This is a genomic window from Halovenus aranensis (genome assembly GCF_900100385.1).
GTDB lineage: Archaea > Halobacteriota > Halobacteria > Halobacteriales > Haloarculaceae > Halovenus > Halovenus aranensis.
The window spans coordinates 1-55,444 of record NZ_FNFC01000003.1; the positions used below are offsets into that span (position 1 = coordinate 1).

At 62.1% G+C, this 55,444-nt stretch carries 58 protein-coding genes (1 of these 58 cut by a window edge); 28 read left to right on the top strand and 30 right to left on the bottom strand.

The features are described 5' to 3' along the window. The first annotated feature begins 251 nt into the window (after nt 1–251). Nucleotides 252–503, top strand: coding sequence for a phosphoribosylformylglycinamidine synthase subunit PurS (gene purS, locus BLR34_RS03490; RefSeq protein ID WP_092699495.1), 252 nt, complete (start codon nt 252–254; stop codon nt 501–503). Then, complete coding sequence (gene purQ / locus BLR34_RS03495; RefSeq protein ID WP_092699497.1) at nt 500–1,177, top strand: phosphoribosylformylglycinamidine synthase I; 678 nt, start codon at nt 500–502, stop codon at nt 1,175–1,177. Before purS ends, purQ begins: the two co-directional genes overlap by 4 nt. A gap of 10 nt (nt 1,178–1,187) precedes the next feature. Here the strand turns inward: purQ and BLR34_RS03500 are convergent, their stop codons facing one another. Next, nucleotides 1,188–2,075, bottom strand: coding sequence for a DUF7351 domain-containing protein (locus tag BLR34_RS03500; protein WP_143414124.1), 888 nt, complete (start codon nt 2,073–2,075; stop codon nt 1,188–1,190). 149 nt (nt 2,076–2,224) lie between these two features. On the opposite strand from BLR34_RS03500, the gene sdhC reads away from it, so the two are divergent. The 5 genes from sdhC to BLR34_RS03525 all read left to right on the top strand — a co-directional run bounded on the left by sdhC (nt 2,225) and on the right by BLR34_RS03525 (nt 7,043). Further along, nucleotides 2,225–2,617 carry a succinate dehydrogenase, cytochrome b556 subunit gene (sdhC, locus tag BLR34_RS03505; RefSeq protein ID WP_092699501.1) on the top strand — a complete coding sequence of 131 codons (393 nt, stop codon included), beginning with the start codon at nt 2,225–2,227 and terminating at the stop codon, nt 2,615–2,617. Beyond that, complete coding sequence (locus tag BLR34_RS03510) at nt 2,617–2,982, top strand: succinate dehydrogenase/fumarate reductase transmembrane subunit (protein WP_092699503.1); 366 nt, start codon at nt 2,617–2,619, stop codon at nt 2,980–2,982. Before sdhC ends, BLR34_RS03510 begins: the two co-directional genes overlap by 1 nt. Nucleotides 2,983–2,994: 12 nt before the next feature. After that, a complete protein-coding gene (locus tag BLR34_RS03515; RefSeq protein WP_092699505.1) occupies nt 2,995–3,867 on the top strand; it encodes a succinate dehydrogenase/fumarate reductase iron-sulfur subunit in 873 nt (290 codons plus the stop codon). A gap of 2 nt (nt 3,868–3,869) precedes the next feature. Continuing rightward, nucleotides 3,870–5,696 (top strand): FAD-binding protein, encoded by a 1,827-nt coding sequence (locus BLR34_RS03520; RefSeq protein ID WP_092699507.1) that lies wholly within the window; start codon nt 3,870–3,872, stop codon nt 5,694–5,696. Nucleotides 5,697–5,765: 69 nt separating this feature from the next. Then, nucleotides 5,766–7,043: a glycosyltransferase family 87 protein gene (locus BLR34_RS03525; protein WP_092699509.1), complete on the top strand. Its 1,278-nt coding sequence runs from the start codon at nt 5,766–5,768 to the stop codon at nt 7,041–7,043. A 9-nt stretch (nt 7,044–7,052) separates the two neighbouring features. Here BLR34_RS03525 and BLR34_RS03530 read toward each other — a convergent pair whose 3' ends face one another. Further along, nucleotides 7,053–9,095 (bottom strand): DUF8167 domain-containing protein, encoded by a 2,043-nt coding sequence (locus BLR34_RS03530; protein WP_176765230.1) that lies wholly within the window; start codon nt 9,093–9,095, stop codon nt 7,053–7,055. Beyond that, a complete protein-coding gene (locus BLR34_RS03535) occupies nt 9,092–10,339 on the bottom strand; it encodes a potassium channel family protein (protein WP_092699511.1) in 1,248 nt (415 codons plus the stop codon). The genes BLR34_RS03530 and BLR34_RS03535 overlap by 4 nt, the downstream gene beginning before the upstream one ends. A gap of 107 nt (nt 10,340–10,446) precedes the next feature. Here BLR34_RS03535 and BLR34_RS03540 point away from each other — a divergent pair, with 107 nt between their 5' ends. Further along, on the top strand, nt 10,447–11,604 hold the full coding sequence (locus tag BLR34_RS03540) for an NAD-binding protein (RefSeq protein ID WP_092699513.1): 1,158 nt from the start codon (nt 10,447–10,449) through the stop codon (nt 11,602–11,604). 8 nt (nt 11,605–11,612) lie between these two features. On the opposite strand, the gene BLR34_RS16855 is transcribed toward BLR34_RS03540, so the two are convergent. From BLR34_RS16855 to BLR34_RS03560, 5 genes are all read right to left on the bottom strand, one after another. Further along, on the bottom strand, nt 11,613–11,759 hold the full coding sequence (locus BLR34_RS16855; protein WP_176765231.1) for a hypothetical protein: 147 nt from the start codon (nt 11,757–11,759) through the stop codon (nt 11,613–11,615). 189 nt (nt 11,760–11,948) lie between these two features. Continuing rightward, complete coding sequence (hemB, locus tag BLR34_RS03545) at nt 11,949–12,944, bottom strand: porphobilinogen synthase (RefSeq protein ID WP_092699515.1); 996 nt, start codon at nt 12,942–12,944, stop codon at nt 11,949–11,951. Between the two features lie 46 nt (nt 12,945–12,990). After that, a complete protein-coding gene (locus tag BLR34_RS03550) occupies nt 12,991–15,471 on the bottom strand; it encodes a methyl-accepting chemotaxis protein (protein WP_092699517.1) in 2,481 nt (826 codons plus the stop codon). A 180-nt stretch (nt 15,472–15,651) separates the two neighbouring features. Beyond that, on the bottom strand, nt 15,652–15,924 hold the full coding sequence (locus BLR34_RS03555; protein ID WP_092699519.1) for a hypothetical protein: 273 nt from the start codon (nt 15,922–15,924) through the stop codon (nt 15,652–15,654). 60 nt (nt 15,925–15,984) lie between these two features. Beyond that, nucleotides 15,985–16,206 (bottom strand): hypothetical protein, encoded by a 222-nt coding sequence (locus BLR34_RS03560; protein ID WP_092699521.1) that lies wholly within the window; start codon nt 16,204–16,206, stop codon nt 15,985–15,987. A gap of 209 nt (nt 16,207–16,415) precedes the next feature. On the opposite strand from BLR34_RS03560, the gene BLR34_RS03565 reads away from it, so the two are divergent. Then, nucleotides 16,416–17,090: an HD domain-containing protein gene (locus tag BLR34_RS03565; RefSeq protein ID WP_092699523.1), complete on the top strand. Its 675-nt coding sequence runs from the start codon at nt 16,416–16,418 to the stop codon at nt 17,088–17,090. Nucleotides 17,091–17,111: 21 nt separating this feature from the next. Here BLR34_RS03565 and BLR34_RS03570 read toward each other — a convergent pair whose 3' ends face one another. From BLR34_RS03570 to BLR34_RS03595, 6 genes are all read right to left on the bottom strand, one after another. Next, on the bottom strand, nt 17,112–17,753 hold the full coding sequence (locus BLR34_RS03570; RefSeq protein WP_176765238.1) for a LysE family translocator: 642 nt from the start codon (nt 17,751–17,753) through the stop codon (nt 17,112–17,114). A 168-nt stretch (nt 17,754–17,921) separates the two neighbouring features. Beyond that, nucleotides 17,922–18,236 carry a DUF7116 family protein gene (locus BLR34_RS03575; protein ID WP_092699527.1) on the bottom strand — a complete coding sequence of 105 codons (315 nt, stop codon included), beginning with the start codon at nt 18,234–18,236 and terminating at the stop codon, nt 17,922–17,924. Between the two features lie 69 nt (nt 18,237–18,305). After that, nucleotides 18,306–18,545, bottom strand: coding sequence for a DUF5816 domain-containing protein (locus tag BLR34_RS03580; RefSeq protein ID WP_092699529.1), 240 nt, complete (start codon nt 18,543–18,545; stop codon nt 18,306–18,308). Nucleotides 18,546–18,585: 40 nt separating this feature from the next. Continuing rightward, nucleotides 18,586–19,344, bottom strand: coding sequence for a hypothetical protein (locus tag BLR34_RS03585; RefSeq protein WP_092699531.1), 759 nt, complete (start codon nt 19,342–19,344; stop codon nt 18,586–18,588). Between the two features lie 83 nt (nt 19,345–19,427). After that, a complete protein-coding gene (locus tag BLR34_RS03590; protein ID WP_092699533.1) occupies nt 19,428–20,135 on the bottom strand; it encodes a DUF2270 domain-containing protein in 708 nt (235 codons plus the stop codon). A gap of 46 nt (nt 20,136–20,181) precedes the next feature. Further along, nucleotides 20,182–21,996: a flippase-like domain-containing protein gene (locus tag BLR34_RS03595; RefSeq protein ID WP_092699535.1), complete on the bottom strand. Its 1,815-nt coding sequence runs from the start codon at nt 21,994–21,996 to the stop codon at nt 20,182–20,184. 105 nt (nt 21,997–22,101) lie between these two features. Between BLR34_RS03595 and BLR34_RS03600 the strand changes: the two genes are divergently transcribed. Further along, nucleotides 22,102–24,516 (top strand): penicillin acylase family protein, encoded by a 2,415-nt coding sequence (locus BLR34_RS03600; RefSeq protein ID WP_092699537.1) that lies wholly within the window; start codon nt 22,102–22,104, stop codon nt 24,514–24,516. Beyond that, entirely contained in the window at nt 24,513–24,872 is a 360-nt protein-coding gene (locus BLR34_RS03605; RefSeq protein WP_092699539.1) for a hypothetical protein, read from the top strand. Before BLR34_RS03600 ends, BLR34_RS03605 begins: the two co-directional genes overlap by 4 nt. Before the next feature lies 1 nt (nt 24,873). Here the strand turns inward: BLR34_RS03605 and BLR34_RS03610 are convergent, their stop codons facing one another. After that, entirely contained in the window at nt 24,874–26,223 is a 1,350-nt protein-coding gene (locus BLR34_RS03610) for a phosphohexomutase domain-containing protein (protein ID WP_092699541.1), read from the bottom strand. Between the two features lie 101 nt (nt 26,224–26,324). On the opposite strand from BLR34_RS03610, the gene BLR34_RS03615 reads away from it, so the two are divergent. After that, nucleotides 26,325–26,780, top strand: coding sequence for a DUF5814 domain-containing protein (locus tag BLR34_RS03615; protein WP_092699543.1), 456 nt, complete (start codon nt 26,325–26,327; stop codon nt 26,778–26,780). 2 nt (nt 26,781–26,782) lie between these two features. On the opposite strand, the gene ileS is transcribed toward BLR34_RS03615, so the two are convergent. The 5 genes from ileS to BLR34_RS03640 form a co-directional block, all read right to left on the bottom strand. After that, nucleotides 26,783–29,863, bottom strand: a complete 3,081-nt coding sequence (gene ileS, locus BLR34_RS03620; protein ID WP_092699545.1) for an isoleucine--tRNA ligase — start codon at nt 29,861–29,863, stop codon at nt 26,783–26,785. A 261-nt stretch (nt 29,864–30,124) separates the two neighbouring features. After that, the gene (locus BLR34_RS03625; protein ID WP_092699547.1) at nt 30,125–30,907 is read right to left on the bottom strand and encodes a class I SAM-dependent methyltransferase; all 783 of its coding nucleotides are present in this window, start codon (nt 30,905–30,907) and stop codon (nt 30,125–30,127) included. A gap of 49 nt (nt 30,908–30,956) precedes the next feature. Then, nucleotides 30,957–31,847 (bottom strand): phosphogluconate dehydrogenase (NAD(+)-dependent, decarboxylating), encoded by an 891-nt coding sequence (gene gnd, locus BLR34_RS03630; protein WP_092699549.1) that lies wholly within the window; start codon nt 31,845–31,847, stop codon nt 30,957–30,959. 198 nt (nt 31,848–32,045) lie between these two features. Then, nucleotides 32,046–33,533, bottom strand: a complete 1,488-nt coding sequence (locus BLR34_RS03635) for a PH domain-containing protein (RefSeq protein WP_092699551.1) — start codon at nt 33,531–33,533, stop codon at nt 32,046–32,048. A gap of 2 nt (nt 33,534–33,535) precedes the next feature. Further along, nucleotides 33,536–34,327, bottom strand: coding sequence for a PH domain-containing protein (locus BLR34_RS03640; protein ID WP_092699553.1), 792 nt, complete (start codon nt 34,325–34,327; stop codon nt 33,536–33,538). Nucleotides 34,328–34,587: 260 nt separating this feature from the next. On the opposite strand from BLR34_RS03640, the gene BLR34_RS03645 reads away from it, so the two are divergent. Together BLR34_RS03645 and BLR34_RS03650 are read left to right on the top strand one after the other, a co-directional pair. After that, nucleotides 34,588–34,863 carry a helix-turn-helix transcriptional regulator gene (locus BLR34_RS03645; protein WP_092699555.1) on the top strand — a complete coding sequence of 92 codons (276 nt, stop codon included), beginning with the start codon at nt 34,588–34,590 and terminating at the stop codon, nt 34,861–34,863. Nucleotides 34,864–34,976: 113 nt separating this feature from the next. After that, nucleotides 34,977–35,195 (top strand): hypothetical protein, encoded by a 219-nt coding sequence (locus tag BLR34_RS03650; RefSeq protein WP_218120837.1) that lies wholly within the window; start codon nt 34,977–34,979, stop codon nt 35,193–35,195. A 50-nt stretch (nt 35,196–35,245) separates the two neighbouring features. Here the strand turns inward: BLR34_RS03650 and BLR34_RS03655 are convergent, their stop codons facing one another. Beyond that, the gene (locus BLR34_RS03655) at nt 35,246–36,073 is read right to left on the bottom strand and encodes a hypothetical protein (RefSeq protein ID WP_092699557.1); all 828 of its coding nucleotides are present in this window, start codon (nt 36,071–36,073) and stop codon (nt 35,246–35,248) included. A 287-nt stretch (nt 36,074–36,360) separates the two neighbouring features. On the opposite strand from BLR34_RS03655, the gene BLR34_RS03660 reads away from it, so the two are divergent. Further along, nucleotides 36,361–37,098, top strand: a complete 738-nt coding sequence (locus BLR34_RS03660) for a DUF1405 domain-containing protein (RefSeq protein ID WP_092699559.1) — start codon at nt 36,361–36,363, stop codon at nt 37,096–37,098. On the opposite strand, the gene proS is transcribed toward BLR34_RS03660, so the two are convergent. The 3 genes from proS to BLR34_RS03675 are packed head-to-tail and all read right to left on the bottom strand — an operon-like array spanning nt 37,099 to nt 40,285. Then, nucleotides 37,099–38,556 (bottom strand): proline--tRNA ligase, encoded by a 1,458-nt coding sequence (gene proS / locus BLR34_RS03665; RefSeq protein ID WP_092699561.1) that lies wholly within the window; start codon nt 38,554–38,556, stop codon nt 37,099–37,101. A 33-nt stretch (nt 38,557–38,589) separates the two neighbouring features. Continuing rightward, a complete protein-coding gene (locus tag BLR34_RS03670) occupies nt 38,590–39,114 on the bottom strand; it encodes a GNAT family N-acetyltransferase (RefSeq protein ID WP_092699563.1) in 525 nt (174 codons plus the stop codon). Between the two features lie 37 nt (nt 39,115–39,151). Next, a complete protein-coding gene (locus BLR34_RS03675; protein ID WP_092699565.1) occupies nt 39,152–40,285 on the bottom strand; it encodes a hypothetical protein in 1,134 nt (377 codons plus the stop codon). 208 nt (nt 40,286–40,493) lie between these two features. Here BLR34_RS03675 and BLR34_RS03680 point away from each other — a divergent pair, with 208 nt between their 5' ends. From BLR34_RS03680 to BLR34_RS03700, 5 genes are all read left to right on the top strand, one after another. Beyond that, nucleotides 40,494–41,288 (top strand): 23S rRNA (uridine(2552)-2'-O)-methyltransferase, encoded by a 795-nt coding sequence (locus BLR34_RS03680; protein WP_092699987.1) that lies wholly within the window; start codon nt 40,494–40,496, stop codon nt 41,286–41,288. After that, a complete protein-coding gene (locus BLR34_RS03685; protein WP_092699567.1) occupies nt 41,281–42,300 on the top strand; it encodes an AIR synthase family protein in 1,020 nt (339 codons plus the stop codon). Before BLR34_RS03680 ends, BLR34_RS03685 begins: the two co-directional genes overlap by 8 nt. A gap of 92 nt (nt 42,301–42,392) precedes the next feature. Further along, on the top strand, nt 42,393–43,136 hold the full coding sequence (gene fabG / locus BLR34_RS03690; protein ID WP_092699569.1) for a 3-oxoacyl-[acyl-carrier-protein] reductase: 744 nt from the start codon (nt 42,393–42,395) through the stop codon (nt 43,134–43,136). After that, on the top strand, nt 43,130–44,299 hold the full coding sequence (locus BLR34_RS03695) for a thiolase domain-containing protein (RefSeq protein WP_092699571.1): 1,170 nt from the start codon (nt 43,130–43,132) through the stop codon (nt 44,297–44,299). Before fabG ends, BLR34_RS03695 begins: the two co-directional genes overlap by 7 nt. After that, the gene (locus BLR34_RS03700) at nt 44,296–44,679 is read left to right on the top strand and encodes a Zn-ribbon domain-containing OB-fold protein (protein ID WP_092699573.1); all 384 of its coding nucleotides are present in this window, start codon (nt 44,296–44,298) and stop codon (nt 44,677–44,679) included. Before BLR34_RS03695 ends, BLR34_RS03700 begins: the two co-directional genes overlap by 4 nt. 4 nt (nt 44,680–44,683) lie before the next feature. Here the strand turns inward: BLR34_RS03700 and BLR34_RS03705 are convergent, their stop codons facing one another. The 4 genes from BLR34_RS03705 to BLR34_RS03720 all read right to left on the bottom strand — a co-directional run bounded on the left by BLR34_RS03705 (nt 44,684) and on the right by BLR34_RS03720 (nt 48,221). Further along, nucleotides 44,684–45,310, bottom strand: coding sequence for a DUF6517 family protein (locus tag BLR34_RS03705; RefSeq protein WP_092699575.1), 627 nt, complete (start codon nt 45,308–45,310; stop codon nt 44,684–44,686). Nucleotides 45,311–45,354: 44 nt separating this feature from the next. Beyond that, nucleotides 45,355–46,416 carry a methionine synthase gene (locus BLR34_RS03710; RefSeq protein WP_092699577.1) on the bottom strand — a complete coding sequence of 354 codons (1,062 nt, stop codon included), beginning with the start codon at nt 46,414–46,416 and terminating at the stop codon, nt 45,355–45,357. Continuing rightward, nucleotides 46,413–47,408 carry a 5-methyltetrahydropteroyltriglutamate--homocysteine methyltransferase gene (locus BLR34_RS03715; RefSeq protein WP_092699579.1) on the bottom strand — a complete coding sequence of 332 codons (996 nt, stop codon included), beginning with the start codon at nt 47,406–47,408 and terminating at the stop codon, nt 46,413–46,415. Before BLR34_RS03715 ends, BLR34_RS03710 begins: the two co-directional genes overlap by 4 nt. A gap of 120 nt (nt 47,409–47,528) precedes the next feature. After that, nucleotides 47,529–48,221, bottom strand: coding sequence for an SDR family NAD(P)-dependent oxidoreductase (locus tag BLR34_RS03720; RefSeq protein ID WP_092699581.1), 693 nt, complete (start codon nt 48,219–48,221; stop codon nt 47,529–47,531). 135 nt (nt 48,222–48,356) lie between these two features. Between BLR34_RS03720 and BLR34_RS16860 the strand changes: the two genes are divergently transcribed. Further along, entirely contained in the window at nt 48,357–48,509 is a 153-nt protein-coding gene (locus tag BLR34_RS16860; RefSeq protein ID WP_176765232.1) for a DUF7837 family putative zinc-binding protein, read from the top strand. A gap of 54 nt (nt 48,510–48,563) precedes the next feature. Continuing rightward, entirely contained in the window at nt 48,564–48,785 is a 222-nt protein-coding gene (locus tag BLR34_RS03725; protein WP_092699583.1) for a hypothetical protein, read from the top strand. A 112-nt stretch (nt 48,786–48,897) separates the two neighbouring features. Here BLR34_RS03725 and tbsP read toward each other — a convergent pair whose 3' ends face one another. Beyond that, complete coding sequence (tbsP, locus tag BLR34_RS03730) at nt 48,898–49,716, bottom strand: transcriptional regulator TbsP (protein WP_092699585.1); 819 nt, start codon at nt 49,714–49,716, stop codon at nt 48,898–48,900. A 142-nt stretch (nt 49,717–49,858) separates the two neighbouring features. On the opposite strand from tbsP, the gene BLR34_RS03735 reads away from it, so the two are divergent. Continuing rightward, a complete protein-coding gene (locus tag BLR34_RS03735; protein ID WP_092699587.1) occupies nt 49,859–50,065 on the top strand; it encodes a double zinc ribbon domain-containing protein in 207 nt (68 codons plus the stop codon). Between the two features lie 18 nt (nt 50,066–50,083). On the opposite strand, the gene BLR34_RS03740 is transcribed toward BLR34_RS03735, so the two are convergent. Beyond that, entirely contained in the window at nt 50,084–50,458 is a 375-nt protein-coding gene (locus tag BLR34_RS03740; protein WP_092699589.1) for a cupin domain-containing protein, read from the bottom strand. A 117-nt stretch (nt 50,459–50,575) separates the two neighbouring features. Here BLR34_RS03740 and BLR34_RS03745 point away from each other — a divergent pair, with 117 nt between their 5' ends. From BLR34_RS03745 to BLR34_RS03765, 5 genes are all read left to right on the top strand, one after another. Next, entirely contained in the window at nt 50,576–51,469 is an 894-nt protein-coding gene (locus tag BLR34_RS03745; protein WP_092699989.1) for a 1,4-dihydroxy-2-naphthoyl-CoA synthase, read from the top strand. 78 nt (nt 51,470–51,547) lie between these two features. Continuing rightward, on the top strand, nt 51,548–52,546 hold the full coding sequence (locus BLR34_RS03750) for a glutathione S-transferase family protein (RefSeq protein WP_092699591.1): 999 nt from the start codon (nt 51,548–51,550) through the stop codon (nt 52,544–52,546). Nucleotides 52,547–52,633: 87 nt separating this feature from the next. Continuing rightward, nucleotides 52,634–54,331, top strand: coding sequence for a histidine kinase N-terminal 7TM domain-containing protein (locus BLR34_RS03755; RefSeq protein ID WP_092699593.1), 1,698 nt, complete (start codon nt 52,634–52,636; stop codon nt 54,329–54,331). Between the two features lie 98 nt (nt 54,332–54,429). Beyond that, on the top strand, nt 54,430–54,612 hold the full coding sequence (locus tag BLR34_RS03760; protein WP_092699595.1) for a hypothetical protein: 183 nt from the start codon (nt 54,430–54,432) through the stop codon (nt 54,610–54,612). Between the two features lie 166 nt (nt 54,613–54,778). Then, nucleotides 54,779–55,444 carry the 5' portion of a helix-turn-helix domain-containing protein gene (locus BLR34_RS03765; RefSeq protein WP_092699597.1) on the top strand. It continues 42 nt past the right edge of the window, so the window shows 666 of its 708 coding nt (coding positions 1–666); it begins with the start codon at nt 54,779–54,781; its stop codon lies beyond the right edge, outside the window.

Here is a 55,444-nt window from a genome sequence, read left to right on the forward strand (position 1 = left end):
CGAGACAGTTCTCGGTGCACTCGCCGATGACCAGCGCCTGGCCGAAACTATCGATATCGTGCGAGAAGCGACGTAGGCGGCTACGCGTTGTGAAGTGTTCGCGCTCGACCCCACGACACAGGAGGACACAGTCGAGGCCGACCAGCAACGGTACAGACTCCGAACCCGGGGACTCGCAGGCCGGCCGACGGACTGGGTCGAGTAGCTTCGAACCGCAAGCGTTTTCGATAGGGCACACCCGCGTTCAACCGATGACCGCCTACAGTGCAACGGTGACCGTCCGCCTCAAAGAGGGGGTCCTCGACCCGGAAGCCGAAACGACACAGCGCGCCCTCGAACGCCTCGGGTTCGAGCTGGACTCGCTCAGTTCGGCCGACCAGTTCGAGATTGAACTCGACGCCGACAGCGAGGAGCGTGCCCGCGAGCGCGTGACCGAGATGACCGAGCGCCTGCTCGCAAACCCCACGCTCCACGACTACGAGGTGTCACTCCAGCAACGATGACGGTCGCTGTCATCCAGTTCGGCGGCAGCAACTGTGACCGAGATACGGTACGGGCGCTCGATGCGCTGGGTATCGACGCCGACCTCGTCTGGCACGAGGACGGCCTGCCCGAGTCGGTCGATGGCATCGTCCTTCCTGGTGGCTTCTCGTACGGTGACTACCTCCGAGCGGGTGCAATGGCTGCGCAGTCGCCGATTCTCGACGCGGTGCGCGAGAGAGCACAGGACGGGACACCGGTTCTGGGCATCTGTAACGGCGCACAGATTGGCTGTGAGGCGACGCTTACACCTGGTGCGTTCACCATCAACGAAAGCGCGCGGTTCCAGTGTGAACACGTTCACCTCCGCGTCGAGACCGCCTCGACGCCGTGGACGGCGGCCTACGAGGAAGGTGACGTTGTCGAGTTCCCCATCGCTCACGGGGAAGGACGGTTCGAAATAGAGGACGACGAGCTCGACGCGCTCGAATCCGACGACCGTGTTCTCTTTCGATACTGTAACGAGGACGGGACGGTCACCGACGAGGCGAACCCTAACGGCTCGAAACACAACGTCGCGGGCATCGTCGGCGAACGAGAGACCGTTGCCGTCATGATGCCCCACCCCGAGCGTGTCTCTCTCCCCGACCTCGGGAACACCGACGGCCAGGGCGTCTTGCGGGCATTTGCCGAGTAAATACCCTCTGTTAGGCAGATTCTCGATTCAGCCGTTCATACGAGTCGACAGTCAACTCCTCGTCGAGTGTCAGATACATCCCGGCGTCCCCGAGGTCGATTGTAATCTCGACGCGGAGTGGCTCTTCGCTTGTCACCGTGGCGTGTTCGTCGGTGAGCCAGTCGAACTCCCACAGCGGTGTTGTTCTGATATCTAACCCGTTCTCGAAGAGGAATCCGATGACAGCAGGGTGGTCCAACGCCAGCGCACCAACCGGCTGTGCGATGTGGTGGTCACAAGCGAGGCACCTCAGTTCGAGCCACGGTAACGGTGTGTCGAAGTCGTCGGGAGCATCGATATCCCGTAGCAGCGACCGTCCGGTGTGTCCGCCACAGAGTGGACAGAATCCACGCGCCATGCGCTGGAATCGTGTCAGAACCAGGCGACTGAACAGTTGCGGGAGATTCTCAGCGTCGGTGTTGGTAGCGAGTACCGGAGGGGCGTTCAGGCCCTTCGTGAGCGCGTTCCCGCAGTCCGTGCACGCGACGGAAACGGTACCATCCTTGTAGGTGGTTTCCAGTACCGCGCCACAGTCGGGACACTCACCGGCTTGGACAGGGTCGACAGACACGTCGTTGTCGGTGTATCGGCCAGAGACTGCCGCGCCGATTACCTTCCGTCCCGCCGTGGTAAGCTTGTACCCCTCCTCTTGTTTGCGGACGAACTCCGGCCGAAGCTTGCCGAGGTGGTAGTTGAACTGTCCCGAGTCTGTTATCGGCGTGGCGTCGTGCAGCGCAGAGAACGATGCCGTTGCTCCGTCCAGTTTCCACAACGCCTGGAGAATCGAAATCCTGGATTCGTCGGCAATAGCCGACAGCGCATCTTCAAGCTCGCTACCCGAAATCCGCTCGTCAGACATACTCGAAACGAGCATGCGGTTTGTTACCAGTGTTTCGCTATCGGTCGTCGGAGAAGGTGTCGAACTGTTCGTTTCCGGACAGTATACCCGCCGATACGCTTCGAATGTGTAGAAACATCTTTGTTGGTTCGCTCCTGAGTGCCGCACGTATGAGTTCGAGTTACGACCGCGGGACCGTAGAGAGCTTCGGTCGGTGGCAGGAGTTCTCTGCGGGTATGTGGGCCTGGGTACTCCACAAATTCACGGGATGGATACTCATCGGGTATCTGTTCACGCATATCGCCGTGTTGAGTACCGCAACACAGTCGCCCGAGATGTACACGGACACGCTACAGGGACTAGAAGAGTTGGTTATCGTGCGGTTCTTAGAGATTGGTCTGCTGGCGGTCGCCGTCTTTCACATTCTCAACGGCGTCCGACTGCTGATGGTTGACCTCGGCATCGGGCTCGGCAGCCAGGACAAGAGCTTCTATGCCTCGCTTGTCCTCACCGCGGTGATTGCACTGGCAAGTATTCCGACCTTCCTCGGAGGTGTATTCTGATGGCAGAACACTACTCCTCGTTCCAGCGCGGGACCTGGCGGTGGCTCTTCCAGCGCCTGACAGCGGTGTTCCTCGTCGGAGCCCTAGGCTTTCACTTCGTCCTGTTGCACTTCGTCAACCACGCCGCCGAAATTAGTTTCATGGGAACGCAGGCGCGGATGGACCAGATTGGGTACTTCTCGCTGATGGTTGTCTTCCTCGTCACCGCCGCGTTCCACGGCATCAACGGCGTCTACAACGCGCTCATCAACCAGGGACTCAAAGGAACCCAGCGGCGAGTCGTCGCTGGCGTCCTCACGCTTGCGGGCGTGTTGCTGGTGGGACAGGGGACGTACGTCGCCTTGCACATGAACGGATTTCTCTAACCGGAGGACAGTATGAGTACACAGGTTACAGAGCAAACCGAGACCGAAACCGAAGAACAGACCGAGGAACAGTCACCGGGCGAGCGACGGCGCGAGAAAAAAGAGCAACTCCAGCGCGAACGCGAGCAGGAGAAAAGTGACCTGCTCGACGAAGCCGAGGAGACGGTCGAGCTCAAAATCTTCCGGTACGACCCGGAGGTCCCCGAAAAGGAAGAACCCCGCTTCGACTCCTTCGAGGTGCCGTTCTTCGAGGGGATGACAGTGCTCGACGCGCTAATCTACGCCCGGGACACGTACGACTCCTCGCTCACGTTCCGCCACTCCTGTCGGCAGGCCGTCTGTGGGTCCGACGCCCTCTTTATCAACGGTAAGCAGCGCTTGGGCTGTAAGACCCAGATGGTCGACCTGGAGTGGCCGATTCGCATCGAGCCGCTCCCACATCAGGAGGTCGTCAAAGACCTCGTGGTGGACATGGAGCACTTCTACGAGCAGATGCACGCCGTCGAGCCCTACTTCGACCCCGACGAACTGCCCGACGGCGAGCGCGAGGAACAGCGCCAGACGCCAGAAAACCGCGAGAAGGTCAAACTCTCGACACGGTGTATCTGGTGTGGGGCGTGCATGTCCTCGTGTAACGTGGCGGCGGGCGACAATCAGTATCTCGGCCCGGCAGCAATCAACAAGGCCTACCGGTTCGCGATGGACGAACGCGAGGGCACAGACAGGAAAGAAGACCGTCTCCGGATTATCGAACAGGAACACGGCGTCTGGCGCTGTCAGACCCAGTTCTCCTGTACGGAGGTCTGTCCGAAAGACATCCCGCTGACCGAGCACATACAGGAACTGAAACGCGAAGCGGTCAAGAGCAACCTCAAATTCTGGTAACCATGCACGAACACGACGTCATCGTGGTCGGCGCCGGCGGCGCCGGCCTCCGGGCAGCAATCGAAGCGCACGAAGAGGGTGCCGACGTGGCACTCGTCACCAAACTCCACCCGGTCCGCAGCCACACTGGCGCGGCCGAGGGCGGCATCAACGCGGCGTTGCACCCCGAAGACTCCTGGGACCTGCACGCCTACGACACGATGAAGGGGTCTGACTATCTCGGTGACGCTCCTGCTATCGATGCCTTCGCCCAGGAGGCACCCGACGAGGTCATCCAACTCGAACACTGGGGGATGCCCTTCTCGCGCGAGGAAGACGGGACCGTCTCCCAGCGTCCCTTTGGCGGTCTCTCGCACCCACGGACGACCTACGCCGGTGCGGAGACAGGTCACCACCTGCTGCACACGATGTACGAGCAGGTCGTCAAACGGGGCATCGAGGTCTACGACGAGTGGTACGTGAGCCAGCTAGCGGTCACCGAAGAGGACGACCCCGACGAGCGGACCTGTTACGGCGCAGTCGCCTACGAAATCGCGACGGGCGAAATTCACGGCTTCTACGCGCGTGACGGCGTCATCCTGGCCACCGGCGGTCTGGGCGAGGTCTTCGACCACACGACGAACGCAATCGCCTGTACCGGCGACGGACAGGCCATGGCCTACCGGGCTGGCGCGCCCATGGAGGACATGGAATTCGTCCAGTTCCACCCGACGACGCTTCCCTCGACGGGTGTTCTCATCTCTGAGGGTGTCCGTGGCGAAGGTGGTATCCTCTACAACGACGAGGAAGAGCGGTTCATGTTCGAGCACGGTTACGCCAACAACGAGGGCGAACTCGCCTCTCGTGACGTTGTCTCGCGTGCTGAGCTGACCCAGATTAACGAGGGCAAAGGCATCGAAGACGAGTACGTCCACCTCGACATGCGCCACCTCGGTGAGGAACGCATCCTCGACCGGCTGGAGAATATCCTCCACCTGGCAGAGGACTTCGAGGGCGTCGACGGTCTCGACGAACCGATGCCGGTCAAGCCCGGCCAGCACTACCAGATGGGCGGCATCGAGGTCGACGAGTACGGGCAGACCTGCATCGACGGCCTGTATGCCGTCGGCGAGTGTGCCTGTTACAGCCTCCATGGCTCGAATCGTCTGGGTGGCAACGCGCTTCCCGAGCTGATGGTCTTTGGCTCGCGGGCCGGTCGCCACGTGGCGGGCGCTGTCGGCGAGGAGCCGGAGATTCCGACCGGACCAGGCGCAAAATCCGAGAACGGCTCTATCGACGCCCCAGTCAACCTGGGTGGCGTCGCCGACCCCGACCCGGTCGCGACCGACGGCGGCGAGCTGGCAACCCCACAGGACGTGCTCGAAGCGACGGTCGAGGCCGAGCGCGAACGCGTCGAGACGCTGCTTGAACGCGACGGCATCAACCACGCCGACGTGCGCGAGAAAGTCCAGAAGACGATGACCGAAAACGTGAACGTCTTCCGCGAGGAGAGCAACCTCAAGCAGGCTCTTAAGGACATCCGAGAGGCCCGCGAGCTGTACCAAGAGGTTGCGGTCCGTGACCCTTCACGCACCTACAACACGGACATCCTCCACACTATCGAGACGCGCAACGTCATCGATTGTGCCGAGGCAATCACTGTCGGCGCACTCGCCCGCGAGGAGTTCCGGGGCGCACACTGGCGGATGAAACACCAAGAGCGCAAGGACGACGAGTGGCTCAAACACACGATGTACGCCTGGAACGACGGGAAAACTGACCTCTATTACAAGCCCGTCATCCTCGAAGGCGAGGAGCAGACGTACGAGCCCAAGGAACGCTCGTACTGAGGCGCCCTTTCTTTTTACCGCCACCCCGAACGCAGGCTGTTTAAGTACGAACGGGACACACCGAGCCGTATGGTCATCCCCACGGTCCGGGGTCGCCCGCTGGTCACGCGCCGCTTTCTCGGAGCGTGGCTCGTCCTAGTCGCGACGCTCCCGGGAGGGCTACGCTCTTATTTCATCCGCGACCAGATTGGCATCACTGCCTGGAACCCCGGCGAGATGATGGGGGTTAACTACCGGACCTATCACCACGCCGCCGAACTGGCACTCGACGGCCAGTCGTTCTACGACACGGCACCGTCTGCCGCCTTCGACTGGGCGGTCTATCTCTATCCACCGGGGACGGTTCCGCTGTTTTATCCGTTTACACTCGTCGGATGGGAGACCGGATACGCGGTGCTGACGGGATTGTCTGTCGTGGCTGCTGTCGTCACCACGGCACTGATTGTCGACTACGTCGAATCGTACGGGCCAGCACTCGGATGGCTGGACGTGGGGCTCATCTTGCTGTCACTGGTGATTTCGACACACGTCTTCGGGACGATCTTCTTTGGCAACATCAACCTGCTGTTGGCGCTTGGGGTCGTGTTCGGACTCTGGGCGCTCGAACGCGACCGTGAGGTTCTCTCGGGTGCCACCTTCGGCACTGTAGCGCTGTTCAAGGTTTTCCCGGCACTGGTGGGGCTCTGGCTGTTGCGTCGTCGGCGACTGCGGGCGGTCGGTGCCGCAATCGCGGCGGGGCTGGGCGGATTGTTGTTCGGGCTGGTGGGGTTTGGCCCGGATACCACGGTCCACTATCTGACGGAGGTGTTGACCGGACGAACGGATACGGGCGCGTTCGTCGGTGGCTATCCCGTCGACGGGACGTATTACGTGACTGTCCAACAGCCAGCCTCGTGGCTCGTCGCCGCGCTCTGGCCGGACGCCCCGTACGGTGTCATCTTCGGAGTCTCGACGGCGTGTATCGCGGGCGTCGTCGCTTACTTCTATCGCCACGTCGAGACACCTATCGAGCGCCAGATGGCTATCTTTGTCACTCTCGCTGCGATGGTGACAGTCATCCCATCGCTACGGTGGTATCTCGTCTTGCTCTATTTACCGATGATAACGCTGCTGTACCTCTGGACTGACGGGTACAGCCGGCTTCTCTTTCTCGTCGGCGGCGTGTTGTTGTCGGCCACGATTAGCGCAGAAGCGGTCGTCGAAGGGCTCTCCGGGCTGCCGGAGCCGCTGTACAGCGTTGGCTACGCACTCGGTGGCTCGGCCGTTCTCCCCCTGTATGGTCTCGGCTTAATGGTTCTGGGGTGTGCCTGGTACAAGCACTCGCTCCAAGCGGTTTCCGGACAGTAGTCGCCGCGGTCACTCGTCGAGTCGCATGTCGCCGCCGGGGCTGTCCGAGATGTCGTCTTCCCAGTCCGCGTCGCCAGACTCGAATTCTTCTTTGAGCTGTGCGAACGTCGACCCGCCGCCGTCGTCGTCATCGTCATCGTCCCCGCCGTCGTCGTCTTCTTCGGTGTCCTCGTCTGTGTCATCTGATTCGTCATCGAAGAGGTCCTCATCTTCTGTGTCGTCGTCGAATAGTGTCTCGTCTGCAGAGTCGTCTTCGAAGAGGCTGTCATCGTCCAGCGAGTCGTCGTCGAACAGTCCGTCGTCATCGTCCTCTTCGACACTGAGGGACGTGATGTCGTCCTCCGGGGAGTCCGCTCCAGAGCCGTCGCCGTCGTCGAACCCACCGTCGAAGTCGTCGTTGTCCTCGTCGTCGAAGCTGATATCTGCGTCGTCAAGGCTCACCAGGTCGTCATCACTGCCGGGGTCGTCCTGAGCCACCGCTGTTGTCTCCTCGTCGTCGGACTCGGCCCAGTCGGCCTCACCGGACTCGAACTCGGATTTGAGGTCCTCGAAGGAGCTGTCGCCATCGTCGGCTGACTGGGAGACCGACGCGTCTGAGTCGGACGATTCGACAATCTGTTCGATTGGTTCGTCTTCGTCCTCGTCGTCGTCCTCGTCCCAGCCATCTCCCTCCTCGTACTCGGATTTGAGGTCGTCGAAGGAGGGTGAATCAGCCTGCGCGGTGACGCCCGAATCCGCGTCTGTGGGAGCTGTCTCTGCCGGAGAATCGTCTGGGTCGGCCACCGTGTCGGCGATACTGCTCGGGTCGGTCTCTGTCTCCTCGACAGGTTCCGACGCGGACTCTGAGGAGGGGTCGGGCGCAGTCTCGACAGTGTCGGCGGATTGGCTGTCGGTGGCGACCGCTGGTTCGCTGTCGGGGACAAGCGCGGGGTCGAGCGGCGTCGCGGCGTCTTCGAGTTTCCGCAGGGACGCCGGCAGACCGATGACCGACAGCGTTTCGCCGGGTTCGAGCACGTAGTCCCGGGGGGGCAGCGTCGTCGGTCCGTTCTCTTCGGGTGTGACAGCGGCGACGGCGACGGCAAGTGCGCCGACGGGCATCCCGTGGAGCGGACTCCCAGCCTCGACGGTGACAGAGGCATAGCTCTCGTCTGCGGCCCGGAGCAAGGAGGCAAACTCGCGTGCCGGGCGGTCTTCGACCGGTAACGTCACGAGTCGATAGGTCCGTGTCGGGTCGACTTTCGGCGTGTCGGCAGAGTTGATAGCAACTGTCACTACGTCACCCGACACGCCCCTGAGTTCGCCCGTAAGGACTCGGCGCATCGAGTCAGTCTCCCAAACCTGAACTACGTCGCCGGTACTCGCGTCGAACGCAGGGTCCGCCCTGAGAGCGACAGCGTTGGTCGCAGACGGCAGTGTCGGACCGATGCCTGCGGCGCGACTCCCGACCGCCAGGTGGTCGACGGTGCCATCAGACGCGAGGTCGAGGTCGACAGTGCCGACACCGAAATCGGTCTTGAGCCGTGTCCGGATACGGCGGTCGAGTTCTGTGAGGGTCAGGTTTCGTGGGAAGACGAACTGACGGCCGGCAATCGCGTCGCGGGTTCGCTCAGAGACAGGGTCGTACCCGACGACATCATCGATTTCGTGGGGCATCGTCACCGTGGTGACGCGACCGACTGTCTTGACTAGCCGCGACACCTCCTCGTCGACCGCCTCGCGTTCCCCGCCGTGAAGCACGTCTCTGGCAAACGCGTTGCCCCATCGCTGGCCGACAACTGCGCCGACTCCGCCGGAGAGGAACGCACCGACGTTGAACAGTGCGGTCTGGACGGTCCCCATATCACCTTCTATCACCTGCCCGAGGACCGACGTCGTGTTGAGATACGCCGCGACGCCGGCGAGGCCAGCGAGCACCGCAAGCCCGAGCGGAACCCGTTCGCGCGTAGCCCACCGGTATCCAAGCGCGACCACCGCGGCCAGTGCCCCGGCGAGTAGTGCCAGCCCGAGTAACTCCGTCGCCGCCGTCACTATCTGGTCAGGTGTCGACGTCATATCGCCGACTCACCCGTCCGTGCGTCTGCGGCTTCGAATTCTTCGAGCGCGTCCCGTGGCCCGACCGCAAAGAGTTCGTCTCCGGCGTCGAGTGTGGTGTCGCCGTCCGGTGTCACGAGCCAGCCGTCCGATTTCCGGACCGCAAGCACCGAGAGACCGTAGGTTTCCTCGATGTCGATGCTCCCGAGCCGCCGGTTTGTCAACTCACCGTGTTGCCCGACGGCGACCCGCCGAAACCGGTTCTCCGCGCGTCGCAACATCGAGATAACCTCGAACTCGCGACGAGTTCCGCGGGGTTCGACCACGACTTTCACTTCACTCGCCCGGAGTAACGGCTGCACGTCCGTCCGCCTGACCGCAACGGTGATGCGGCCCTCGCCCCCGCTTGTCGTTGGCTTCCGGACCGGTCGGGCAGACTCGTCGTCTGCCACGCGGTCGTTCGAGGAGGGGTCGATGTCTGGTGTGGAGTCGTTGACTGTGTCGGCCTGCGCGCTGACGACGATTCCCCGAACCTGTGCGTCGGGCGTAATGACGGTCACCTCGTCACCGTGTACCAGACCAGTCGGAATCAGCCCCGAAACCGACACTGCATGCCGGTTGTGGTCGACCCGTTTCGAGAGTCCGGAGAACGGCGGCGCGGCGACGACGGTCGCGCGACCCTGCTCGTCGACGGTGACCGCCACGTCACCGAGGTCGTATTCGGTCTGGAGGCGGTCCTCGACACGCCGTTCGAGCTCGCCAAGCCGGAGGTCTGCGGGTAGGTTCACCTCTGCGTTTCGGAGGCGCGCACGCAACTCCTCGGGTAATGGCGGGTATCCCTCCATATCCGAGATCTCACCGCTCACTCGAACGCGGACCTCCTCGCCGCCGTTGACGAAATCTGCAAGCTCCCGCGAGAGCGTCTTGTCCCGAAGCTGAGACAGCGAGAGCCGTCGGGGGAAATCAGCGGCCATCTGGTCGCCCTTGCTGTGGGCGTACAGCGAGAGCATGCCGATAACGAGAATAGCCGTGACGATGCGAGGTGCGTTCGGCGCGGCGAGAACCGACTGGTCGGCGAGTGCCAGCAGACCGCCATTGACCCCGGCGAGCGCAATAGCCAGTATCGTCACACCGAATCCCGGTAGCGTCACCCCGGTCACGTACTTAAACGAGAATCCGAGACCCCACGAGACGAGCGCCGGGATGATTCCGACGAGTAGCCCCAGATAGATGCCGAGTAGTATCTCCGCCGGAAACGATGCCATATGTAGTATCAGAGTACCGACCCTAAAAGGGATTTCTTCCGTTATCAAATATGTGTCTGTGGCTTCCGGGACAGTACGTTCAAGTCGTTGCCCCGCCAGGCACAGGTATGGCAGACAGCACGAGACGGATACACCGGCTGGTCGGTGTGCGGGCAGCGGTTACGCTCGCGGTCTCGTCTGCGCTGCTCTCGCTCGCGACGGGGCTTGCAAACATCACGACCGGTGTCGTTGTCGGCCCGCTCTCGTCGTACATCCCGGAGATTGTCCAGCAGACGGCTGGCTTTACCGGCACACTGACAGGATTCGTTCTCCTGCTATTTTCCAGACAGCTTTACCGCCGGCTACGGGTCGGCTGGTACGGTACCGTCGTGTTGCTTCCGGTCGCGGCCATCCAGGGTATCGTCCAGGCGAGTGTCTACTCGCTTCCCCTAGTTATTCTCTCGTTGCTCGCATTGCCGATTGTCGCCGTCAACTACAGCCGATTCGACCGGCCGATTACGTTCTCGAACGCACAGATTGCCGCGGTACTCGCCCTCGTCGGAACGCTGGCCTACGGGACAGTCGGCTCGTTCACGCTACGCGAGGAGTTCGTCGAAATCGAGAGCGTCACCGACGCATTCTACTACACGATTGTGACTGCCAGTACCGTCGGCTACGGAGATATCACGCCAACGTCCGAAGAGGCGACACTGTTCTCGGTGTCGCTGGTTGTCCTCGGGACTGTCAGCTTTGCGGTCGCGCTCGGTTCGGTCCTGGGGCCTGCCCTCGAAGCGAGATTCGAACGCGCACTCGGAACCATGACAGAGACAGAGTACGACTTGCTCGAGGACCACATCGTGGTACTCGGCTACGGCGAGTTGACCGAACCACTTCTCGAAGAACTCAGCGACGTGCGATTTGTTGTCGTTACCGACGACGCCGAACAGGCACGCCGCCTCCGTGAGCGGGACGTGGGCGTCCATATCGGTAATCCGAGCGACCAAGAGCCACTCGAGTCCGTCGCTATCGACCGGGCACGAGCGGTTATCGTCGCCACGAACAACGACGCAGAGGACGCACTCGCGATACTCACCGCACGGGAGCTCAATCCAGCGGCGCGCATCGTCGCCGGCGCTACCTCACGCGACAACGTCGACAAACTCCGGCGTGCAGGGGCTGACACGGTGTTGAGTCCGGCCGTCATCGGCGGCCAGTTGCTCGTGCGGTCCGCACTCAGCGGCGAAGATGTCGAAGGCCTGACCGAAACGCTACTCGACGAGGGCTGAGAGCCGACTCAGCGGCGACTACTTTCGAGAGTCGCGGCGACTAGCTCCGCGGCTTCCTCTGCTGCACGGCGACGGGCCTCGGTTTCGGGCCCGGCGTCTGCGTGGCCGTCGTCGGGCAGATGCGTCGCGTGGTGGGGACGTGGGCGAGTCATCATCGTCGTTACAGCCTATGCACTGGTGTATAATAGTGCCCCAGGACAGTTGTCTCCAGTTCGGTCAGTTTTGCCCGCACTGACTGTTTTTGCTGATTTCACGCGACCACAGGTCTCCGTGACCACTATCCAAGACGGATTGTAACCGAACGAAACGTTTTACAGACAATTCTAAAAGGATAACAGGAACGCTCAGAGTTGTTCGGCGACGGTCTCGGCGAAGTACGTGAGGATGAGGTCGGCCCCCGCCCGTTTGATAGAGAGCAGCGATTCGTGGGCGACCTCGTCGAGGTCCAGCCAGCCCTGCTCGGCGGCGGCGTGTAACATCGCGTACTCGCCGGAAACGTTGTATGCCGCGACAGGGTGGTCGAACTCGCGGCGAGCGTCGGCAATAACGTCGAGATACGGGAGCGCAGGCTTGACCATCAACACGTCTGCGCCCTGTTCGACGTCCAGACTCACTTCACGGGAGGCCTCTCGGGCGTTGGCGGGGTCCATCTGGTAGTGGCGGCGGTCACCGAAAGCGGGTGCGCCGTCGGCCGCGTCCCGAAAGGGCCCGTAGAACGCGGATTCGTATTTCGCCGCGTAGCTCATAATCGGAATCTGCTCGAATCCGGCACCGTCCAGAGACGTCCGTATCGCACCGACCATGCCGTCCATCATGCCGGACGGTGCGACCATGTCTGCCCCAGCCTCGGCGTGGCTGCGTGCAATCTTTTCGAGGAGGGCAAGCGTCTCGTCGTTGTCGACGGTCACGTGTGCGTCTTCGGGCGCGCTCGCTTCGAGGACACCACAGTGGCCGTGGCTCGTATACTCACAGAGACAGACATCGGTGAGGACGTAGGCATCGGTCTCGTCGGCGATACGCCTGGTCGCGCGCTGGATGATTCCGTCGTCGGCCCAGGCACGCGACCCGGTCTCGTCTTTCTCCTCGGGGATGCCAAACAGGATGACCGCCTCGACACCGGTCTCCCGGACCTCCTCGACACGGGCGACAGCGTCGTCGAGCGGGACGCGCTCGTGGCCCGGCATCGACTCGATTGGCTGGCGCTCCTCGGTCGTCGCGTCGATAAAGACCGGCGCGATGAGGTCCCGCGGCGAGAGCGTGGTCTCGCTGACGAGCGGTCTGATACCGTCGGTTCGCAGTCGCCGTGGTCGTTTGCCGCGCTGGTGGTGCTCGTTGTCCATACTGGCCGTTGTGTCGGCCGGTCAAAAGCCGTGTCGCTCCAGTCCGTTAGTCCTCAGACAGCGTCTCGACGTTCGTAGTGTCGGCTTCTACCTCGAATTCGTCGAGGGAGTCGACGAGTGCAGTCGCCCGGTCTTGGAGGGATTCGGTCTGGTCGACGATAGAGGAGACAGATGCGGTCTGTTCCTCGGCCGACGCCGCGGCGTGTTCGGCCTCTGTGGCGGCGTCTTCACTCAACTGTGTCACGTCGTCGACGCGCGAGACAACCCGCTGGGTCGCGTCGGCCTGGTCTTCGGTTGCCTCGCTTATCTCTTGGACACCCCGGTTCGTGTCCTCGACTTTCGCGACGATTTCTTCGAGCGCACTCAGGGCTTCTTCGACGGTTTCGACGCCGCGGTCGACCGCCTGACTGGTCTCCTCGACCTCGGAGACGGTCTCGTCGGTCTGTTCTTGTGCCTCTTCGATTATCGACTCGATTTCGGCCGCGGCTTCCTGGGTCTCCTCTGCGAGCTGTTTGACCTCATTTGCCACGACGGCGAACCCGGAGCCTGCTTCACCGGCGCGGGCGGCCTCGATATTCGCGTTCAGCGCCAGCATGTTCGTCTGGTCAGCTATCTCTGTAATCACGGAGACAATCTCGCCGATAGTGTCCATCTGGTCGTCGAGTGTCCCAATCTTCTCGACGGTCTGTTCGGTCTGGTCCTCGATGCGGGCCATCTCCTCGATTGCGCTCGTAGCCGCCTGCTGTCCTTCCTCGCCCCGCTCGACGGCCTCTTCTGCGGTTCCGGCGACCTGTGCCGCCGAGGACGCCGCCTCCTCGATGCTCGCAGAGAGATTGCTCATCTCCGAGGAGACTTCGCCCAAGCTGTCTGTCTGCTCGTTTGTCGCCGCCGATATCTCCTGGGTGCTGTCGCTGACTGTCCGACTCGCGTCTTCTATCTCGTGGGCACCGACGACCACATCCTGGCTCGACTCGGCGACATCCTCGCCGAAGGCCATCACGTCCACTAGCGTCTGCTCGATTTCGTCTACCATCTTGTTGAACTCCTCGGCGACGTGGACCATCGCCTCGCTCTCGCTGTCGGTACTCATGCGGCGGGTGAAGTCACCCTCTGCGACGGCTTGCATCACCTCGTTGTACTCTTGGGCAGTCTGTTCGAGGTGTTGGTTCATCTGCTCGGCCTGCTCGCGGGCTTTCTGAGCCTCTTCGCGGGCTTTCTCGGCGTTATTCTTGGAGGTCTCTGCGCGGTCGAGGGCCGACTGTGCCTCGGAGATGCGGTCTTTCAACTGGACGCGCATCGTGTCGAACTCCTCGTAGAGGTCACCGATTTCGTCCCGTCGGGTCGTCTGGAGTTCCACGTCCAGGTCACCGTCGCCCATCGCTCTGGCACGGTCGACCAGCCGTTCGAGTTCCTTGGTAGTCAGTCGCCCGCCGACCAGTGTGACACCGATGAGGATGACGAACGTCAACAGCATCGTCACCACGAAACTCTGGAGTACCTCTTCACGGAGCGAAAACGCCGTGTCCTGTGGAGACTGGTTGACGATTGTCAGGTTCTCGTTCGTACTCAGCGGTCGGTAGGCGAAAATCGTCCCGTTGTTCGACTCCATCGTCGTCCCGTTGGCTACCTCGGGCATCGTTGCGGTGTACTCCCCACCCGTTATGCGTTCTCCGTCGGGACCGAGAATGGTTGTCGTTGCTCCCTCTATCGACTGTTCGATTCGCGGACCGACAGCCGAGGCGTTGAGTTCGGCGAGCAACACTTTGTCAGAGGCGGGTATTCCCCAGCCGAGCGCCATCACTTCCGTCCCGTCGGGGGCAGTGTATGTCGACGGCAGCACGAACTCTGACCGGTCGAACAGGGCCTGGTCGTACCCCATGTCGTAGATGTTCTCGCCGACGAACTCGCTGGCCGTACTGCCCGTGACTGCACCGGAGTCTGTCGATATGTAGTGGATAGCCCGGAAGTTCTCGCTCGACGCGACGGGCGTACGCAACTGTGACATCAAGAAAGACGGGTTTCTCGTCTGGAAGTCTGTACTGCTACCGGCCTCGGTGCGCAGGCTTGCAAATTCGTCGTGGCGATTATCGAACCAGTTGCTGTAGGAATTGTCGTGATTGATTGTCGTCGCCTCTATCTGACGGTCGACTTCGCTGTCGAGTTCAGAACTGATTCCAAGGTAGAAGTAGCCGCTGACGAGCCCACCGAGAAGGATGACCAGCAACATGCCAGCCACCACCTTGACCAAGAGGTTCTCCTGGACGACTGACGGAACCAGTTTCCGGAGGACACCCACCTCGGCAGTGTCGTCGGTCTCTGGACCCTTCGCCCGGCCGTCGTCTCCGTCGGTGTCGCGGTCGCTCCCTTCGGATGTACCGTCTCGGGCTGGCTCGTCAGTGTCCGGCTGTGGAGTGCCGCCATCACAGAGGAGCCGCCGGTCTGTCTTCTCCCCGGTAGGTCTCTCACCATCTGTGGAAGTCGATGCAGTTCGGAATCTCCTGGGAATCGTACTCGGCTTTTTACACATGGTCTTACTCCAAGGCGAACAGGCCAACCCAGAGGGGACGTTTGGTTAGATACGCCTGTACTGGCTTGAATACCGGATAAAACCCTGTCATGCGTAATCAATCTTTATATCACGATGTAGTATGTGTTATCCTAAATATACGAAAATACATTGTGATTAATGAATGATATTATCGAGTGTTTAAGCCCGGACGACCCAGTGGTCCTCAGCCTGTCGTTCGAGGGTCGCCTCCTCACGAAGCTTGACGATGTAACCGTTCGGCTGGACGAGGCGTTCATGCTCGGCGTCGACTCGGACCAGATTCCCGATGAGTTGCGCCGATGGGGGCTTCTGTGCTGCTCCGCAGTCGTAGATTGTTACCAACTCACGGCCTTCCTCCTGTTCGTGGACGATGACGTGGGCGTGCCGGGGCAGTCGCCACTCGTCGTTTCCGGCGGTCGAAAGGTGATTCATACAGGATAGAACGGTCTGTAGTCGCTTGTATTCACTGGAAGCCAGTCAGCAACAGAAACACTACTCGACAGTCGAGAGGCCACCGCCAGCGATAATCGCCGCCGACGCCAGCAACGACGCACCGAGGACGACGAAATCGTCGCTCGGTTCCAGTCCACCGATGGCCGCGGCCGCATCGACGATGAACACGGTGACAAACAGGCTCAGAACAGCAAAGAGAAGCATGACAATTGCAGCGATGATACTACTTGCAAGCGCACCAAACGAGTCGAGGAGTCCCATTCTACAATAGAATGTCACGGATTGCGTATATATATTGTGTTACTAACAGGACATGACGACAGTCGAATATGTTCGTCGCTCATCGCCATACTAGAGGTCACTGAACGTCGAACGTGGCGGCTCGTACTGTTGTCGTAACGCTAAAGAGTCGAACGAACAACTTACATATAAGATGAATCAAAAGCGTTTCGTCCGACGGAGGTGGTTCTGTGGGTGTTGAAATACGCGAGTCACCCGTCTCGGACACGGAGTTTGCGGAGATGGAGCAGTTCGTTCGCGATTATTTAGAGGCGAGCGTCGCCAGCGAAAACGAAGGCGGCCGGATGCGATGGTACCCCTGGCACTCTGCGGAGTATCGATTCAACCACATCCGAAATGTCGTCGAGCTATCAGGGGAGATAGCGCGAGCGGAGGGTGCCAACGAGGACATCACGCAGGTAGCTGCTCTCTTTCACGATATCGCCAAACTCGAAGTCGACCAAGACATCCACGCCGAGGAGGGTGCTCGTATCGCGCGGGAGTATCTGAAGACACACACAGAGTACCCCCAGTCGTTCGTCGACCAGGTCTGTCGGTCCGTCCGGGACCACTCATATCAGGGCGACCTCGAAGACCTGGTCCTCGAGACCCAATGTCTCATCGAGGCCGACATTCTCGACAAAATCGGCGCCAACGGCGCGGCGTTGCTCCTGTTGCGGATGGGCTATGAGTCCCGAACACACATGGACAGCGCCGAGATGGTGACCCGTGTACTCGAACGCGGCCAAGAAGCTCGCAAGCGTGTCCGAAGCCAGTCCGCCAAGGACATCGCAGACCGACGGCTCAAGCGCGTCCGCTGGTTCCAGGAGTGGCTCGAAGACGAAGTCGTCGGAATGGAACGCTGACCGACTGGCTCCGACGGCAGTTCACAACAGCGTTCCGATTCCGTCCCAGAGGAAAAGGAATCCGAACCCGACCAGGATGAGCGCGCTCGCGCCCGCGACGACCGGGGCGAGCGAGTCGATACGGTTGTCGGTCGCGACGAGCACCGCCGGGAACCCGGTAATCCAGACGAGAATGCCGCCAAAGAAGCCCGCAAGAAGCGCGATACTGCCGGTTTCGACGACGACTAGCCCGGCAGCTGCGTCGCCGACGTAGGGAGTGTGTGAAAGTACATCTATCGTTCCGGGGTCGAGCATCGCGACCCCGACAGTCAGCCAGAACAGAATCTGGAACGGATTCGTGAGCGCGAGGACGAACGCTTTCTCGAACCCCCGTGACTCGCCAGCTACGTCCGAACCGGTCAGCGTCTCCTGTGCGCTCTGGACCGCATCGAGTGCGAAATAGAGCATGAGCAGGCCGCCGACAGTGACCATCGCGCCACGGAGCAACGGCCACTGCTGGATGACGGTAGCGACGCCCGCAAGCGCGAGCACGAAGAAGATGATATCTGCGGTCATCGCACCGGCGCCGGCGATGACTCCGGCAACCCATCCCCGGACGACGCTCTCCTCGGCAATGATCGCGTTCATCGGCCCCGGCGGAGCTGCAAGCGCTAACCCGAACAGGACGCCGGCGAGAACCGAGAGGACGACAGATGTAGACATAGCTATCGTGTTGACTGTCGGAGCTGATAAAAATGGCGCGGGTGTCAATAACTATCAACACAATATTTACGTCGTAGAGCGCCGCTACGATGTATTTTGTGAATGTCAAGGCGGTACTCGTGTCGGTGCTCAGGTCGCCAGTCTGGTAGTCGGGGGATGACTGACCTCGTAGTCCTCGTCACCGACGCCGATGATAGCCCACTCGTAATCGGGGTCGACATCGGCAAGATGGTGTGCCAGTGTATCGACGGCGTCTTCCCAGGTAACGAAACAGCGGAACTGGCCGGATGACGGTAGTTCCTCGGGTTCGACCATCGGCATTACGTCGACGACACGCCACTTTCGCTCGGCACGCAGGCCAGAATCGTCGGCTGCTACCTTGTAACCCAGGTCGGTGAAGATGGATTCAGCCTCTTTTTGCAGGGTCGTGGTAATTGCCCCCATACGAGAGTCTATACCACACAGTGCGTATTGAACGTATCTAAACAACAGATTACTGAAAATTTGGCAGTGTTACTCGTGGGCGGCGTCCCACTCTTCTGCCTTGGTCCGATTACTGCAGACGTTGCACTGGACCCGTCCCATAGCGTCGACGGCGTTGTCGAGCGTTTCGCAGTTGGTGCAAAAAAAGCCCCAGCGGGTCGTTTGCTCTTGGTCTGTGTAGACGACGTAGAACGGTCCCTTCTGTCCACGCCTGCCTGCACTGGTGTCGACGAATCGACTCGCGCCGTCGGAGTCGGTTACGGGTTCCATGACTGGTAGTACACGTCGAGAGGCAAAATCACTTCGTATCCTACAGTTTGGCCGTGATATAGGCCAGGAGGTCGTCGACGAACTGTGGGTCGTACGACCAGAGGCCGTCCCACACCCCATTCTCGAGTTCGATGGCCAGCAGTGCCGCAGGCCCGTGGTCTGCGCCGTCGGGCGGGTCGTGGATAACGAACCACGACGTGCGGAAGTCGATGCCGTGGCCGGCGTGTGCGACGACAGGGAAGTCAGAAGACGGGGACCATCCGGGCTGACCGTAGACGTGTACGTCGACTGCCGTCTCGGCGACACGCTGGTAGACGACTTTCGTCCCCTGTTCGTCTTCGATTCGCGAGAGGCGCTGGAACGACGACCGGAGCGTGCCATCCCCCTCGACGTAGGCCCGTTTCTCGATGTACCGCGAGATGAGTACGAGCAGGAGTTTCTCGGTGTCAGATTCTGGGTACCCTCTGAGAGTGAACCGCGTGCCAGCGAGTGCGTCGAGAACGTCTGGAACGGTCGTCTCTTCGAGCGACCGCGTGCCGGTCGTAAAGAGGTCTGTATTCACCATCAAAATCGCGTCCTGCAACGCCCGGAGCGGTGAACTCGCCACGACCGTCCCGTCTTCGAGTAAGACCACGGTGTCGTTTTCGTATTCCTCGCTGACGTCTTCCGAGACTGAGACGGTCTGGTCAGCGAAGAGGTTCTCTATCATTGTCTGGAACGGCTCCGGCTCTGTCCGGTTGAGCACGGCGATAGAGCGTTCTGGCGCGTCCGAGCCATCCAGAAACTGTTCGAGTGGCATCTACTCACGCCCCCCTACCATCCGGAATGGTTTGAATCTACTGGCACGCGCGGCGGCATCAGAGTGTCGGCTGATAGCATTGCTCACTTCCACTGGTCCGAGTCTGTTTCAGAGTGTAGTTCCCCTTTCGCCCGACGGCGACTCGGCCAGAAGGTGACGATGAGAACACCGAGATAGAACGCCCCGAGACCCGCCAGGACCGCCTCACCGGCGATAGCGCCGACTGCTGCGGTCTGGACGACGCTGGCTCCTGAGTTCGAGAACACGGTAAGTCGGATGACCCACGCCAACAGGAGCACCGAAATCAACGGAAAGTAAATTCGTTGCAGTCGTCGTGAAATTGCTTCGAGGATGGGCGTTTTTATCTTGGGTTCTCTGAAGTCCTCGCTGAGGAGTTCACGCCAGTTGGTCTGTTCGACACCCTCGGAGTCGAGTGCGTTCGCGAAGACGTTCTCCTCCATAACACGCACTCGGGAGCGCCAGATGTCGTAGACGCGGTACCGACGGGCCTCGATACCGAGAAACACGGTCACCATCACGACTCCCACGAGGAGGATGTAGTGTGGACGAGAGTCACTCGAGAATGCCCACGTGAGCAACGACGCCGTCATCACCACCGCCCAGTTGGTCGTGCGGTCGATACGCGTCCGCCAGGATGTCGTCCGACCGAGTTCGCCGCGGTAGGCGTGGCCCATCAGCGAGAGAAAGTCAGAGCGGTCGTCGGCGGCCTCTCCGGCGACTTCGCGCTCCTCACGGGACTCCGGGTCGAACTCCGGGGAGCTGTCTGTCATAGTCAACGGTACAACAGGCGGACAGGTAAAGCCCCACGGCGAGGTGTCAGTCGTTCTGGACGACGTCTGCTTCCGGACTCTCTTCGACGGCGGTCGTAAGCGAGACGTTGAGCAACCCCATCGAGAGGAAGCCGCCGAGAATCGTTACGACGTTTTTCACTGCGTGGTCGACGATTGCAGCAGACAGCGCGACGACACCGCCGATAGGCGTCAGAGTCACGATGAGCAGTGTAAATGCCCCCTCGTAGAGCCCGATGCCACCGGGAGAAAGCGGAAGTACCTTGGCGAGGTTGCCAACACTGACGGCGAAAAAGCCCGCGCCGACCAACAGCGCCGGAGCCACATCGACGGCAAACGCGAGAAGGACGACAATGCCGACGACGACATCGAGCACCCAGATGACGAGGCTACTCACGCCGACACGGACGAAAGACGCACGGTCCTGAGCGACGGTCTGGATGTCGCCGACGAACTGTTCGATGACGCCAGCAACGTACTCGGCGTAGCTGTCGGAACTCAGCCGCCTGACTGCCGGCCGGACGTAGTTTCGGTCACGTCGGGCAGTGTAAACGATGAAGAAGACGGCACACACCGCAGCGAGCCCGACCCCGGCGGCGACGACGAGTGCAGTCTGTCCGCTCTCGCGCTCGCTGCCCTGGACCGGGTCGCCAGAGAGGGCTGCCTCTAGTTCGCCCAGTGAGCCGGTTAGCGCTAGCCAGAGCAGTACGACACCAGCCATGAACGTGATGGTGAGCAAATCGTAGACCCGCTCGACAGCCAGCGAGGCGAACCCCGACGGGTAGGGGATGTCACGCCGCGCCTTGACGATGTAGGCACGGACCGCGTCACCCGCCCGGGCGGGAAACACCAGATTACCAGTCTGGCTGATGAATATCGCGCCGGTCAGGAACTCCCAGCGTTCGTGGTACCCAATCGAGTCCAGAATGTCCCGGTACCGCAGGCCGCGCAACGGCCAGGAGAGCAGATAGACGACCGCAGCCAGCAGGATGTACAGCCGGTCTGCCTCGGCCATGCTATCGAGTACCTCAGACGGGTCGAGATAGAGCGTCATCAGGGCGAGCGAAACGAACACCAAGAGGCTCCCGGCAGTGAGCGTTACTGTCCGCGTGATGCGCGGGCTGATAGAGAGTTGCCACCAGGTCCGCAGAATCTGACTGCCCATCCCGAGGACATCCCGGACGATGTCGACCTTCGAGTCGCCCTTGGGCGTCCATCTGACGGGAAACTCGTTGACGCGGTATCCCGAACGCTGGGCGCGGACCAGCACCTCGGTGTCCCAGAACCAGTGTTCGTCCTCGACGTCGTCGAGTAGTGCGAACAACACGTCGCGGTCGAACGCCTTGAACCCACACTGGTGGTCCTGCAGGTCCGACCGGAGGAACAGCCGGACCAGCGAGTTGTAGCCGAGACTCGGGACGCCACGTTTGGCTGGCCTGTCGGCTTCACTATCCGGGAGCCACCGGGAGCCAGTCGCGACATCGTACTCGCCCGAACGGACGCACTCGACCAACTCCTCCAGGTGGCCGATATCCGTCGCCAGGTCCGTATCGAAATAGACGAGCGTCTCTCCGTTCGACTGCTCGAAAGCGTATTCGAGTGCACCGCCACGACCCAGCCGCTCGTCCGAGTGAACGTGCCGAACAGCGTCGTGCTCGGCGGCGAGTTCGGTCGCAATCTCGGGGGTGCGGTCCTCGCAGCCGTCCTCGGCGACGAGTATCTCGAAGGCCCCGGCTGGGAGGAACGATTCGAGCGTCGACAGCGTCGTCACGACGGTGTCAGCAAGCGTGTTGGCCTCGTTGTACGCCGGGAGGACGACACTCACCTCAACGGCCCGACTCATTGTTTTCCCTCGTCTGGCGGCGAGTAAGAACTTTCTGGACTCTCTCCGAGTGCGGCGTGGTAACAGACACGAAAGCTACATAGTGTGACCACCACAGACAGGAGTATGGACCGAGACCTCGGCCGCCGGGCCTTCTTCAGCGGGCTCGTCGGCCTCGGAACTGCAGGCCTGTCCTTTTCTGCGGCGAACGGACCGCTGGGACAGTTTGCGCCGCTTTCTGGGTCTGTCTGGGAGTCAGCACACGCAGACAGACACGAGACAGTCGACAGTCCGTACGGCCCCGCGACCGTCCGATACGACGAGACTGGTGTCCCACACCTGAGCGCCGACGACGAACAGGCGCTATATTTCGCCGTGGGTTATACACAGGCGACAGACAGACTCTTCCAGATGGACCTCCAGCGACGGCTCTACCGCGGTGAACTCTCTGCTATCGTCGGTTCGACAGCGCTCGACACCGACCGCTTCCACCGCCAGATGGCGTTTGCCGACGCCGCCGAGGTGACCGCCGAGAGTCTGGATGGAACACCGGTCGCGCCGATTCTCGATGCCTACGCCGAGGGTGTCAACGCCGCCATGGAGAACGAGACCCTCTCGCTCGGATTCAAACTCCTTGGCTACGAGCCAGACGAGTGGACGCGAACGGACACCGCCCTCATCGAGAAAATCATCGCCTGGCAGCTAACGGGGAGTTTCCAGACACTGACTGTATCGCTTGTCCGTGAGCGCCTGGAGGGGTTGTTCAGCGAAGACCAGAGCGCGGCACTGACCGCAGAGCTGTTTCCCTCGCGGTTCGACGATGTCAGCCCGATACTCCGGGACCACCACGATGTGGGCGAGTTCACCGTTGGCGACGACGCCACATCATCACAGTCAGTCGAGAACAGAAACTCAGCCCCCGACAAGGCGCTCGTCGACTGGGTCAACCAGTTCGAGCCACCAGAGTCGTTCGGCTCGAACAGTTGGATTATCGGGCCAGAGTTAGCCGATGGCGACGCGCCGATTCTCTCGAACGACCCCCACCTCGGGCTTCAGGCTCCGCCGACCTGGTACGAGATGCATATCGACGGCCCAGACCACCGCGCTCGTGGGGCGACGTTTCCGGGCGCTCCCGTGGTCGTTATCGGCGAGAACAACGACGGTGCATGGGGATTTACCAACGCAAACGCCGACGTTATCGACTTCTATACCTACGACCACGACGGCGACACCTACCAGTACGGCGACGAGCGCCGGGAGTTCGAGAGCCGGACCGAAGAAATCGTCGTCGACGGTGGACCGAACGAGACAGTCGAGATACGCAAGACGGTCCACGGCCCAGTCATCGAGGAGGAAAAACAGGAAGTCGGCGTCGCCTGGACCGGTCACACGGCCACAGAGACGATGCTGTCGCTGTACGACCTGAGTCACAGCAGCGGCATAGACGACGCCGTGGCCGCCGCCGAGCGCTTCGAGTCGCCGACCCAGAACATGGTGTATGCAGACCGTGACGGGAACACGCTCTACTACATGACGGGCCGCGTTCCGATTCGTCGAATCGACGGCGAGATGGTCAGCGGTGACCAGATATTCGACGGCTCTGCACAAGAAGGCGAGTGGGACGGATTCGTCCCCTTCGGCGAGTCGAGTTGGGAGGGGTTCGTTCCGCAGTCGGCAAACCCGAAGGTGCGAAACCCCCGCTATCTCGCCACCGCCAACCAGCAAATCGTTCCCGACGACCAACTCGATTACTACCTCTCGGCGGGATACGCTAGCCCGTACCGCGGGCGGCGTATCTACGATTTGCTCGACCAGCGAGTCGCCGACGGCGAGCCGATAGACATCGAATTCCTCAAGCGGGTCGCCCGTGACACGTTCGACGGCCGCGCGGAGCGACTGGTCGAGCCGCTGGTCGAGGCCGCACGCGACGGGGGCGAAGAGCTCCAAACGACTGCAGACCTGCTCGACTCCTGGGACTACCACCTCGACGCCGACTCCAGAGCTGCGCTCGTCTGGGAGCTGTGGTTCGACAACTACCGAGAGGAACTGTTCGACGAAACATTCGACGACGCCGACCTCGACTCGTCGTACTACCCACAGGACGGGGCACTCGTCCAGCTCGGCGAGGGAAGCGCCTGGTTCGGGTCACGGGGCCGTGAGGCGGTGATGCGAACGGCACTGGAGCAGACAGTGTCCGACCTCGCGGAGATAGACGCCGAGGTGTACGGAGACGTGAACCACACTGGCCACATCAGTCACCTGACCGAGCTCGGATTTCTCGGCTACCCGAGCTATCCGCGAGGAGGGTCAGACCAGACGGTCTGGAACTACGACCGGAACGGCCCGTGGGGCGGAAGCTGGGAGATGCACGCCGACTTCGACGGCGACTTGCTCGGCATACTGCCGGGGGGCAACTCCGGGCGGTACTTCTCAGACCACTACGACGACCAAATCGAACGGTGGGCGAACGGCGAGTACCGCACGCTATCGCGTGAAATCGAGGGTGACGTTGCCGTCGAATTCGTGGAGGGAGACGAATGAGCGGCCACGCTGACGAGGAGTCGCCGTCCTGGCTCGCTGTCGTCCGAGCGAACGACCGGTACCACTGGATTGCACTGGTCTCGGCCTGTATTCTCGGCCTCGTCCTGGCGACAATCCACTGGGTCGGGCTCGTCCTCGGTGGCGCGTTCGTCGGCGTTCTGGCGACGACTCTGAAGCGAGCGCTGCTCTCGGGTGCCGGGTTCGGAATACTGGTGGTCGTCGTCTGGGCTGGGCTGTTACGATTTGTCGGGAGCTTTGGCGATGTAACCGCGATGAACGAGATAGCGCTCCTGCCTGTCGGTATCGCACTCGGGCTGGCGCTGCTGGGGAGTACGCTCCGCGGTGCGCTCGCGTGAGTCAGACCGTGCACCGCACCAGTTCGCTGACGGTCTCGACCAGGTCGTCGACCGCCTCGCTCTCGGCGTAGACGCGGATGTACGGCTCTGTCCCACTCGGCCGGACGAGCGTCCAGCCGTCGTCCGGAATATCCAGACGGATTCCGTACTCGGTCTCGACCGCGGCCTCGGAGAAGTGCTCGGGGAGTGTGGTTTCGAGTTCTGCCATGACAGCCGACTTTCGCTCGTCGGGACAGTCGACGCTCACTTTCCGGTAGGGTCGTTCTTGCACCGGTTCGCGGAGCGCGTCGAGACTGGATTCCGCGACGAGTCGTACCAAGAGCGCAGCCGAGGCGACCGAGTCAATCCAGCCGCCGAGCGCGGGGTGGATGTGTTTCCATGGCTCGGCCGCGAAGGCTATCGCCGTGTCGTCGGTTCCGGCCGCCCTGGCCGAGGCGATTCCCTCGTGGAGCGCGCCGAGTCGGACCCGCTCGACGCGGCCGCCTGCCGCCTCAACCCGGTCGTCGATGCGTCCCGAGGCGTTCGGTGTCGTGACGACAACGGGGTCGGCGGCCTCGCTCGCTCGGACGGCGTGCTCGGCGAGAATTGCGAGCACGGTATCCTCGTGGACGACTTCGCCGTCGCTGTCGACGACGACGATACGGTCTGCGTCACCGTCGTGGCCGAGCCCGAAGTCGGCGGGGCCATCGGCCACGTACCGCCGGAGGTCGGTGAGGCTCTCTGCGGTCGGCTTGCTTTCCCGTGCAGTGAACCGGCCGTCGACGTTCGCGTTGAGCGACTGCACGTCGGCACCGAGCGTCGTCAACACCTGTGGGACGGCGAGACTCGCCATCCCGTTGCCACAGTCGACCGCGACGGTCATCGCTGGTGTCTCGCCGTACTGACTCGCGTAATCGACGACTGCAGTCCGGTACTCCGCGAGTACATCGACCGATTCGGTGTTCCCCCAGGTGTCCCAGTCGGCGGCCGCCTGGTCACGTTCCACGCGGTCCTCGATGCGGCGCTCGGCGTCTCTGTCGTACTCCTGGCCGTCCTCGAACAGCTTGATGCCGTTGTCCGAGGGCGGATTGTGGCTGGCCGTGAGCATGACGCCGTGTCGGCCCCGGGAAGCGTAGGCGAGTGCCGGCGTCGGGAGCTGGTCGGCCCGGTACACCGTCGCCCCCGCGCTGGTCACGCCGGCCTCGACTGCTGTCGCGAGCGCCTCGCCCGTCTCCCGGCCGTCGCGCCCGACGACGACGGTGCTGTCGGCGTCTCTGGCGTCGGTTCCGACCGCGCGCCCGACCGCAAGCGCGAGTTCGGGCGTCACCTCTGTCACTGGGCCGCGAATTCCTGCTGTCCCGAACAGTTCCATGCGAGGGGGTAGAGAGCCGGTGTATATATGGGTGGCTCTTGGGACCGACCGGACCCGAACCGCGGCGCTTTAATCGCTGAACCGCGTGTACTGAAATACGCGTGGCTATCACGGACAAGATATACGTCAAAAACCACCAGCAACTCGCCTCACAGCTGGAAACGTCGTTTCCCAAAAGCGCGTTCAGCGGCGCGACACTCGATATTCTCTTCCAGGGCGAGGGGCTGGCCAAACTCGACGAGGCGACCCAGGACCGCGTCCTCGATTTCGCCGAAGACTTTCTCGACTGCGACTGTCAGGCGAACCCACACTGTGGCTGTGCCGAGCGCAAGTTCATCCGCTACCTGCTCGAACTCCGCGAGCAGGGGATGGGGCCGGACGCCATCGTCGACGTGATGGGCGAAGAATACATGCTGTATGCCTACCCCGGCGACGTGCTCTCATTTCTGGACAACTCGATTCGGACCCTCGAAGCCGCAGAGATGCTCGCAGACGTCGACGACCACCCCGAAAAGGCCGACGAACTTCGAAGCGTTCGTGAGAACCTGGCTCGCTGAGTTTACGTCGAACGCCGCACGCCGACCGAGACCGTCGTATCCGCGACAGAGAGGGTCGTCGACTCCGCGGCCTGGTCGTCCCCGGTGACGACATCGCTGGCACGGGTCTCTGTTGCCAGCTCCTCGCGGTAGCGCTCGACTGCCTCCTCGACGAGCGTGCCGTCGGCGTCGACGGTCAGCACGACCGATTCGTCCATCTCGACGCCGAGGCGGTCGCGCAGTTTCTGAGCGCGCCGACGGAGGTCGCGATAGACGCCTTCGCGTTTCAGTCCCGTCGTCATCGTCGTGTCGAGGTAGACTGTCCCGTACTCGAAGTCGACAGCCTCGACGGCGTCGGGCGTCTCCGTGGTCACTTCGACCATCTCGCCCGTCACGGTCCGTGGTTCTCCGTCGACCGACACCGTCGCCGGGAACTCGGTGACCTCGTCCGTCCGGAGCGCTGCTGCGACCGCCGGCGCGCCCTCGCCAAACGCCGGCCCCAGCGCGTCCATCTGGGGTACGGGACTCTCATCGGTCCGGTCGTACTCACTGGTGACGAGCACCGACTGTGTGTTGAGCCGGTCTTCGAGCAGGTCGCGGTGGTCGCGGACCGCTTTCGCCGTCGTCTCGTCGTCGGTCTCGACCACGACCTCGACGACCGGCCACCGCCGCTTTCGCCCGGCCCGCTGTCTGGCCGTGGCGGCCGCCTCTTCGAGCGCACTCACCCGTTCGAACCGTCGTTCCAGCGCCGGGTCCCGGAACCCGTCGACCTCGGGGAGCCCAGTGGCGTGGACGGTGTCGGACCGCCCATCGAGCGCCTGATAGAGCGCCTCGGCCAGAAACGGGGTGAACGGAGCGAGCAGTCGCGTTCCTTCGTGGACGACCGTCCCGAGCGTATCGTAGGCAGCCGTCGAGCCGTCCCACACGCGGTCGCGCACGGCGCTCACGTACGTTCGCGAGACATCTTCGACGAGGAACGAGAGCACCGCGTCGAACGCCCGGTCGGTGCGGCGGTTCTCCATGGCCTCGTCGACCGCTTCGACAGTCGTCTGCAGCCGCGAGAGCACCCAGTCGTCGAGTGCAGTCCGCTCTGTGGGAGTCGTCTCCACGGCGCGTGTCGGCGACCGGTCATCGAGGTCCATGTACAACAGCGCGAAGCGATAGACGTTCCAGACCACGTCGAGCTTGTCGGCGACGGTCGCGACGCCGCTCATCTCGCTGTCGAGGCCCACGTCTTTGGTCGGGTTGTGCGAGAGGAGGTGTCCGCGGAGCGCGTCGCGACCGTGTTCCTCGACGACCTCGGGCGGACGCAAGACGTGTCCCGTCGATTTCGACATGGCCTCTCCGTCGAGCATCGCGAACCCGTGCATCAGCACCTCCTCGTAGGGCGCGCGGTCACCGAAGACGACCCCCATGTACAACTGCATGAGGAACCAGCCACGCGTCTGGTCGTGACCCTCGACAACGAGGTCGGCGGGCCAGTGCTCGGGACACTCCGGCGGCCGGGTCCGCTCGGTCGCCCAGGCGGCCACGGCGGAATCGAACCAGACATCCAGCACATCTTCCTCCCGCCGGGCGGTGTCGCCACACTCGGGGCAGTCGACGGTCAGTGAGTCGACAGTCGGGCGGTGGAGGTCATCCGGTGTGTCGACTCCGGACAGGGCGGCCAGCTCGGAGGCGTCGCTCACGACCACGTCCTCGCCACATCCCTCACAGACCCACACCGGGACCGGCGTCCCCCAGTAGCGCTGGCGAGAGACGTTCCAGTCGGGCGCGTCCTCGACCATTGGCCTGAAGCGGTTGTCGCGTGCGTCGTCGGGATACCACGTCGTCTCGCCGACGGCGTCGAGAAGGTCGTCTTTGAACTCGTCTACCCGGACGACCCACTGGTCGGCCGCGCGATACACCACCTCCGTCTCGCATCGGGGGCAGTGAGGATACTCGTGTTCGTGGCTGTGTGTGGCAAACAGCGCCCCGGCCTGCTCCAGAGCAGACAGTACCTCCCGGCGCAGCTCTGTGACACCGAGCCCGGAAAACGGGCTCTCGGGTTCGGCGAAGACGCCGGCCTCGTCCAGAGGCGCGTACGCGGGGAGGCCCAACTCGCGTCCGCGCTCGAAGTCTTCCCGACCGAACCCGGGCGCGGAGTGGACCAGTCCGGTTCTGTCGAGTTCGACATACGGCGCGTGTGCAACGCCGCCATCGCGAGACGGAACCCCCTCGGCCAGGTTGGCAGCCAGTGGGTTCCGGTACTCCCAGCCGACCAGTTCCTCGCCGCGATAGCGGTCCCGGACGGAGTACGCTTCGACACCGAGTTCGTCGAGAGCCACATCGAGGCAGTCGGCCGCGAGATAGAGGAGTCCCTCGGGAGTCTCGACGGCCACGTAGGCCGCCTCGCGGTCGACGGCGACGAACTGATTCGCCGTCACCGTCCATGGAGTGGTGGTCCAGGTGAGCAGGTACCCCTCGCGGTCACAGAGCGGGAACCCGACGTAGGCCGCCGTCGACTCGCGGGTGTCGTAGCCGAGGCGCGTCTCGGCGACAGACGTTTCACAGTCCGGGCAGGTATTCACCACGCGTCGCTCCCGGCGGAGCAAGTCGCGGTCGTACAACTCTCTGAAGGCCCTCCAGACGACCTCGATGTACTCGCTGTCCATCGTCTGATAGGGGTCGTCCCAGTCCATCCAGACCCCGAGGTCGGCGAACTCCTCGTCCATCGACTCGCGCTGGGCCTCGACGAACTCCCGGCAGTCGGCGACGAAGCGCTCAACGCCGTACTCCGCGACGTCCTGTTTCGACTCGACATTCAACTCCGCTTCGACGCGTCGCTCGACGGGGAGTCCGTGCGTGTCGTAGCCGGGTCTGGCGAGAACGTTTCGGCCCTGCATCCGGTAGTACCTGAGGAAGGCGTCTTTGAGCACTTTCCCCCAGGCGGTGCCACAATGCATCTGACCGCTGGTGTTCGGGGGACCGTCGACGAAGTAGAACGGCTCACCGTCGGCTGTGGCCCTGGCGGCTTGCTGGGACGCCTCCACGGCGTCCCAGTGGTCTTTGACGTGCTGTTCGACTCGGTCCGAGTCGTAATGCTCGGGTAGTGTGTCTGTCATCGTATCTGTTTTTGTACATACGCGTGGCTGGCGAGCAATGCGAACCGTCGTGGTCCTTACGAACGGCGTTCCTCCGAGACAGCAGAACCGAGACTTGTCGCTGGAAGGTCGCTGTCTTCGAATTTCGACCGAACAGAAGGAGATGAATCTGGTGCCCCGTTACGGGGCAATACTGGTGCAAGCGCGCCCGCCGGAGAGGGCTTTACACCTCATCTTACATTTTCCTTACTCGTCATAGTATATAAACATTTCGCGAATCAGCTATCGAACGACACCGTCGACGAGGAGGTACTCCACGCGGACGGTGTTGTCGGCAAACCACTCCTGGAGGCAATCGAGGGCATCGTGTCGGAGTCGCTCTCTGGACTGTTCCTGGTCGAGTCGCTGGAGAGCGGGCGAAAGCGGGCCGGCCTCCTCGGCGAACTCCTGCCAGAAGTGCTGTGGCGAGACGTACCGGAACCTGAGGACACGCCGCTGGAAGCTGAGTTCACACCGGTCGCCGAGTATCTCTCGGACGAACTGTGGCGTCCCCCACCGCAGGTGTCCGCGAGGGTCGTGGTCCGGGTAGGTGGCGTGGTCGGTGAGGATGTCCGTCAGCGCGCCGACGAGACCGTTTGGCGACCACGCCGTGAAGGCAATCTGACCGCCCTGACGAGTCACGCGACACATCTCGGCTGCGGCCTCGTCGGCGGCCGGCGCGAACACGTGCCCGAAGTTCGACATCGCGGCGTCGAATCGGTCGTCGTCGAACGGGAGCGATTCCGCGTCACCCTCAGTCCAGTGGATGTCGTCGTAGGCGGCCAGTCCCGCGTTCCGGCCGGCGAGTTCGAGCATCGGCTGGCTGGCGTCGAGGCCGACCACGTCTGCGCCCCGTCTGCGTGCAGTGAGTGCGACGTTGCCGGTTCCACAGCCCACGTCGAGGACGCGGTCGTCTGGGCCGATACCGGCCGTACTGACCAGTCGGGCGGTCGCAGGCAACAGGTTCGACGCGAGCGATGGATACTGCCTGGTCGACCAGATATGTGTGTCTCTGGACTCGGACATTATCACAGCACAGGGGAGGGAGCTAATTCAATCTGTGCTCTCGGGACAGTCAGGTACGGCGGACCTCGTGGCGGCCAAAGCCGTATCGCAGTCTGTTCACGAGCCGACGGGAGAAGCGGTCGTTTCTGCTCGCGAACCGCTCGGCGAGGGACTGGTAGATGAGCGGGAGCGGGACCCCCTGTTCGAGTGCTTCCTGGACGGTCCAGGTCCCGGTCGACCCGCCGGCGACGTGGTCGGCTACGTCACCGAGGTCGCCACCCTCCTCACGGAACGCTTCCTCACAGAGTTCGAGCAGCCACGAGCGGATGACTGCGCCGTTGTTCCAGGTTTTCGCGACGGATTCGAGGTCGAGGTCGTACCGCCCCTCCTGGAGCAGTTCGAACCCCTCGCCGTACGCCTGCATGAGCGCGTATTCGACGCCGTTGTGCACCATCTTGACGTAGTGTCCCGCTCCGCTCTCGCCCATCCTGTCGTGACCCTGTGGTCCGGTCGCCACAGCGTCGAACACCGGTTCGAGTTCCTCGTAGGCCCACGCCGGCCCACCGACCATGAGCGAAAAGCCCAACTCGGCGCCAGCAGGCCCGCCACTGGTGCCACAGTCGAGATAGGCCGCCTCGGTACCATCTGCCCGGCGAACCGAGTCCTCGAAATGCGAGTTCCCGCCGTCGACGACGATATCATGCGTGTCGAGTGACGGCTCCAGTTCGTCGAGAGCGGCATCGACTGGGTCGCCTGCTGGCACCATCAGCCAGATGCGTTTCTCGGCACCGAGCTGGTCGGTCATCGCCGCGAGGGAGTCCGCTCCCGAGGCACCGGTCGCTTCGGCTCGCTCGACAGCCGCTTCGTCTACGTCGAACGCGACAACGTCGTGACCCGCAGAGCATACCCGGTCGACGACAATCTGTCCCATCCGGCCGAGGCCGATAACTCCGAGTTCCATATCTGTCACTCACAGGGCGGGAAAGTAGTGGTTGTGATTCACGCCAGCAGTATCTCTGTTCGTCCTCAAAAAGACGGGAAAGATGTGGTGGGGGGTGGGGAAAGAGGGGGGAAGGGGGGAAGTGGCACCCAAAACGGGTGCATCAGGGGTTAGATGGGTATTTTATAAGAACTTTCTGGTCTGGTCGTCGTCCCGCGGTCAGTCTCCGGGGCGTACAGAGCGTCGCTTGGTCGTTTGGCGCTCTCGTGCCGAGAGCTGGAACCTGTCGTGGACCGTCTCGTGTAGCTGACGTGCCGCCTCGATATCTATGTCGAGTGCGACACCGTTACCGCCCCAGAACCCGCCGGAACTCGCCGTATCGACGACCAGCGTGCCGAGCCGGCGGCGTCGCTGGAAGACCGTCTGTGACACAGAGACCGTCTGTACCCGGTAGTAAGGCACAATTGTCGTCCGCCGGGTCCAGAATCCCGACCGGGTGATGACGTAGTTATCGTCGCAGTAGTACCCGAGGTTCGCCCACTTGAGGTGGGCCGCAGGCGGGACCAGTACCCAGAGGGCAACCCCAAGGTACCAGTCAGCCAGCGTGCCGGTCGCCAGATGCACACTGCCGAGAAGCGCGACCAGTATTCCGACGACAATCGTGTACCGTCCGACGTAGCGAACCCGTGCACGCTTTGGCGGCCGACTGAACGATATTTCCCCGAAGTTCTCGATAGTGCGGGCGAGTTCGAACAGTCGAGCCTGCTTGGCGATGGGAATAGCAGACTCGATATCGTCGCTGCCCTGTCCGGGGGCGTATCCCGCCGTTTCGATAGCGAGATTGCCATAGCCAACAGCCCGGGCGATGACGTTTTCCCGAATCATCAGCGTCTGAATCTTCGAGAGCGGTATCGTCCCGTTGTACTGCTGGAGGAGTCCACGCTGGTAGCGCAACTCGTCTTCGTGGCGAACGAGTCGAAACCCGTAGTACCGCAACACCGCTTGAATGCCACTGAGGACCCACAAAACGACCAATGCAACTGCAGCGAGCGCGGGGCCCAAAAACAGTAACACGGCGAGTCGTGGCGACACCTGCTCGGCGGCGACCGGTGTTCCGAGGACGACAAAGAGGAGCACCACCAGTCCAAACAGGTTGAAATTCGCCGACGTGAGGCCGAGAACAGTGAGTTCGCTGCTATCGAGGTCGAACAGCGCATCGTCAGACCCGCCGGGGTCACGTTCCGACTCGCCGTGTTTGCGCTCGCTGACGATTTCCTGTATCCGCGTCGCCTCTTGGCGTTCGACATACCGGAGCCGTGCCTCTGTCTCACCGCCGCCTGCTGTTTCGAGTCGTACCTCGGCGATACCCAGTGCGCGCTGGAACACGTTCTGTGCGATATCGACGTTCTGGATGCGGTCGAACGGAATCTCTCGCTCGCGCCGTGAGAAGACGCCCGAGTATATATCGAACGTGTCCGGCGAGATGCTGTATTCGTACCGTTTGACGTAGGCCAACTCCCAGATGGCAACTGCAGCGAGCCCGAGCAAGACAAACGAGACAAGCACGATGAGGTCCATCCCCGAGCTGCCAGCACTCCCCTGACCGCCGTCGCCAGTCGAGAACAGCGCCGAGATGACCACGATACCGACGATTCGATACGCGTTCTCCAGAATCCGGTATGGAACAGAGCGGTAATCGAGGTTCATCGTCAGACGGCGTCGTCTCCCTCGGCCTCGATTGCGAGTTCTTTCACCCGACGTTGCAAGTCTCGAGCCTCAGTCGGTTTGAGCCCGGGTATCGACACGTCAGCACCTCGCGAGCCGGCGGTGTAGACGACCAGCGTCGACAGCCCCAACAGCCGCTCGACCGGACTCCTGCTCGTGTCGACGTGCTGGACGCGGACGTAGGGAACGAGTGACTGGACGTGTGTGACGACGCCGCGTTCGAGATAAATCGCGTCCGCTCGAATCTGGTAGACCCAAAGCCGGTAGTGGAGAACAACCCACACGAACCCCACGAGCAAAAGTGCGCCAGTCACAGCCCCGGACCACAGCGGCGCGACGTTCAGCGCACCCAGCCCCCAGACCGACACCAGGCCGGCAACGAGTGCAGTGACGATGACCCTGAGCGCCCAGCGAATCTGGACGAGAGGGTTGAGCGAGCGCCGGTCGGTCGTGTATTCGTGGAGTTTCTCGGCCGGGATTTCTCCCGACAACAGCGTTTCACCAGACGGCAGATACGCGCCGAGGTCGACCCAGTCGTCGGCCCCGGTTGCCTCCTCGGCTATCGAGACGGCAGCGGTGGACTCGTCTTGCAACCGCCGTTCGGACGTTACAGCCGGGTCGGCACTGTCGGTCTCCGGGCCGGAGTTCGGTGGTTCGACTGTGCGCTCGCCCTGCCAGGGACGTTGCCCGTCAGTGCCGGAGCCATCGCGGTCACGACTCTCGTCTCGACGCCCGGCCGACGACCGGTCGTCGATGTCGTCGTGTCCCTCAGTCATTGGTGATACTCGGGCCGGTACACTGTTAAGTTCCGGGGTGTGCGACAGGAGTCGCGGCCGCGAGATTCCCAGCATCAAAACCTATAATCCAGCTTTATAATCCTCTAACTGCATACAATAATATTCAAATAATGATTTATCGATAATTACAACTAAAATAGACGTGAGCGAGAGAAACAGACAAAGGGAGTACTGCCATGTTCACGACTCGATGGACAACTTTAATATATGTCGGTATTATCTGTTAAGTGCACTAATACATGTACGACTTGACGGGATTCCAGCGGGACCTGCTTTACGTGGTCGCGGGAAAGGAGGAGCCACACGGGCTCGCTATCAAGGAGGAACTGGAGAACTATTACGAGAGTGAGATTCACCACGGTCGTCTGTATCCGAATCTCGATACGCTCGTCGAAAAAGGTCTCGTCGAGAAGGGCCAACGCGACAGGCGGACGAACACGTACGTTCTCACGCGCCGTGGCGACCGAGAAATCGAGGCGCGCGACGAGTGGGAACGACAGTATGTCGACAAGTAGCTGCTCTCAGGCTTCTCCGAGGACTTTGTCTGTCGTCTGCTATCTTTGAACTTGGTTTTTAGACTGGGTACATTCCCGGAAGCTTCATACTCGGCTCGATAATACGGGCGAGCATGGAGTTGACACGCGGCCTCTTTCCGAAGCTGCTCGTCGGGACGTTCGTGGTGGCGATTCTGTCGTTCGTGGTTCGCGGATTCAGCCAGCTTGCCGTCGGACAAGAGACCGCACAGGTGCTGTCTGCGCCATTCTTTGTCCTTGCGTTCGGGCTCGCTGTCCTCGCGTTCGTGCTCTCTGTCCTCGTGCAACTCGGCGTCGTCGACACTGACGCCTGAAACTGATTGTACACGCGACAGGGCCGGGCACAAACGCTGTTCGGTCGGCGTCACTCGGGGCCGAAATCCACACCGTCCTGTTGTTCGGCATGCATTCGGCGAATAGCTGCGCGTCCGTTACCAGCCTGGTATCCAAACAGGACGCTCTTGGCGTACTCCTGGGCGACCTCGGTTGCGTGGACGAGATTGTCTAGGTCGATGTTGATTGCGTACAGTTCGATGCTGAACGGCGTGTCGAGGCGGTCCTCGAACCCAGTGGCGATAACCTCGACCCAGTACGTTGTCTCGTACGCCATGTCGTAGATAGGGACGACGAATTCGTCGACGTACTCCGACAGCGCGTCGAGGTCGATTCCGCTCCGGCGTGCGAGATGCCCGGGGTACGGGTCCGGGTAGAGCGTCAGATAGAGGTCGCCGGGAATCCGCTCGCGGGCCTCGGCAACGAAATCGGTGATGACCTGCTGTCTCCAGCGTGTCCGGTCCTCGAACTCGCTTGCCTCGAAGCGGCGCTCACACCGGTCACAGTGGCAGTACTCCTCGCGGGGAAACCCGACATCGTCGAGTCGGACGTTCTCGTCTGCCTCGACGGCGTCGTCTATCATCTCCAGAACCCCCTCTCGATAGGTGTCGTCGGTCGGACAGACGTAGTCCCAGTCGAAGTAGTCTCGGTCCCGCGTCGCGCGCTCGCCCTCGGCAGAGACTGGAGCCAGCGACGGGTCCCCCTCGACAGCCGCGTTGTCGCCGAAACACGAAATCATGTTGACCGCGCCGGCGACCGGGGTAGTTGCGCGCCCGGTCACGTCTTTCATCTCGAAGAACACGCGCTCGAACTCCTCCCACGACACCTCTTCCTCGTTTCGGGTGACGACGCCGTACATGCACGGAAAAACGGACTCCAGCAATGTAACTGTTCGAGAAATCGGTTGGCTATCGATACCTCAACGACCCCCTCAGTCCTCGATGACCAGCTTGTACACGAGAACGATTGCTACCAGAGCGAGGGCGACCTTGACTTTTTTCGACATGCATCCCCCCGTAGACGGCATTCGATAATAGCTTTTCCGGAACCCGTATCTCAGTCTCGACTCTGTCGTCGCTGTCGAGGCGTCCGTTTATCGGGCCCCGCTCCGTGAGCACTTTGGTTCCCCCGGTGTAACCCCGCCGTATGGGTCGGGACGAGTCGCTTGGCTGGCGCATCGAAGCGGTAGTTGCACGGTACACCAGCGGCTCACTCCCGCCCGAACGGGACCGACCGCTGGCGCTGTCGCCGCTGCCAGCCTGGCTCGAAAACGTCGCGTTCCACCTCGTGTGGGTCATCGTCGCCGTCAATCTCGCCGGGACCGCCTTCGGCTTCTACTATTATATTCCACAGCTCGAAGAGACACCGATTATCATGTGGCCGATTGTGCCGGTCAGCCCACTGGCGACGATGTATATCGGGCTCTCACTCGCAGCCTGGCGGCTCGGGTACAGGGGGTTCCTCGCGCAGGTGTTGCACGTACTCGCGTTCGTCGGCTGTCTCAAGTACGGACTCTGGACTGTCGTCGTCCAGTCGTTTATCGAGGAGTCGAGTACGATTGCACTCTGGCTCTGGCAGTTTCTCATCTGGAGCCATCTGGCGATGGCTATCGAGGCCTTTCTCGTCACACGATATGCAAAATTCTCGTTGTCTGCGGTCACCGTCGGCGTCGGCTGGTACGTGTTCAACGACCTGCTCGATTACTTCGTTCCTGTCTTCGACGGCCCACATCATACGTGGCTGAACGTCCTCTTGGTCGACGGTGAACAGGCCACCCCCAGTCCGGCGTTCGAGATGGTCGCTGGCTCCGCTGTTGGGCTGACGGTACTCGGGACAGTACTCTCGTTAGTAGCCTGGCGCGTACTGAAAGCGACCCCGAACTAATCAGTACGTCTTCGCGAAGTAGGCCGTCTCCTCGGCGTCCTCGCCACAGATGGCACACTCCTCGTGAATCGGCTCCTCGTCGCGGTCGAGCGGAACCATCACGATTTCAGCCGCGATTGCGTCTTTGACCGGTTCCTCGCAGGCCTCCTCGCCACACCAGCCACACTTGACGTAGCCGCCGTGCTGGCCGATAGTGCCGAGAATTTCCTCGCGACTCTCTGCCTCGCGAATCTCACCTTCGAGGGTCTCCTCCGCGCTGGCATACAGCTTTGCGAAGACGGTGTCGAGGTGGTCCTCGGTCGTCTCGGTGATGGTCGTCGCGTCGACGGTTTCGCTCTCCCCGTCGGGACGATGGACGAGTGTTGCGGTCTCTTCGTCCATCTCGTTTGGCCCGACCTCGATACGTAGCGGGACGCCCTTGAGTTCCCATTCGTTGTACTTGAAGCCGGGATTGCGGTGGTCGCGGTCGTCGAGGTGGACGCGGATGCCCGCGTCGTCCAGCGTAGATTCGAGTTCCTCGGCGTAGCCGAGAATCTCGTCGACGTTGTCGTCCTGCCAGATGGGGACGATGACGACCTGCGGGTCCGCAAGCGTCGGCGGAAGAACGAGTCCCTGGTCGTCGCTGTGAGTCATAATGAGTGCTCCCATCGCGCGCCAGGAGAGTCCCCACGATGTAGTGTGTGCCGTCTGTTCGTCCTCGTTTTCGTCGATGTAGGTGATGTCGAATGCCTCGCCAAAAGAGGTCCCGAGGTAGTGACTCGTCCCACCCTGGACACTCTTGCCGTCTGGCATCAGCGCCTCGACAGTCGTCGTCGTGTGCGCGCCGGGGAACTTGTCGTGGTCCGGCTTGCGGCCTTTCAGGACGGGCATCGCCAGCACGTCCTCGTAGACGCGCTCGTACTGCTCCAGGCGGAGCATCGTCTCCTCCCAGGCCCCGTCGCTGTCCTCGTGAGCAGTGTGCCCTTCCTGCCAGAGGAACTCCTTGGTTCGGAAGAAAGGCTTGGTCTCGGTGGCCTCCCAGCGGACCACCGAACACCACTGATTGAGTCGCAACGGAAGGTCTCGGTGCGAGCGCGTCCACTGTGACATATACGGCGCGATAATCGACTCACTCGTCGGCCGGACAGCGAGGCGTTCATCGAGTTCGTCGTATCCGCCCTGCGTGACCCAGGCGACCTCGGGGTCGAAGCCCTCGACGATGTCTTTCTCCCGTTCGAGGTGGCCTTCGGGGATGAACAGCGGGAAGTACGCGTTCTGGACGCCGGTGTCTTTGAACCAGCCGTCGAGGTGGTTCTGGATGCGCTCCCAAATCTGGTAGCCACGAGGGCGCGTGACGATGAAGCCGCCCATCGGCGCATAGTCTGCGAGTTCGGCCTTCTGGACGACTTCGGCGTACCAGTCGCCTGTGCTGTATTCTTTGGACTCGGTGATGCCGAGTTCCTGTTCGCTGTCGCTCATTGGCTGAGCATGCGTGAGGCACGTATAAACAGCCTACGCTCTCCACTCCTCGGCTAACAGACCGTACCGAATCGCATCGACGTACTCGCCGTTGACGAATATCTGGTCACGGAACCGACCCTCCTGCTCGAAGCCGAGTGTTTCGAGCAGCCCCTGAGAGGCCTCGTTGGTGGCAAACACGCCGGCGACGACCTTGTGACAGCGCCGCTCCTCGAAGGCGTAGGTGAGAGCCTGTGAGACGGCATCAGAGCCGTAGCCGTTCCCCTGCTCGTCTGGCACGACCCAGTAGCCAATTTCCACACGGCCAGCGGTCTCGTCCCAGTCGAACAGCGCGACCGCACCGACCGGCTCGTCGTCGGCGCAGATGAGGAGGTTCACACTCTCTTGCATGTACCCCTCGAAGTCGTCTTCGAGGTCGCCGGCGGTTTTCGGCTCGGTACGACCCAGCGGTTGGCGCACGTCGGGATGGTTGTAGTAGGTCTGGACGAACGACAGGTCGTCTCGTTCGAGCGGGCGGAGCGTGACGCCCTCACCGTCGAGAAATACCGGTCCAGGCATAGCAGTACTCGCTCCGGGCAAGCTAAATATCTCGTGGTTACCCCTGGTAGTGGAACTCGACGGCGAGGGGTTCGCCGCTGACGATACCGTCGTAGACGAAGCGGTATCGCCCGGCCTGGAGGTCGGGACAGACCCGGAGTGTCTCCTCGTGTGCGTGTCCCGAGACGACGCCCTCTTCGGTCATCTCGAAGGTCCATTCGAATCCACCGCCCGGGCGGTGTTCGATTGCCTCGTCCGTGTACCCGACTTGTCGGCCGTCGGTCCCACGAACGGGCTGCCAGCCGTCCGTCGTCAGCACCTGGAGTGTCCACTTGTGCCGGTTCCCGGTGTGCTGGGTGTTCGTCGAGACGTTCCACAGCGTGACCTGCACCTCGTCGCCGCTCGGCGTCTGGACCCGCATCGCGTAGGTCAGCTCTTCGTCGTCGTGAACCTCGCCTATCGCGGCGTTCTCGGGACCGGTGAGGCGCTCGAAGCCATCGTCGTCACACGAGAACTCCGCCACCCGTGGCGGGTCACCACCGGGACGGACGTGACCGGGGAGGTGCTTGGGGTCGACGTAGCGCCCGTCGGCGGCGATTTCGGCGGACTCGCCCCAGCCGTCGGTGACAGAGACCGTGGCATCAGTTGGCAGACCGTCGGCAGTGACGCGAACCAGCGCCGACGGATACGTCAGCATTGTGGCACACATCTCGTCGTCCTCGCTGGTATCGACTGCGCTCGCGGTAGCGACGATACTGTCGTTCTCGATACCGACCTCGGCGACATCGAGTCGGCGGTAACACGCATTTGGCGCTGCGGTCTGGACGTAGACCAGCGAAGACGCGTCCGGGTCGCTCTCGTCGAGCCAGGACCGGAGGCCATCGATTTCACGGGGGTCGTCGACCATCCAGGGCTCGTCATACTCGTCTTCAAGCACGGTCACGAAGCCGGTCGCGCTCTCGTCGCGTGCCCAGAGCGGGCGGCTCGATGTCGGTGGGAGATGAAAGACATCGGACGCTATCTCGGCCGTTCGGTTCTCCGGGTCGTCGTCGGGAGTGTCGTCTGGCGTATCAGTTCCGTTCGGGGTGTCGTCCGTCGTGTCGTTTCCGTCGTCGTCGGAGTTGCCGATACAGCCGGCGAGACTGACCGTCGCGCCGGTTGCAAGCAGTAGCTTGCGGCGGGTGACCTGCATCTCTACTCGGACCAACAACGGGCACTGATAAACGCCTTCGTGTGGGTCAAATGCCTGTTTGACTCTCGTCGCCGGATAGAGCCGAGATACCGCTCTCTCAACAGCCCTACAGCCCGGGCGGCAATTCCGACGTGCCTTTCCCGGTCGGTGTCGTTATCTGAGATATGAACAGCGCTTCGCCGACAGCACCGCTGTCGTGGTGGCAACGATGACTGGAAAAGACGAGTACTACAACCGAGCGAAACAGCAGGGTTACCGCGCTCGCTCGGCGTTCAAGCTGGCACAGCTCGACGACCGGGCCGACCTGCTCGACCGCGGCGACACCGTCGTCGACCTCGGTGCCGCGCCGGGCGGGTGGACCCAGGTCGCCGCCGAGCGCGTCAGTCACGAGGGGACCGTCGTCGGCGTCGACCGCCAGCGAATCGACGAACTCGACGAGGCCGACGCGACCGTCGAGTACGTCCGTGGCGACATCACCGAAGAGCGGACCAGAGATGAGATTAGAGAGGTCCTCGGGGGCGACGACGAGCGGCCGGTCGACGTGGTTGTCTCGGATATGGCACCGAACATGACCGGCGACTACGACCTCGACCACGCCCGGTCTGTTCACCTGGTCCGCCAAGCCCTCGATGTGGCCGAGGACGTCCTCTCTTCTGGCGGCGACTTCGTCGCCAAGGTCTTCGACGGCCGCGACCTGGACGACCTCGAAGCCGACATCGACGAGGCATTCGAGTACGTCCGCCAGATGCGCCCGGACGCGTCGCGTGACGAGTCCTCTGAGCTGTATCTCGTGGCACGCAATCGACTGACTGCCCCGGTTCGCGCCGGCGACGAACTCGAGGTCGACGTTGTCGACACCGGCTCAGAAGGCGACGGTATCGCCCGTATCGACGGGTTCACCGTATTCGTCTCGGGTGCCGAGAAAGGCGAGACGGTCCACGTCGAAATCGAGGACGTGAAACCACGGTTCGCCTTCGCGGCCGTGACTGAGGAAGATGCCTGAGACCGGTAAGATAGACCGTAGCTTCTTCGAGAACGTCATCGCCTCGCGGCTGGGTGCGTCTCGAACAGACGTATCGACCGGACCGGCACACGGCGTCGATTTCGGCGTCATCGACGTGGATGGCGCCGCCCTCGCGCTCGCGACAGACCCTATCTCGGTTCTGCCAGAGCTTGGCTTCGAGCGCGCCGGTGAGTTCGCCATCCGATTCGTCCTCACAGACGTTGCCGTCTCGGGACTGGACCCCTCGCATCTCGCCGTCTCGTTCGCGCTTCCACCGGAGATGACAGACGAGGAGTTCGGCGCTGTCTGGACGGCTATCGACAGAGAGTGTCGTGACCTCGGCGTCGCCGTGACGACCGGTCACACTGCCCGCTACGACGGCTGTACGTTCCCGTGGGTCGGTCACGGGACGGCGATGGCTGTCGGCGAGCACGACGACATCATCTATCCGAACGGCGCTACCCCGGGCGACGTGGTACTTGTCACGAAGGGGCCGGCGGTCGAGGCGGTCGGATTGCTGACGACGTTGTTTCCCGACCACCTCTCGCTCGACGAGTCCACGCTTGCAACCGCCCAGTCACGGCTCGACGAGACGGGCGCGGTGCGGGACGCGAGAGCCATCGCCAGTATCGAGGGCGTGACTGCGATGCACGACGCCACCGAGGGCGGACTCGTCGGAGCGTTCCACGAGATGGCAGGAAGCGCTGGCGTCAGGTTCGACATCGCCACCGACGGCATCCCGGTCAGACCGGGCGTACGCGAAGCGACGGACGCACTCGGAATGGACCCCTGGCGTGCGACGTCCTCGGGGACGCTGGTCGTCACGGTCGACCCCGGTCACAGCGACGCCGTTCGTGACGCACTCGCCGAGAGAGGAACGCCGGTCGGCGTCGCCGGTGTCGTCGAAGAGGGTAACAGCGTCGTCGTCGACGGCGAGACCACCGACCCGCCAGAGTCCGATGCATCCTGGCCGGTCTACGAGCGCCTGCTCGACGAACACGAGCGTCGATAGGGAGCATCTCGGGGATGGAGCGGCACTTTATTTGAGTGGAAAGTAGGTCGAAACTACATTTATGGTGGTGGCCGTCGAACGCCGAGATACAGATGTTACTAGACGACCGAACCTGTCTTGTTACAGGCGCATCGAAAGGAATCGGGCGAGGTATCGCCGAGGAGTTAGGCACACACGGAGCGAACGTCGTCGTCAACTACCGGTCTTCGGAGGAGGCTGCTCACGAAGTTCAGGACGCTATCGAGGAGGGGCCCGGCTCGGCGGTCACCGCACAGGCCGACGTGTCGGACTTCGAGGCAGTCCAGGCGATGTGTGACGGCGTCACAGAAGAGTTCGGCCAGGTCGACGTACTCGTCAACAACGCGGGCATCACCGTCGACAAGAAATTCGAGAACATGGAGCGCGAGGACTGGGAGCGTGTTATCGACGTGAACCTCGGCGGCGTCTACAACTGTACGAAGGCCTGCTTCGAAGACCTCAGAGAAGCCGAGAACGGTCGCCTCATCAACATCTCGTCGGTGGTCGGCCAGCAGGGGAACTACGGGCAGGCAAACTACGCGACGACAAAGAGCGGCCTCTTTGGCTTTACCCGGACGATTGCGCTGGAGCTGGCACACCACAACTCGACGGCCAACTGTGTCGCGCCCGGCTTTGTTAAGACTGATATGCTCGCAGAGGTACCTGACCGTGTGAAAGAGCAGATTCTCGAACGGATACCGCTGGACCGCTTCGCCGAGGTCGACGACATCGCCGGTATCGTGCGGTTTCTCGCAAGCGAGGAATCGAGCTACATGACCGGCCAAGTACTGGGCGTCAACGGGGGCATGGAATGGTAAACGACGTCAAAATTGCGGGCGTCGGGATGACGCCGTTTGGCCGCCACAGAGAACGGACGGTCCGAGAGATGTTCGGTGACGCCGCTGGCGAGGCCTTCGAAGACGCAGACGTGCCACGCGATGCCGTCGAGGAGGTCTTTTTCGGCAATTACATGGGCGAGTTCGCCGAGCAACAGGGCCATCAGGGCCCACTGGCCGCGGAGGCTGCTGGCGTGCAGGCACCGGCGACGCGCATCGATAGCGCCTGTGCCTCAAGTGGGGTGGCTGTCCGCCTGGGCTATGAGAAAGTCCGCAGTGGGCTGGCAGACGTGGTACTCGTCGGCGGCGGCGAGCGCATGACGAATCTCTCGACGCCCGACGGCACCGAGGCGCTCTCGGCGGCTGCCGACGCCCTGTGGGAGATTCGTGCGGGGATGACGTTCCCGGGAGCCTACTCGCTGATGGCGAATCGCTACTTCCACGAGTACGGCGGCAGTCGGGAAGACCTCGCCCACATCGCCGTCAAGAACCACGACCACGCCGTCGACAACGAACTCGCGCAGTTCCAGCGGGCGATTAGCGTCGAGGAAGTCCTCGACGCTGCGACCATCTGCTCACCGTTTGGCATGTTCGACTGCTCGCCGATGAGCGACGGCGCGAGCGCGGCACTCCTCGTCAGTGACGAGTTCGCGGCCGAACACAATCTCGACGCGCCGGTCCGAATCAGGGGGGCTGGCCAGCACAGCGACAACTTCGCGCTCGGTGACCGCGCGTCAATGTGTCACACGCCGGCAGCCGACCGGGCGGCCGAGATGGCCTTCGAGGACGCAGGCATCGGACCAGACGACATCGACGTGGCCGAGGTACACGACTGTTTCACCATCGCCGAGGTACTCGCGCTCGAATCACTCGGGCTGTATGAGCCCGGTGAGGCAATCTCGGCGGCCCGAAACGGGGAGACGGCCATCGACGGCGACCTCCCGGTCAATCTCTCCGGCGGCCTGAAAGCCAAAGGTCACCCGGTCGGTGCGACCGGTTGCGGGCAGATATCCGAGCTGACGAAGCTGCTCCGAGGCGACCACGTCAATTCCGACGCAGTCGAAGACGCGACTACCGGCGTGACCCACAACGCGGGTGGGACCGTTGCAAGCTGTGTCGTTCACGTCCTGGAGGTGGACGGATGAGCTACGACGCACGTGACGACGGCTACGACGACTTCCTCGATGCCGTCGAAGATGGTGAGCCGTACTACCTCGAGAGCCCGAGCGGCAACGGCTGGCTGCCGCCACGGAACTGTGACCCCGAAACCGGCGAGACCGACCTCGTCGAGAAACCCCTGCCCGAAACTGGCGACGTGTTGACACAGACGACAACCCACGTCTCGGGGCCGACCTTCGCCGACGACGCCCCCTACGTTGTCGCCGTCGCGTCGTTCGGCCCGGTCAACATTACCGGTCAAATGCGTGGCGTAGACGACGTCGAAATCGGACAGCAGGTGACACTCGGTATCGACCAGACGGAGACGACAGGCGACCGTGTCATCGTCTTCCGACCGGTCGAGTAGTCGGTCACGCTGACTCGGACGGATGTTCGATGGCACCGACGAGGGCGTCGATGGATTCTGTCTCGTCTATCGCTTCAGGGTGTGTCCCAATAGCCGCGAGCAGGTCACCGTCGTTCGAGAACTGTCCGAGGTGGACGGTGGCAGTCACCGACTGACTCGCAATCTGGCGCTCGGTCCGGAACCGCTCGAAGGTGACCTCGCTGCCGAGCGCCTCGACGGTCCGTGACCCCTGCTTGTCGAGGCTCGCGCCACCGCCCGCGACGCGTCCGAGCAACTGCTCGGCACCGAAGTCGTTGAAGGGGTTGATTTCGTTACCTGCGACGGTCACACTCGGCGTCGAGAAGAGATAGAACTGCGCCGCGTCGGGACCGAAACCGCCCGCAGGCTTGCCAAACAGCACGAGCCAGTTGGTCAGGCTGAGGTCACGAGACTGCCCCACCGCCTCGACTGTCTCGGTGAACTTAAGCTCCTCTGTGCTGCGGTGCTCGAAGCCTCGCTCGTCCAGCGTGCTCGCCTCGACGCTTGCGGGAGATGCCGCCTGTTCGAAACTCCCCTGCAGGAGGCCACAGCCAGCGAGTGATACGGCACCGGCAAGCCCCAGCGCGCCGAGAACGTCCCTGCGTCTGTGCATGTCACCACAGAGAACGAGCGTCCCTAAATGCTTTGTCGCCCGCGTCAGTCGTCGGCAGGAACGGGAGCCTCGCCGTACTCGATTTCGCCGGCGTCGAGGTCGGCCTCGATTTCTCGGGCCGCGGTGACGAGGTTGTCCATCTTCTGGAAGGCAGCCTCGCGGGGGAGGAGTTTGAGCCCACAGTCCGGGCTGACTGTCAACTGCTCAGGCGGGACGACCTCCAGACCCTTCTTGATGTTCGCTTTGATTTCCTCGACGGATTCGACCTCTTTGTCGTGGACGTCGACAACACCGAGCGCGAGGTCTTTCGTGAACTCCGTCTCTTTGAACACATCGAGCTGTTCGTAGTCGCCGTTACAGAGCTCCACGTCGAACTCGTCGACGGGGAACTCCAGAATATCGGGATAGATACGCGAGTAATCGCCATAACAGACGTGGAGACCGACACGCACGTCCTCGGGGATACCGTCGACGATGCGTTCCAGACACTCACCGACGATAGCGTGGTCGTCGGGCGTCGTCGCCAGCGCCGGCTCGTCGATTTGGATGTAGCGTGCGCCGGCGTCGACGAGCTGTTCGACCTCCTCGTTGACGAGGTCTGCGAACTCGTACGCTGCGGTCTCTTCGTCCTCGTAGACCTCGTTGAACGACCAGCTCGCGAGCGTGTACGGCCCCGTGATGGGGACCTTCACCGGGCGTTGGGAGACATCACTGGTGAACTCGTACTCGGAGACCAGCCACTCCTCACCGTAGGAGATGTCGTCGACGACACTTGGCTTGTCGAAGTAGTTGTGCCCCCAGACCTTGACCGGGCCGTTACACTCACAGCCGTCGATACGGTGAGCGAAGTATTCGACCATCTCGTTGCGCCGCATCTCGCCGTCGACGACGACGTCGATGCCGGCGCGCTCGTGTTCGTTCGTAATCAGCCGGGACGCATCGTCTTTCGCCTCGTCGAAGCTTTCGTCGTCGAACTTCGAATCCTCGTCGTTCCAGAGGTCACGTGCCCGGTGGAGCCACTTCGGTTTCGGGTACGAGCCGACCACTGTCGTCAACAGGAAGTGGTCGTGTGGGTGGTCGTCTGGGCGGAACTGTTCGCGCGTCATGCGACCACCTCCTGTCTGGTCGCCTCACCGAGCGCGTCGAGTTTCTGCTCGAATTTGGACACCGGCAGATAGGACAGCTCGACGTTCGCCGTCGCGTAGACCGTGCCGTACTCCTCAGAGGGCGTCTGCCCCTCGAACCACTCGATGCGTTCTCGGACGGTTTCAGCGTCCTCGACGAGTGTATTCTTGCCGTCGACGATGCCAAGCGCCACGTCGTCGGTGGTGCCGTACTCTTGGGCGTTGTAAACGTTCGAGTCGTGGTCAGCAATCAGGTCGAACCCGAGTGCCTCGAAGTCGGCATCGAGCAGGTGTGCGTAGACGTGTTCCTCCAGTGCACCCCAGTAGGGGAAGACGACCACGTCCGCGTCGGTCGCCGATGCCACCGTGTCGACAGCCGTCGACACCTGTTCACCGCGGTCGTTCTCGAAGGGATTTTCGACGAGCGACGGTTCGAGCAAGAAGACGGTCTCGACACCCTCGAATGCGTCGAGTTCGCCGGCGAGGAACTCCGCGATAGCCGCCAGAAACTCGTCCTCGTCGCCATAGTAGTCGTCGGTAGCGAGGTCGGCAAGCGAGTACGGCCCCGGGAGTACGCCCTGAAGCCCGGCCCCAACGTGGTCACTCGCCTTGTCGAGTTCGGCCGCAACGTCGCCGTCGAAGGTCAGTTCGTCGGTGACGACCGGCTCCCGATAGAAGTTGTTGTTGTTGTAGTATCGGACGATACCGCGCGTCTCGACGCTGTCGTGGACCGCAAGCGGATGGGCGATGAAATCGTCCCACCGGCCCTGTCCTTCTACGATGCGGTCGAGTTCGGCCTCCTGTTGTCGTGCGATGAGTTCTTCGCGTACCTCGGCGTACACCGACTCGATTTCTTGGGACTCGGTCCCGTCGATGAGGTCTTCTCGCTGATTGCCCTTGAGGTCCTGTAGCTGCTCTTTCGACCAGTCCGGCAGCGGGTACAGACCCGGGCTCGTTGCGACGTACTGTGTCATGTACAGCACGGTACGTAATGCACTGATATAATATTTGCTATTCTATTATTCTTCACAGTTATTTCAGGTGCGGACCACCGCTCTAAACAGCTGTTTGCAAGCAGAAAGCGAGCCGTCGGTTCAGCGCTGGGCTTTCCGGAACGCTCGGCGGTCGATGACGCTTCCGTCCAGTTCCTCCGCCGGTGCGTCGTCGAGTACCCACCGGTACTGCTCGACGACGTTTTCGGGGTCGTGGCCGTCAGGTCCCGACAGCTCCGTGGCGACGAGACCGGGGTCGATGACACAGACATCGTACGGCGTGTCCGTGGCAAAGCCGCGGGCAATCGCCTCGGCAGTCGCTTTCGAGACTGCATACGAGCCAAAGCCTTCGGCTTTCTTCCGCGCGACTGCGCCCGAGGAAACGACGAGCCGCGCGTCGTCAGCCAGGTGCGGCACCGCCTCTCGGAGCGTCGCGAACACGCCGCGGCCGTTGGTCTTCAGGTGGTTGTCGTACGCCGCGTAACTCTCTTGGTCCAGAGGTGTCTCGCCGGTATCGCCGTGATAAACCCCTGCATTGGCGACGACAGCGTCGATGTTTCCTCCCTCAGACGCCGCAATCTCCATCAGGTGTTCGACATCGTACTCGTCTCGAACGTCTGCCCGTTTGGCGGTCACGTCCCCGCCTGCCTCCGAAATATCGGCAGCCGTCTCCTCTAAACTGTCTGCGTCCCGGGCACAGATGACGACGTGGGCACCGGCAGTTGCAAAATCGAGCGCGACTGCGCGGCCAATTCCCGTACTCGCTCCAGTAACCACGACGGTTTTTCCGTCCATACCGTCTCATATGGCGTGTTCCCTATAGTACCTCCCGGTCCCTGCAAGGTGACGACTCGTCTGACCGGTGTCTGACACAGGCTTATGTAGATAGCCCACGTTACCGGAGATGAGACACGCAACTCAAATTCCGATATGACTGTCGACAACACCATACTGGGGCGGTGCCCGGACTGTGACGAACCAATCTCGGAAGCCGAGATGGTCATCGACTACAAGAGCGAGCGGGGCAACCGTATCACCGCAGCTACGTGTCCATCGTGTGTGACGGTTGTCACTGTCGTCTAGACGAGACTCTGCTGTTCCGACCGTCTTTTAATCCGCGGTCGAGTATCGCCTGGCATGGTCGACAGAGACGAGATTCTCGAACTCCTCCCACATTACGCTGCACTCGTCGTCATCGTACTGGTGGCAATGGCTACGTTTCGGACAGTCGTCGGAAGCCAGAACCCGCTCATCGAATTCTCGCTGGTGGTGATACTGGTGTTTGGCTATCGCCCGCTCGTAGCCCGGGTCGACGCGATTCCGACGCCGACAATCTGGGAGCGTTTCGAGGGCAGGTAGCTCATACGGATGGGTAGAATTCTTTTACTCGCGGGTGTCTGAGATACTGGATTACAGACACTTTACGCTCCGCTTCCGGCGTCGAATCGTCACGTGCATACAGCCACCAGTATCAAGACAGCGTCGCCTTGGCGCGCTCGACAACCGTCTCTATCTCGCTATCGACGAGGTCTCGCTCTCCCAGCACCAGGCGGAGTCGGGGCCGTCCCATCTCGATTGGGACTTTCTCGGTATCTAGCAGGCCGATGGACTCGAGCTGGTTTTTTGTCCGCGAGAACGTCGCTTTGCTGGCGAGTCTAATGTCCTCGCCCCAGCGACTGATGTCGTACAGTAACTCTCTGTTGTTGGCGGCGACGAGCAACGCAACTGTCACCTCATCGAGCCCCTCACCGTCGCCGCGGGCAGTTTCGAGGGCGTCGAGGGCGGTGTCGAAGTCCTCGACGGCCTCGGCACTGATGTCTTCGCTCATCGTCTCCCGGACGCGAGACAGCGGCGGCGTTCGGAGCGAGTACGGCGCCGAGCGCTCCCAACGTCGCGTATACTCTTCGTGTGTCCCAGAGACGAACCCCTCGTCGGTAGAGGAGAGGGCGGCGACGCTGTCACCCCCATCGACGAGACTGACCAGCAACTCCGGAGCTAAAAACAGCGACGAGCGGGGCACCTCGTCCAGCGTTCGGACAGCGAGTCGCTCGTCGCTCACGAGGTCGGCCAGCCGACTCGCAATCAGGAAGTCTCCGAGGACGGTTTTGAGCGTCGATTCCTCTGCAAACAGCTTGACCGTCGGCGTCTCCGGCGTCGTCCACAGCGTTCGAACGACCGTTCGGACCGTCTCGCGGCCGGGGTTGACGACAAACAGCTCTCGGTCGACAGCGGCGAGTCCCTCCTCGACGACTCTGTCGAGTGTCGCGTCGTGCAGGTCGGTGAAAGTCATCGATTGACACAGGATAGCATTGGGGGTCACTTATTTTTATCTAATTTTGGGTGAATGTAGAAGGTAAATTTGTCCAGGGGCTTTACAACCGTCACTCACCGGGGGGTAACTGTTATTTTGCAGTCTCCCTGAATATCGGTAGATGGCACAGTACTGTCTCGACTGTGGCGAGACTGCGATGAAAGACGACCAGTTCTGTTACTACTGTGGGGAACCCATTCCGTCAGCGTCGACGCCAGACACACAGAATGTAGACCAGAGACGAGGGGCCCAGTGTGACGACTGCGGGGCACGCATCGCCAGTGACGACCAATACTGTTATTACTGTGGGACACAGCTACGGCGCTGAGGGAGTCTCCGAGAGCCCTCAGCCTTGCACCCCGCGTGGGACCCACTGTGACTCTTTGGCCGTGTCGGTGTTTTCGGGGGCACTCACCAGAACGAACGAACTCTCTCCGTCACCGTTACGAATCTGCCGGGTGGCCTCGGGCGGAATCCAGACGGCGTCGCCGCTGACCATCGAAACGTCCTCGTCGTCGATTCGCACGGTCGCCTCGCCATCGATGAGGATGTACACTTCCTCGTGGCCGTCGTCGGTGTGGTCGTGTGGTTTCCCCTTCCAGTCCGGGTCACACCGGACCATCGTGACCCCCACCTGCCGACAATCGAGCGGGTCGCCGAGAAAGTGCATGGCGTCAGAGACTTTCTCAACGTCGTCGGTGTGGACTTTCGAGTAGCTCATCTATACTATATCTACGGACACCACGCATAATTAGTTGCGGTGCTGGCGGTATTTGTCGCCCTCTCGGCCCGTCAGACGGACCACCGGACACAAATAGTCACTGGCCGAAAGGCGAATATGGTCTCTGAGCTCTTTGCGGACTCGCAGTGGGAGTCGGTCGACGCGTTCGATTTCGAGGACGTAACGTACCACCGGGGGACGGAGGTGCCAGCGGTCAGAATCGCCTTCGACCGGCCGGCAGTTCGCAACGCCTTCAGGCCGGAAACCGTCGACGAACTGTACAGGGCCCTCGACCACGCCAGAAAACAGGCAGATGTGGGCTGTGTGCTTCTGACCGGGAACGGCCCCTCGCCCGAAGACGGCGGCTGGGCGTTCTGCTCGGGCGGCGACCAGTCGATTCGCGGCGATTCCGGGTACGAGTACGAGGACGACGAAGAACCTGCGGCCGACCAGGGCGTCGGTCGCCTCCACATTCTCGAAGTCCAGCGGCTCATCCGGTTTATGCCAAAGCCCGTCATCTGTGTTGTGCCGGGCTGGGCGGCGGGCGGTGGACACTCACTGCACGTCGTCTGTGACCTCACGCTGGCGAGTGAGGCACACGGGATGTTCAAACAGACCGACGCAGACGTGGCCTCGTTCGACGGCGGATTCGGCTCGGCCTATCTCGCCCAGCAGGTCGGCCAGAAGAAGGCCAGAGAGATATTCTTCCTCGGCAAGAGCTACGACGCCCACGCGGCCCACGAGATGGGGATGGTCAACGAAGTCGTTCCCCACGATGACCTCGAAGACGTGGCACTCGACTGGGCTGACCAGATCACGCGCAAGTCACCGATGGCGATACGCATGCTGAAATACGCCTTCAACATGGCAGACGACGGGATGGTCGGTCAACAGGTCTTCGCCGGAGAGGCGACCCGGCTGGGATATATGACTGACGAGGCCGCCGAAGGGCGAACCGCCTTCAACGAGGGTCGTGAACCAAACTTCCGGCAGTATCCCTGGCACTACTGACCGGTACGGTAGCGGCCTCGGGCGAGCAGACTGCGTTCGAGCCAAGCAGTCTTTAGTGTCTGGTCCTAACCCAGCGGTATGAATATGCTCGTCGACGGCGAGTGGCGCACAGACGCGTTCGAATCAACCAACGACGATGGAGAGTTCGAGCGACAGACGACGCCGTTTCGGAACCGGATTCGGGACGACCCAGACGCGCGGTTCCAGCCTGAAGCCGGCCGGTACCATCTCTACGTCTGCTATGCCTGTCCGTGGGCACACCGGACGCTGCTCGCCCGCTCGCTGAAGGGGCTCGAAGACGTCATCTCCGTCGACTACGTCGACCCGTTCCGTGACGAAGGCGGCTGGCAGTTCACCCCCGAGAAGGCGGGCTGTACCGAGGATTCGCTGTATGGCAGTGACTACCTCCGCGAACTGTACGTCGAAGCCGACCCCGATGCGACCTGTCGGGTGACCGTTCCAGTGCTCTGGGACAAACACGAGGAGACAATCGTCAACAACGAGTCGGCGGAGATTCTCCGGATGCTCGACACCGAATTCGAGGAGTTCGCCACCAGCGATGTCGACCTCTACCCGGAGGGGTACCAGGAGACGGTCGACCAGATTATCGAGGACATCTACGAGCCGATAAACAACGGCGTCTATCGCGCTGGCTTCGCCAAATCACAAGATGCCTACGACGAGGCCGTGACTGAGTTGTTCGAGGCGCTCGACCACTGGAACGAAACACTCGCCGACCAGCGGTACCTCGCCGGTGACCGACTGACCGAGGCCGACATCTGCATGTTCACGACGCTGGTTCGGTTCGACCAAGTCTATCATACACACTTCATGTGTAACAAGCAGTTCATCCACCAGTACGACAACCTCGGGCCGTACCTGCGTGACCTCTATCAGACGCCTGGGGTCGCCAAGACCGTCGAGATGAGCCACATCAAAGAACACTATTACACGACGCATCCGGACGTGACGCCGACGCGGATAATCGCGGCCGGACCGGACCTCGACTTCGAGGCTCCGCACGACAGAGACGAACTACCCGGCGACCGTCCTGCTGGGCTTGTGTCCCCCCAGTAGCGCGACAGTCGCGGCAATTAGCCCGCCACCGAATACACTACCACGGCCAGCTTTATCAGAGCATCAACCCAACAGTCGAGAGTCGAGATGGTCACGTCGTGGTACTTCCCGCTGGTCTTGCTCACCGCCGCCGTCGGTGCGGGTCTCGCGCTGTTTGCCTGGCGGGCGCGAGACACGCCGGGGGCGATGGTGCTGGCTGTGTTGCTGGTGAGTGCGTCGGTGTGGACAGTTGCGGAAGGGCTTACGGTGGCACTTGGGGAGTACGAAACCATGCTGTTCTGGACGCGAGTGTCGCTGGTCCTGTCGGCGGTTGCGCCGGCGGCCTGGTTCGTGTTTGCGCTTCAGTACACGGGTGTCCGGACACCCGACAGGCGGCTGTTCGCGCTGTTGAGTGTCGAACCGACGGCGGTGGCCGCCCTCGCCTGGTCGAACCGCGGCCACGGCCTGGTCTGGTCCGAGACGGACATCGCCAGCGTCGGCGGCGAGTTCAACGTCGTCAGCGTCCAACGTGGGCTCGGCTTCTGGGGCCACCAGGTGTTCGTCTACCTCCTGCTGGTGGCCGGGATGGCGCTGGTCTTCCGGACTGTGTTACAGCGAAACCAGCGCGTCCGCCTGCAGGGGACGGTGTTGCTGATGGCAATCTCGATTCCTGCCGTGTTGAACGCGGCGACCGTTCTCGGTCCGTTCAGGTCGGAGTTCGACGCTGCCGGTATCGGCTACGTCCTCGCCGGCCTCGGTATCGCTGTCGTCGTTCTCGAACCCGAACTCGCACGCGTCGCCCCAGCGACGCGCGACGCCGGCCGAGAGGCGATTCTCTCAGAACTCGACGACGCGATTCTCATTCTCGACGACGAAGCGCGGATTATCGACCATAACCCTGCAGCCAACGACCTGTTCGATGCCGACGAGACGGTACTCGGGACGCCACTGTCGGCGGTACAGCCTCGACTGGCACAGCGGGTGACAGAACGGGAAAACCAGGCGACTGTCGCGCTAGAGCACGGCGGGAGACAGCGGTATTTCGACCTGCAGGTCGCCGAACTGACAGGAGCCTACGGTGTGCTCTCAGGCCGGGTCGTAAGTCTCAGAGATGTTACCGAACGCCGACAGCGCGAGCAACGTTTGGACGTACTGAACCGAATACTCCGGCACAACGTCCGCAACGAGCTAAACGTCGTTCGCGGCAAGATAGAACTGGCAAAGATGCAACTGGAGGCCGACCCAGACACACTCGACGAGGCAATTGAGAGTCTGGACGACGTGGTAGCCCGAAGCGACAAGGTGGGTCGACTCTCACGCCTTCTCGACGCAGACGAAGACGGGGCACTGGACCTGGCGACGGAACTCCGGGGCGAGTTCGGCGCCGGGACAACCCGCCCCGAAGGCGAGGTCGTCATCGACCTCCCGGAGCGACTCGACGTTTCGGGAGGGCCCTCGCTCGTGGCGGCCTTCGAAGAACTGGTCACGAACGGACTCGTCCACAGCGAGGGCGACACCCCGACGGTAACGCTCCGATACGATACGAAAGCAAGCGACGATACCCACGCGGTCATTGCCGTCGAAGACGAAGGGCCGGGTATCGAGCAGCAGGAAATCGACACTATCGTCGACGGCCAAGAGACGCCGCTGAAACACACGAGCGGTGTCGGTCTGTGGCTTGTCAACTGGCTCGTCACGCGCGCCGGCGGGACCATCTCGTTCGAGAACACGGACCGCGGCTGTCGCGTCCGGGTCCGACTGCCGCGGGCCGCCAGGGAGAGTGACCTCCCCTCCGACAGTGCCTGATTCTCTATGCCAAACTAGTTACCCATGAATACAAGCATTATACAGTAACACGTTTGGCATACAAATGAGGGAGCCAGAGCGGGTATACTGTAGTAACGATGGACGACTTCGACGAAATCATGCGCGCATTCGAGTCGACAATGGACGAGTTCGAGGAAGTATACGAGGCCTACGAGTCGGAGATGGCCACGTTTGACGACCTGATGGAGACGGCCGACGCGGATGTCGTCACCCCTGCCCGAACGGAGGGTAGTGGAGCAGTCCCGGCCGGGGCGGACTGATAGTGATTACTGCGGTACGGTTCGTGACCACGTCACCGGACTAGCGTGTCACATCGCGTAAAATCCGTCTGCTGTTGCCACGGGCGTAACGACTCACAGTAACCACTACGAGCCACGAACCCCGCCACCGATACGTTTTTGTCGCGGACGAGAGGTGTGCTCTGATATGGCACGTGGGGCACGGGAGCAGTTGGCCGAGAAGATAGCAGGCGAAGTGACACTCAGTGACGACCCGGGTGCGACGCTCAAAAAGTGGCGAGTGGACTTCGAAATCGCACAGACGGACCTCGCCGACGCGCTCGACATCTCGCCGTCGGTCATCTCCGACTACGAGAGCGGTCGGCGCGAAAACCCCGGCATCGACATCATACAGCGGTCGATAGCGGCACTGCTCGACATTGACGAGCGACGCGGCGGCAAGCACATCCACCAGTATACGCGCGTCCTCTCTGCGGGATTTGACAGCGACGTTGTCCTGGACCTCCGGGAGTACCCTGCGAATATCCCGCTCGACCGATACTACGAGGCAATCGGTGCGACGGAGCTGGTCGGGGGAAACCGTGATGCCGTCGCCGGGCACACTGTCATCGACAGCATCGAGGCAATCCGGCGCCTCTCCAGCGACGACTTTTATAGCCTCTACGGGGAGAGTACCAACCGTGCGCTGGTATTTACCAACGTCACACGGGGTGAGTCGCCGCTCGTCGCACAGCGAGTGATAAAGCCGACACCCCACGTTGTCGTCCTCCACGGTATCGAACCCGACGAGGTCTGGGAGTACGCCACCGACCTCGCTCGGGCCGACACCTTTGCGCTCGCGGTCTCGAACGTC

Coding starts and splice junctions, on each gene's coding strand:
- BLR34_RS03745 (WP_092699989.1), top strand. CDS start 50,576: ATGGTCTCTGAGCTCTTTGCGGACTCGCAGTGGGAGTCGGTCGACGCG.
- BLR34_RS16860 (WP_176765232.1), top strand. CDS start 48,357: ATGACTGTCGACAACACCATACTGGGGCGGTGCCCGGACTGTGACGAA.
- BLR34_RS03550 (WP_092699517.1), bottom strand. CDS start 15,471: ATGTGTAAAAAGCCGAGTACGATTCCCAGGAGATTCCGAACTGCATCG.
- hemB (WP_092699515.1), bottom strand. CDS start 12,944: ATGGACAACGAGCACCACCAGCGCGGCAAACGACCACGGCGACTGCGA.
- BLR34_RS03735 (WP_092699587.1), top strand. CDS start 49,859: ATGGCACAGTACTGTCTCGACTGTGGCGAGACTGCGATGAAAGACGAC.
- BLR34_RS03530 (WP_176765230.1), bottom strand. CDS start 9,095: ATGACGTCGACACCTGACCAGATAGTGACGGCGGCGACGGAGTTACTC.
- BLR34_RS03580 (WP_092699529.1), bottom strand. CDS start 18,545: ATGGAACCCGTAACCGACTCCGACGGCGCGAGTCGATTCGTCGACACC.
- BLR34_RS03540 (WP_092699513.1), top strand. CDS start 10,447: ATGGCAGACAGCACGAGACGGATACACCGGCTGGTCGGTGTGCGGGCA.
- BLR34_RS03760 (WP_092699595.1), top strand. CDS start 54,430: ATGGACGACTTCGACGAAATCATGCGCGCATTCGAGTCGACAATGGAC.
- fabG (WP_092699569.1), top strand. CDS start 42,393: ATGTTACTAGACGACCGAACCTGTCTTGTTACAGGCGCATCGAAAGGA.
- BLR34_RS03510 (WP_092699503.1), top strand. CDS start 2,617: ATGGCAGAACACTACTCCTCGTTCCAGCGCGGGACCTGGCGGTGGCTC.
- BLR34_RS03560 (WP_092699521.1), bottom strand. CDS start 16,206: ATGGGACTCCTCGACTCGTTTGGTGCGCTTGCAAGTAGTATCATCGCT.
- BLR34_RS03705 (WP_092699575.1), bottom strand. CDS start 45,310: ATGCACAGACGCAGGGACGTTCTCGGCGCGCTGGGGCTTGCCGGTGCC.
- BLR34_RS03515 (WP_092699505.1), top strand. CDS start 2,995: ATGAGTACACAGGTTACAGAGCAAACCGAGACCGAAACCGAAGAACAG.
- BLR34_RS03750 (WP_092699591.1), top strand. CDS start 51,548: ATGAATATGCTCGTCGACGGCGAGTGGCGCACAGACGCGTTCGAATCA.
- proS (WP_092699561.1), bottom strand. CDS start 38,556: ATGAGCGACAGCGAACAGGAACTCGGCATCACCGAGTCCAAAGAATAC.
- BLR34_RS03625 (WP_092699547.1), bottom strand. CDS start 30,907: ATGTCCGAGTCCAGAGACACACATATCTGGTCGACCAGGCAGTATCCA.
- BLR34_RS03670 (WP_092699563.1), bottom strand. CDS start 39,114: ATGCCTGGACCGGTATTTCTCGACGGTGAGGGCGTCACGCTCCGCCCG.
- BLR34_RS03535 (WP_092699511.1), bottom strand. CDS start 10,339: ATGGCATCGTTTCCGGCGGAGATACTACTCGGCATCTATCTGGGGCTA.
- sdhC (WP_092699501.1), top strand. CDS start 2,225: ATGAGTTCGAGTTACGACCGCGGGACCGTAGAGAGCTTCGGTCGGTGG.
- BLR34_RS03685 (WP_092699567.1), top strand. CDS start 41,281: ATGCCTGAGACCGGTAAGATAGACCGTAGCTTCTTCGAGAACGTCATC.
- BLR34_RS03585 (WP_092699531.1), bottom strand. CDS start 19,344: ATGCCACTCGAACAGTTTCTGGATGGCTCGGACGCGCCAGAACGCTCT.
- BLR34_RS03595 (WP_092699535.1), bottom strand. CDS start 21,996: ATGAGTCGGGCCGTTGAGGTGAGTGTCGTCCTCCCGGCGTACAACGAG.
- BLR34_RS03610 (WP_092699541.1), bottom strand. CDS start 26,223: ATGGAACTGTTCGGGACAGCAGGAATTCGCGGCCCAGTGACAGAGGTG.
- BLR34_RS03660 (WP_092699559.1), top strand. CDS start 36,361: ATGGGTCGGGACGAGTCGCTTGGCTGGCGCATCGAAGCGGTAGTTGCA.
- BLR34_RS03555 (WP_092699519.1), bottom strand. CDS start 15,924: ATGAATCACCTTTCGACCGCCGGAAACGACGAGTGGCGACTGCCCCGG.
- BLR34_RS03590 (WP_092699533.1), bottom strand. CDS start 20,135: ATGACAGACAGCTCCCCGGAGTTCGACCCGGAGTCCCGTGAGGAGCGC.
- tbsP (WP_092699585.1), bottom strand. CDS start 49,716: ATGACTTTCACCGACCTGCACGACGCGACACTCGACAGAGTCGTCGAG.
- BLR34_RS03605 (WP_092699539.1), top strand. CDS start 24,513: ATGAGCGGCCACGCTGACGAGGAGTCGCCGTCCTGGCTCGCTGTCGTC.
- BLR34_RS03725 (WP_092699583.1), top strand. CDS start 48,564: ATGGTCGACAGAGACGAGATTCTCGAACTCCTCCCACATTACGCTGCA.
- BLR34_RS03755 (WP_092699593.1), top strand. CDS start 52,634: ATGGTCACGTCGTGGTACTTCCCGCTGGTCTTGCTCACCGCCGCCGTC.
- BLR34_RS03740 (WP_092699589.1), bottom strand. CDS start 50,458: ATGAGCTACTCGAAAGTCCACACCGACGACGTTGAGAAAGTCTCTGAC.
- BLR34_RS03715 (WP_092699579.1), bottom strand. CDS start 47,408: ATGACACAGTACGTCGCAACGAGCCCGGGTCTGTACCCGCTGCCGGAC.
- BLR34_RS03525 (WP_092699509.1), top strand. CDS start 5,766: ATGGTCATCCCCACGGTCCGGGGTCGCCCGCTGGTCACGCGCCGCTTT.
- gnd (WP_092699549.1), bottom strand. CDS start 31,847: ATGGAACTCGGAGTTATCGGCCTCGGCCGGATGGGACAGATTGTCGTC.
- BLR34_RS03650 (WP_218120837.1), top strand. CDS start 34,977: ATGGAGTTGACACGCGGCCTCTTTCCGAAGCTGCTCGTCGGGACGTTC.
- BLR34_RS16855 (WP_176765231.1), bottom strand. CDS start 11,759: ATGATGACTCGCCCACGTCCCCACCACGCGACGCATCTGCCCGACGAC.
- BLR34_RS03635 (WP_092699551.1), bottom strand. CDS start 33,533: ATGAACCTCGATTACCGCTCTGTTCCATACCGGATTCTGGAGAACGCG.
- BLR34_RS03520 (WP_092699507.1), top strand. CDS start 3,870: ATGCACGAACACGACGTCATCGTGGTCGGCGCCGGCGGCGCCGGCCTC.
- ileS (WP_092699545.1), bottom strand. CDS start 29,863: ATGACAGACACACTACCCGAGCATTACGACTCGGACCGAGTCGAACAG.
- BLR34_RS03695 (WP_092699571.1), top strand. CDS start 43,130: ATGGTAAACGACGTCAAAATTGCGGGCGTCGGGATGACGCCGTTTGGC.
- BLR34_RS03640 (WP_092699553.1), bottom strand. CDS start 34,327: ATGACTGAGGGACACGACGACATCGACGACCGGTCGTCGGCCGGGCGT.
- BLR34_RS03655 (WP_092699557.1), bottom strand. CDS start 36,073: ATGTACGGCGTCGTCACCCGAAACGAGGAAGAGGTGTCGTGGGAGGAG.
- BLR34_RS03600 (WP_092699537.1), top strand. CDS start 22,102: ATGGACCGAGACCTCGGCCGCCGGGCCTTCTTCAGCGGGCTCGTCGGC.
- BLR34_RS03675 (WP_092699565.1), bottom strand. CDS start 40,285: ATGCAGGTCACCCGCCGCAAGCTACTGCTTGCAACCGGCGCGACGGTC.
- BLR34_RS03500 (WP_143414124.1), bottom strand. CDS start 2,075: ATGTCTGACGAGCGGATTTCGGGTAGCGAGCTTGAAGATGCGCTGTCG.
- BLR34_RS03680 (WP_092699987.1), top strand. CDS start 40,494: ATGACTGGAAAAGACGAGTACTACAACCGAGCGAAACAGCAGGGTTAC.
- BLR34_RS03575 (WP_092699527.1), bottom strand. CDS start 18,236: ATGGGGGCAATTACCACGACCCTGCAAAAAGAGGCTGAATCCATCTTC.
- purQ (WP_092699497.1), top strand. CDS start 500: ATGACGGTCGCTGTCATCCAGTTCGGCGGCAGCAACTGTGACCGAGAT.
- purS (WP_092699495.1), top strand. CDS start 252: ATGACCGCCTACAGTGCAACGGTGACCGTCCGCCTCAAAGAGGGGGTC.
- BLR34_RS03710 (WP_092699577.1), bottom strand. CDS start 46,416: ATGACGCGCGAACAGTTCCGCCCAGACGACCACCCACACGACCACTTC.
- BLR34_RS03645 (WP_092699555.1), top strand. CDS start 34,588: ATGTACGACTTGACGGGATTCCAGCGGGACCTGCTTTACGTGGTCGCG.
- BLR34_RS03700 (WP_092699573.1), top strand. CDS start 44,296: ATGAGCTACGACGCACGTGACGACGGCTACGACGACTTCCTCGATGCC.
- BLR34_RS03720 (WP_092699581.1), bottom strand. CDS start 48,221: ATGGACGGAAAAACCGTCGTGGTTACTGGAGCGAGTACGGGAATTGGC.